This is a genomic window from Chryseobacterium daeguense DSM 19388 (assembly GCF_000430825.1).
GTDB lineage: Bacteria > Bacteroidota > Bacteroidia > Flavobacteriales > Weeksellaceae > Chryseobacterium > Chryseobacterium daeguense.
In genome coordinates this window covers 1-57,671 of record NZ_AUMT01000003.1, presented here as the reverse complement: position 1 = coordinate 57,671, position 57,671 = coordinate 1, and the positions used below count along the sequence as shown (strand labels likewise).

Genomic DNA, 57,671 nt, shown 5'->3' with positions numbered 1-57,671 from the left:
CAGTTTAAGAAAATATCCACCAAGGTTTCCTTTGATAAAATTCAGGAAAAGTTCCTCCTGTTTATCTCTTTTTGGGATATCTTCCAGGATTTTAATGGCTATTCGTGTTTCTTCAATAGCACGGTGGGTGTCATTCATTTTATTATAACACAATCCGAAGTTATTATGCATGGAAGAAACAAAAATTTGCTCCTTTGGATTCACATTTTTCAGGCATTCATTGAAATAAAAAAGTGCCTTTTTATAATCTTTCTTGGAGTAATACATTCTTCCTTTAAGGTGGAATAAATGAGGAAGAAAATATTTCTGGCCTGTTTTCTGGTCGAGCTCTATGGCTTTATTCAGAAATTCTTCAGCCAGCTCCGGCGAGGTAAATTCAAACTGTAAAGCCAGGTTATAATTGCAGGAAATTGAAATATAGTCGTATTTATCATTATTGAGTTTAAGAAGCTCATAAACAAGCACATCCTCTTCATTTCTTCGGAGGGACAATTCTACATATTTGGTTCCAATAAGGTATTGATTGCTCCCATGCTGCTTGTATTTAGCATACTCCCTATCATAAATTTTCTGAATTTCCACAGGATTATCACGAACTGCCGAGATCTGATTATTCAGATGCTGGAAATAATCATTGGCCTCTTTTTCTGATGGTAAGCAGGAAGTGAATAATATAAATAGATATAAATAAAGTAAAGAAAATTTCATGGATTATATAAGCAGCTTTTAAATATAAATCTATTAAAAATTAATTAAAATCCATTCATATTTTTAAAATATAGCTGAACAGTTTAAAGCCAATTAAAGTTTTACATTTATATTTTATTGAGTACAGAGATGAAATTCCGGTAGCATTTTACTTGATTAATAGTTAAAATAGTTCAAAAAAATTACAACAAAAACACTTAAAAAACCTCTCAATAGCATTAAAAACCAAAAGTCAATATTACTAATGCTTTGTAAAATTTATTTTATTGATAATCAAATAGTTGAATTCTTAATATTAATGATTTTTTTTCAATAAAAACATGACAGCTAATGATATTTAATTCATATAAAGTGAGATTGTTTGATAATAATTCTACATTTGAACAATCAAACACTAACCAAAATATACACCTAAAACCTAACTAACCATACTAATGAAAAAAGCGATCCAAAACCCAATGAAAACTCATCCCGGGAAATTGCAAAGTACTGTATATTATTATCCTGAGGAAATTATAGAATTTGTTTTAAGAACAATCTATACCAGAAAAAAAAGCATAAGCCAGATCGAAAGGGAATACAAAATTCCAAGAACTACAATATACAGCTGGATAGAGTAATTCTACAGAAATTACTTCAAAAAATGCTTCAAATTTCAGAATTAAACCAAATCACGTATTAATTTATCAGAAAAATATTAATCTCTCAATGCAGGAGATTTTTATTAATGGCCGCAAGAATACAATTGAAAAAAACAATTGCATGGTAACACTGAATATACTGTTATACATCAATTATCGTGATCCTAAAACACAAATTCTAAATAGATTATATTAGAAATGGAGGAAACTTTAAGAGTTCCTCCATTTTGTTTGTAAATAAATGTAAAATTTTATTTATTTTTAAGATACCAAATACTTAATATGAAAATATATGCAATTGGAGCTTTTTTGCTCTCGATGGTTTGTGCTGATCTCACGGCGCAAACTTTAAAATCACCCGACGGAAAGTTTGAGATGAACTTTCAGCTGAAGCAGGGAGTACCTTATTACAATCTGAAATACAACGGCAATGTTGTCGTGGAAGACTCCAAACTAGGATTGAGACTATTCAAGGATATTTCTTTGAAGTTTGCCCCGGAAATTACAAAAACGGAAGAGGCCAAAATAGACTTAAACAGCGGCTTTACAAAAACAGACGAAAAAAGGGATTCCAAAAACGAAAGCTGGCAGCCGGTTTTAGGAGAAAAGAAAAACTATATCAATCATTACAATGAGCTGGCTGTTACGTTAAATCAGGCTTCTACAGAGCGTAATATTGTTCTGAAATTCAGATTGTTTAATGATGGATTAGGGTTCAGATATGAATTTCCCCAGCAGAAAAACCTGAACTATTTTATCATAAGGGAAGAAGATTCCGAAATTGACCTTCCTTCTGATATGAAAGCATGGTGGATTGTTGCAGACTATGATTCTCAGGAATATCAGTATCAGGAAACGAAGATTTCAGAAATTCACGACCGTTGGGATAAGGCGTTTGATAAGCATTCTTCCCAGACCTTAATTAAAAATGCGATTCAGGCCCCGGTTTTACTGAAAAAAGAAGGAAAAAATCCTCTATACATCAATATCGCCGAAGCTGCAGTGCTTGATTATCCGGCGGCTCATCTTGAAGTGGATATTAATAATTTTAAATTTAAAACTCATCTCACCCCGGACAAACAAGGGGCAAAAGGGTATATCCAAACCGCTTCAGCTTCCCCTTGGAGAACAATTATTGTTTCCCCAAAAGCCGAGGAAGTGCTGGATTCCAAAATGTTATTTAACCTTAATGAACCTACAAAATATACAGACACTTCCTACATTCATCCTACAAAATACATGGGAGTATGGTGGGAAATGATCATCGGAAAATCACAGTGGGCTTATTCTACAGCTGAAAATATCCATATCGGGCAGACAGATTTTTCTAAATTAACTCCGAACGGAAAACATGCTGCCAACAATACGAAAGTTAAAGAATACATCGATTTTGCAGCAGAAAACGGCTTCGACGGACTGCTCATTGAAGGCTGGAACATCGGTTGGGAAGACTGGATCGGGCATCATAAAGAATTTGTATTTGATTTCATCACGCCTTACCCTGATTTCGACATAAAAATGTTGAATGAATACGCTCATTCTAAAGGTATTAAGCTCATTATGCACCACGAAACTTCCGCATCCGCCACCAATTACGAAAGATGGGCTGATAAAGCGTTCCAGTTGATGAATAAATACGGCTATGATGCCGTAAAAACGGGCTATGTGGGTGATATGGTTCCCCGTGGAGAACATCATTATTCCCAATGGTCCATCAACCATTATTACAGAATTGCAGAAAAAGCGAATGAGTATAAAATTATGGTCAACTCCCATGAATCCGTACGTCCGGGAGGTGAAAGCAGAACCTATCCCAATTGGATTTCTGCAGAAGCTGCCCGCGGAACAGAGCACGAAGCCTTTCAGGGGAATAATCCGGATCACCAGACCATCCTTCCTTTTACACGATGGATAGGAGGTTCCATGGATTATACACCGGGAATTTTCCAGACAAAATTAGATTACTACTTCCCCGGAGATAAACGTTTTGTAAAAACCACGCTGGCTAAACAATTAGCATTGTATGTGGTCATGTATATGCCTCTTCAGATGGCTGCAGATTTACCGGAAAACTACAAAAAGCACATGGATGCGTTCCAGTTTATTAAAGACGTGGCCGCAGATTGGGATGATACAAAAATTTTATCCGCCGAACCTGGAGATTACATCATTACGGCAAGAAAAGCAAAAGGTACTGAAAACTGGTTTGTAGGAGGGATTACCGATGAAAACAAGCGAGAATATACCGTAGATTTTTCTTTTTTAAATAAAGGTCAAAAGTATGAAGCAACGATTTACGAAGACGGAAAAGATGCCGATTATATTGATAATCCTCAGAGCTATAATATCTACAAAAAGCAGATCACAAGCAAGTCAAAAATCAATTTTAAAATGGTAAGAAGCGGCGGTTTTGCGATTTCTGTTAAGCCGGTAGATTAGAATAGTATCAATAAGGTAAGTTGAATTTTAGTTAAAAATTTAATATCAATATATTATTCCTCTAAAATTAGATATACTTAATATGGGTTAATTAAAATATCATGTTTGTGATATTTGATTGCATATAATTAATGTAATTGAAAAGATCGATTAAAATAATTTACTTCAAAAGAATAGGTTAAAAAACGTATCTTTTATATAGAAAATCTAAGGAGGCGGCAAGATAGTTGTATTGATATGAAAACCAAATTAAAATTAATATGAGCTTACCATTAGCAGAAGAATCAAAAACAGAAGGCCATTATCATATTGATCATTTTCGTCAGGAGGTTTTGGAAGGTTTAAAAAAAGAACCGAAGAAATTACCGTCAAAATATTTTTACGATAAAACCGGCGACAGGCTTTTTCAGCAGATTATGAATATGCCGGAATATTATCTCACCGATTGTGAGCTTGATATTTTCAAAAATAAAACAAAGGAAATTGCTGAGGTAATGATTTCTATGGATACTTCTTTTGACCTGATAGAGCTGGGTGCGGGAGATGCCATGAAGTCTACCTGCCTCCTGAAATATTTAGCCGAAAAAAATATTGATTTCGCCTATATGCCGATTGATATTTCCGGAAATATTCTTTCCGTGCTGAAAGAAAAAATTAATAATGAAATTCCGACACTGGATATCGTTTCACTGGAAGGTGAATATTTTGATATGCTGGATAAGGCCACTCATATTTCAAACAGAAGAAAAGTGGTTCTTTTCCTCGGGGGCAATATTGGGAATATGGAAGTGGAAGAAGCCAGCCATTTCTGCCGTGAAGTGAAAAGGAAACTGAATCCGGGAGACATATTTTTTGTAGGTTTTGATTTAAAGAAAAACCCTCACACTATTTTGAGTGCTTATAATGACAAAACAGGCATTACTGCCCAGTTTAATCTTAATCTTCTTTCCAGGATGAACGGAGAACTGCATGCAGATTTTGATCTTGAACAATTTCAGCATTACCAGACCTATGATCCTGCGTCAGGAGCCTGCCGGAGCTATCTTGTAAGCTTGCGGGACCAGACGGTAATGATAGGAGAAGAGCGTGTACATTTCACGGAAAATGAATGTATAGATATGGAAATTTCTCAGAAATTTTTTGAAAATGATATTAAAAAAATTGCTAAAAACTCAGGTTTTGACCTAATCAATGAGATCAGAGATTCCAAAAACTGGTTTGTGGATTCCGTATGGCAGGTTATTTAATCTAAAATTTATCTATGAAAGCAAATGAAATTCTTATAAAGGAAAATCCGTTTACAAAATGGGTAGAAAAATATTCACAGATCCGGAATTATTCTGAAGAAATATGCAGACCTCTGGAAATAGAAGATTATGTGGTCCAGCCTGTGGTAGATGTAAGTCCGCCAAAATGGCATCTGGGACACACGACCTGGTTTTTTGAAACCTTCATCCTTATCCCGAATTTTCCGGATTATGAGGTTTTTGATCCGCAGTATAATTTCGTATTCAACAGCTATTACGAAACAATCGGAACCCGTGTAATCCGTACAGACCGCGGAAATCTCAGTCGACCGTCGGTTTCTGATATTTATCAATACAGAAAATATGTTGACGAAAAAATGAATGAATTTCTTCAAAGCGAATTCATGACAGAAAAAATTGAACCTTTATTAGAATTAGGTTTAAACCATGAACAGCAGCATCAGGAATTATTGATTACCGATATCAAATATATTTTAGGCCACAATCCTTTATTTCCACAATATAAAAAGGAAAAAATAACGGCTAAGGAATATTCCGGCGAAATCAATATGTTAAAATTCTCTGAAGGAGTGTATGAAATAGGTTTTACCGGAGAAGGATTTTGTTTTGATAATGAATTGGGCAGACATAAAGTATATCTTCAAGATTTCGAAATTGCAGACCGGCTTGTAACCAATAGGGAATATCTGGAATTTATGCAGTCCGGCGGATATGAAGATTTCAAATACTGGCATGCCGAAGGATGGGACTGGGTAAAGCAGAAAAACGCAAAATCTCCTTTATACTGGCACTTTGTTGAGGACAAATGGATGCATTATACATTAAACGGATTACACGAGATTAATCCTGATAAAGCTCTTTGCCACATCAGTTTTTTCGAGGCATCGGCCTTTGCAAGCTGGAAAGGAATGCGTCTGCCTACTGAAGCAGAATGGGAAGCAGCGTCGGACCATTTCGATTGGGGAAGCCGATGGGAGTGGACCAACAGCGCGTATCTGCCTTATCCCGGATTTAAAACAGAAGCCGGGGCAGTAGGAGAATACAATGGAAAATTCATGGTGAACCAAATGGTGTTGCGCGGTGCTTCTGAAGCTACACCGAAAGGCCATAGCAGGAAAACCTACAGAAATTTTTTTCCTGCCGGGCTTCAATGGCAGTTTACAGGGATCAGATTGGCGAAATAATTTAGCATGATAAAAGTAGAATCGGTTTCAAAATATTTTGACGGAAAACCTGCAGTTGATACTATTTCTTTTCAGGCAGAAGACAGGGAAATTTTGGTGCTTCTCGGGACCAGCGGCTGTGGGAAAACTACCACACTAAAGATGATCAACCGTCTTATAGAAGCTGATTCCGGAACAATTTTAATTGATGGTGAAAATATTCGGGACAGAAAGCCGGAAGAATTACGGATGGGAATTGGTTTTGTCATGCAGAATTCAGGACTTTTCCCTCATTATACCATTAAGCAAAATATCTCTGTAGTCCCGGAATTATTAAAATGGGACAAAAAGAAAACCGAACACAGAACTCATGAGCTTTTACAGAAACTTAACCTTCCTGAGGAAATGCTTTCCCGCTTTCCGAGTGAATTAAGCGGCGGGCAGCAGCAAAGGGTAGGCATTGCAAGAGCTTTGATCGCCAATACTCCGGTTTTATTGATGGATGAGCCTTTCGGAGCTTTGGATAATATTACCAGGGCGGATATCCATGCAGAATTCAAATCTTTGGAAGAGCTTAAAAACAAAACCATCATTCTTGTAACCCATGATGTGCAGGAAGCATTTGAGCTCGGACACAAAATATGTCTGATGGATAAAGGGAAAATCGTACATTCCGGTACACCCAAAGAAATGCTTTACCACACAGAAAATGAATTTGTTTCCAGTTTTTTCGCGGAAAACCGTCTCTTATTGGAATATAAAGTTACCACATTGAAGGATGTTGAAAGCCTGGTGAATTTGAAGGAATTATATCACAGGTTTAATTTTACCCAAAATACCAATCTCTGGGAAGCCCTGCAGAAACTGAGTGCAGATCATGAAAATATGGAGAACTATGAAAACCTGATCAAAGGTTTCAATGAATACAGAAAATTACAGATGGTATGACGAAGCAAAGTCTCTGGCAGTTTATTGCAGAACAGTATGAAAAGCTTTTAACCCAAGTCATACAGCATCTCGGGCTTACTTTTTTCTCTTTATTTTTAGCAATTATTGTAGGAGTTCCACTCGGAATTCTTATTTCAAAAAAAATAAAGCTTTCAACTTCAGTTTTGGGGGTTGCAGGTATTTTGCAGACCGTTCCCAGCATTGCTTTATTGGGATTTATGATTCCGCTTTTCGGGATTGGTGTTGCTCCGGCGATTGTTGCATTGCTTATTTATGCGCTTTTACCCATCATTAGGAATACGTTTACCGGCATTACCGGCGTTAGTCCCACCGTTATTGAAGCCGCAAAAGCCATAGGAATGAACAGCAGGCAGCTTCTCTTCAAAGTGGAGCTTCCCCTGGCCATGCCCGTTATTATTGCAGGAGTGAGGACAGCAGCGGTTATTAATGTGGGTGTTGCTACCTTGGCATCATTTGTTGCGGCCGGAGGATTAGGAGAGTTTATTTTCGGAGGAATTTCTTTGAACAATACCAATATGATTCTCGCAGGAGCCATTCCGGCGGCTTTGCTGGCGGTACTTTCAGATCAGGCGATTGCTGTTTTGCAGAAATCCGGGTATCGGTTATTGAAATATTTAAAATATATTGTTCCGGTTATTTTGGTTTGTATCGGAGTGGCTTATTTTTCTGCTTCAGCTTCGGAAAGTAAAATCAAAGCAGGCTTCACCCCGGAATTTATGGGTAGGCAGGATGGTGATCTCGGGCTGAGATCTGTTTACGGACTCAATGTAAATCCGGTAATAGTGAGTGATGCCGTCATGTATAAAGCTGCCTATGAAAAAGAGCTTGATCTTATCAGCGGATATTCTACGGACGGGCGTATCAAAGCTTTTGACCTCTATGTTTTACAGGACGATAAGAAAATTTTTCCACCTTATTTTGCAGCTCCGGTTATTAAAATGAAGACGTTGGAAAAATTTCCCGGTCTGGAAGAAGCATTGAATGTTTTAGCAGGAAAATTCAATGATTCTATTATGACAGACCTGAATTACAAATCAGACTATCTTCACCAGACACCCGAAAAAATTGCAAAGGATTTTCTGGTTAAAAATAATTTATATAAAAACCCTAAAAACGGAAACTCCGGAACGGTAAGAATCGGATCAAAAATTTTCGGGGAACAATATATTTTGACGGAAATTTATAGAATGATCATCGAAGGATATACCGACTATAAAGTTGAAACCAAAACAGGGCTGGGAGGCACCAAAATCTGTTTTGATGCTTTAATGAATGATGCTATAGATTTTTATCCCGAATATACCGGAACAGGGCTTTTGGTGATGTTAAAAGCAGACGGAAATACCATCAAAAAGGTTACCCAAAGCCCGGAAAAAACCTACGCTTATGTAGATGCCGAATTCAGGAAACAATTTGGAATACAATGGCTGAAACCGCTTGGGTTCAATAATTCTTATGCCCTGATGATGCGGAGGGAGCAGGCGGAACATTTGAAAATTAAGTCTATTTCAGATCTTAAAAAATACATCCATTCAAAATAATTGAAAATATCAGCATGAAATATAATTTTGATGAAATAATAAACCGACGAGGAACGCATTCTATAAAATGGGATCTATGTGCAGAAAATGTTCTTCCCATGTGGGTTGCGGATATGGATTTTAAAACAGCGCCGGAAATTACAGAAGCGCTTTCGAAAAAGGCTTCCCCGGGAATATACGGTTACAGCCTGGTTCCGGATGAGTTTTATAATGCAATAATCGGGTGGTGGAAAAATGAGCATCAGTTTTTGATTCAAAAAGAATGGCTTTTAGCCTCTACAGGCATGCTCCCGACTTTATCTGCAATAGTAAGAGCTTTTGTAAAGCCGGGTGAAAATATTATTCTGCAGACTCCTGTTTACAATCATTTTTTTACCATTCTGGAAAATTGCGGATGTAATATTCTGTCTAATGAGCTTTTATATAAAGACGGAAACTACAGTATTGATTTCGAAGATCTTGAATCTAAAGCTTCCCATCCGGATACAAAACTGCTGCTGATCAGTAATCCGCACAACCCTGTAGGGCGTGTTTACACAACGGAAGAGCTTGAAAAAATGGCAGAAATATGTTCGAGAAACAAAGTGATGGTTGTTTCTGATGAGATTCATTCTGATCTTGTTTTTGGTGAAAAAAAACATATTTCTTTTGCTTCTGTAACAGGATACGATGTGGTTTCGGTGACTTGCGGATCGCCTTGTAAAACGTTTAATTTATCTGGTCTGCCGATTTCTTATGTTATCTGTAAGGACGCTAAAATTTTAAATCAGATTAAAAAATTAATGGATGTTCAGGAAACGGGTTATCCTAATTCTTTTGCCGTAGAAGCTTTAATAGCAGGCTACAGCAAAGGAAAAAGCTGGGTAGAAGAGCTGAAGGTTTATCTTTATGAAAATTATAAATACCTGTCGCGTTTTTTTGCAGAAAACCTGCCGGAAGTTAAAGTTTTGCCACTGGAAGCGACTTACCTCGTATGGCTGGACTGCAGCGCTTTAAATAAAAACTCTGAAGAACTGTCCCAAATCCTTCTTGATCAAGAAAATCTTTGGCTGAATGCCGGGACTATGTATGGATCTTCAGGAGAAGGATTTTTGCGGATTAATATTGCCTGTCCAAAGGAACTTTTACAAGAAGGATTAAGAAGATTCGGAAAATTTTACAGCAAAACAATATGATTTGTTAAAACTTTGGCAAATAAATTGTTACAGGTACTGCATAACCACTTTAAAATCATAATATGAAAAATTCAATTTTAGCTGTACTAGCTGTGGCTGCTCTTGTAGCCTGTAAAAAGAATGAAACTACGGCTGTTGACAGTTCGGCAGATACTACTGCAACAGCGGCTGCGCCAGCCGATACAGGAATGGCAGCTACTGATTCTGCTGCAATGGCCAACAACACGTCCGCTACTGCGGCTTCATTAAGCGATCAGGACAAAAAATTTGCTGACGCTGCTGCCACAGGAGGTTTGATGGAAGTTATGATGGGTGAGCTTGCCTCTTCCAACGCTACCAATGCTACAGTAAAATCTTTGGGTGCAATGATGGTAAAAGACCACAGTAAAGCCAATGATGAGCTTAAGAAATGGGCTTCCACAGCAGGGTATACTTTGCCGACAGGCCTGGATGCGGAAAAGCAAAAGAAATATGACGACCTGAAAGCTAAAAAAGGTGCAGAGTTTGATCGTATGTATGCTGATCTTATGGTAAGCGATCATAAGAAAGATGTTGCAGAATTCAAGAAGCAGGCTTCAGAAGGTAAGGAGGCTTCATTGAAGGCTTTTGCGAGCAAAACAGTTCCTACTTTAGAGCATCATTTAATGGAATCAGAAAAAGCAAAAGATGCAGTAAAATAAAATACTGTCCTTAAATATTTAATAAAGTCCCATAATAATGGGGCTTTTTTTATTTGTAAATATGTTTAAATAGATGAGAAAATTCAATATAATTATGGATAATGATAAAAGTTTTTATTTTGCAATAATAATCTCTTATATGTGATATATAGTTAAAATGTTAATAAAAAACTAATTTTTATAATTTTCTGAGTATATTTATAAGATGCAAACCCTGTAATTATATGAAGAAATATCCTACTCCTTCTAATGAAGAAGAAAGAATCAGGAAATTGGAATTTTTAGATCTTTTGAACCTGCCCAAGGATCCGCAACTGGATATTTTTGCTGAAACGGCGTGCCTGGTTACCGACTGTCCGGCTTCACTTATTGCCGTTATGGAAGCAGAAACGCAGACCATACAAAGTTGTATAGGAATGTCTCTGGATACGGTTGATCGTAAAAATACGCTCTGCCAGTACTCCATTGCTACCGGAGATGTGGTGGTAATAAATGATACGCTGTCTTATGAAAGATCATCCGATAATCCATTAATTTTAGCTGGCGGGATCCGGTTTTATGCAGGGGTGCCGCTTATTGACGATGAAGGTTTTTCATTGGGAACACTCTGCGTTATCGATTATAAAACTAAAACCATTTCAGAAAGCCAGATCGCGACTCTTAAAAAAATAGGCGAGGCCGTTACAAAGATTCTGATGGGAACCCGCCAGAATATTCAGGCAGAATATTTTCAGCAGACATTTAATATTTCAAATAATCTGATCTGTGTTCTTAATAATAATTTTATCATTAAGGATTTCAATCCGGCTTTTGAAAAGGCCTTCAAACTGGATAAAAATAAAGCACTACAACATAATTTCCTTAGCCTTCTTGGAGAGCAGAGCCAGCAAGTATTAGAGAAAATAGAAACTGTTCTCAAAACAGATAAAGAACTGGTAATTAACACCACTATACATATCGACAGCTCCGCTTCCATTACTGTGGAATGGTATTTAAAGCAAAATCAGAATAATTCTGAAATTTTTTGTTTCGGGATTAATATTACCCAGCATGTAGAAGAAAAACTGCAGCTGGAGAACTCTGAGCGCCGTTTTAGAAGCTTTTTCGAAAATGCCATCGGCCTGATGAGCATGCACGATATGGAGGGTAATATTCTTGAAGTAAACCAAAAAGGAAGAGAAACACTTCACTATTCCGCAGAAGAGGTAAATGGATTAAATTTAAAAGATCTTGTCCCGGAACCAAACTGGCCTTTATTGGAACAGTATCTGGACCGTATCAATCATAATAAAGAAGATTTTGGAAACATGATCCTCAAAACAAAAGAGGGCGAAGAGCTTATCTGGATGTACCATAATCTTGTGGAGATCAACAAAGAAGGAAAACCATACGTTGTAAGCACAGCATTGAATGTCACGGAGAGAATGGCTCTGGAAAAAGACCTTCTTTACACCAAAAAAATGCTGGAACAGACCAGTTCTGTGGCCCAGGTAGGAGGATGGGAAGTAAATCTTAAAAAAAATACGGTATTCTGGTCACAGACTACAAAGGAAATCCATAAAACAGATGCGGGCTTTCAGCCGGACTTTGAAAATGCTTTAGGTTTCTATAAGGACGGAGATCGGAAAAAAGTTGAATTTCTCTTTAACAGAGCTGTATCTGAAGGAATTCCTTATGATGAGGAATTTCAGCTCGTGCGCAAAGACGGGGTTGAAATATGGGTAAGGGTGAAAGGTATCCCGGAATTTGACAATGGTGTATGTACAAGAGTTTTTGGAATCATTCAGGATATTAACGCCTTTAAAAATATTTATCTTGAGCTGGCCAGAAAAGAAGCCATGCTACAGTCATTCGTAACCTATGTTCCTGTAGCGGTGGCAATGTTTGACAAAGATCTTAATTATCTCTCTGTAAGCAGCAGCTGGAAAGATGAATTCCACATGAACGGGATGGAGCTCATCGGGCAGAATCTTTTTACCATTTCACCCAATGTTCCGGAAGAAAGAAAAATCATATACCGCAATGCTTTGCAGGGAAAGGCATATAAAAACGAAAATTTTGCCCTTGAAGTAGAGCATAAAGAAGGAATACAGCATTATAACCTGGAAGTAAGGCCCTGGTATCTTTCTGACGGGATTATAGGCGGAGTGATTGTATCTGTTCAAAATATCACAGGTTCCGTAAAAACAAATGAGGAGCTGAAACAGGCAAAGAAAATGGCAGATATTGCCAGCAAAGCAAAATCTGAATTCCTGGCCAATATGAGCCACGAGATCCGCACGCCTCTTAATGGGGTAATAGGGTTTTCAGATCTGTTGCTGAAAACGCCGCTCAATGAAATTCAGACGCAGTACCTTAATTATATTAATGAATCAGGAGAAAATCTGCTTACCATTATTAATGATATTCTGGATTTTTCTAAAATAGAATCCGGAAAAATGGATCTCTTAGTAGAAAAAAGCAATGTTTATAATATAGTAAGCCAGGTTATTAACGTAATTCTTTACCAGTCTCAGAGAAAAAATATTGAGCTGCTTTTAAACATCGAGCCGGGACTTCCTAAAACGATCTGGGTGGACGAAACACGCCTGAAGCAGATCCTTATCAACCTTTTGGGTAATGCCGTGAAATTTACGGAGCAGGGCGAAATAGAGCTCAAAGTGCAAAAGCTGCGGATTGACGAAAAAAATATATCGTTACGTTTTGCGGTAAGAGATACGGGAATAGGAATTCCTTTAGAAAAACAAAAGCACATTTTTAATGCTTTTACTCAGGAAAACAGTTCTATCAGTAAGCGGTACGGAGGAACCGGACTTGGACTTACCATCTCAAATAATATTTTGGGATATATGGGAAGCCACCTTTCCTTGACCAGTGAGCCGGATAAAGGTTCGGTATTCTTTTTTGATGTTGAAGTTCCTTATGAAATGTCCGAAATGTCTGAGGATGAAGAGCTTAAAATTAAAAAAGTATTGATAGTTGATGATAATGAAGCCAACAGAATTATTATCCAGCACATGCTTTCTTATAAAAATATTGAATCAAAGCTTGCGTCCAACGGATTGGAAGCCCTGCAGATTTTACTGGCGGGAGAACGCTTTGATATCATCTTAATGGATTATCACATGCCGGTAATTTCCGGGCTGGAAACCATAGAAAAAATTAAAGATCTGTTTAAAAAACAAAATGAAACATCACCACTGGTTATCCTGCATACTTCCTCGGAAGAGCATGATGTGATCAATTCTTTCCGGCAGGAGCAGAACTCTTACTTTTTGCTGAAGCCTATAAAATCGGAAGAATTATACAAAACCCTTCGCCGTGCAGCAGAGCAGAACGAAAGAGAGATGCCGGTAATGATACCTCAGGAAACGACCAGCCAGTTATCAGCAAAGCCAAACCTTGAGGTTCTGTTGGTGGATGATAATCCCGTGAATATGGTGCTTAATAACAAAATGATAAGGTCTCTCATTCCTGACGCTCATTTCACTGAAGCTGTAAATGGCCTTGAAGCCCTTGAACAATGCAAAAGTAAGCAGTTTTCACTTGTGCTGATGGACGTTCAGATGCCGGTAATGGATGGTATAGAAGCTACAAAGCAGATCCGTTTATTACCCGGATATGCTGATGTTCCTGTCATTGGGGTTACAGCAGGAAATATTTTAGGCGAAAAAGAAAAGTGTTTAAGTTCCGGGATGAATGATTTCCTTCCTAAACCGCTTAGGCAGTCTGATTTATCGGAAATGCTAAAAAAATATGTTTCTGAAGATAATGCGGAATCTGATTCTGATGAAGAACAGGAAAGATATCTCGATACGGATATTTTAAGTGAAAGTATCGGTGACGATGATGAAGATTTTAAACAAATTTTCCTGAACCTTGTTATCCAGGAGCTCACAAGCGCAGAAAGCAATATAAAAACAGCTTCCAAAGAACAGGATATGGATGAAATAAAAAGAATTCTCCATAAGCTCAAAGGGACGGCCGGAACAGCAGGGCTGGTAAAGCTTGCAGATACCGCACGCCATTATGAAGCCAAAACCAATGGCAATATGGATTTTTCCGAAATGGAGCAGGGTGTTGTAAATGAAATATCAATTGGATTGAATTTAATAAAAAGTTTAATAAAATAAATAGCAAGACTATATTGATTCTGATTGCTGAAGATGATGAACTGATTTTAAAAGCAATGGAGCATAAATTATTGTTTTCTGGCTGTTTCTGCTGTACGGGACTGCGGTTACGTCATCTATGGATGGATAGGAGTTTATGTGCTGGGAGCCGTTTTACGCTATAAAAAAGAAAATACTTTTACAGATTACAGCATCATTGCTGCCAATCCTAATGCGCCTGTTTTCAGTCTTCTTGCGCCGGCTTTTGTCTTTAACAGCAGCAGTTCTTCAGATTGAGGATGTAGCGCTAGTCCTTTATCGATGATCTCAACAGCTCTGGGCTGCTGATCATCCAAAATTCCATGGAAGTATGCAAGGGGCTCAATGATTTGTACAACATGAAAGAGCAGGATACGGTACGTTTACAAAATGTATATTTTTATGAAAATGAAATAAAAGAATAGTTTTCTTTATTTAGATGAAAATTATTTAGCGATTTTAATTTTATATTACAATAATTAAAGTCTGCAATTACAGCAAAAAATGAATTATGAAGCTTCAAAATAAATCCAATTTCTTCTGGTCTCTGTTCATACTTTTATCCTTTTCTTCGGCATTGAAAAGCCAGGACAAATTTCCGGACGGTACAAAAATCCCGAAATGGTTTAAGGAAAATAAACCTACTGATATCAATACTTTAGGTAAAAAATACATCCTTACGGACAACGGAGTGAAAAACGACAGTACCATTCTTCAGACCAGACAGGTCCAGGCGGTTATTGATCTGGCAGCAAAAAACGGTGGTGGCGTTATCATCGTCCCGAAAGGAACATTCCTGATCAGTTCCGTGTTTTTTAAGCAGGGAACGCACCTTCATTTAGAAAATGGAGCAAAATTAAAAGGAAGCGATGACATCAGTGATTTTCCTGTTGTAACTACCAGAATGGAAGGTCAGACGGTGAAATATTTCCCGGCCCTCATCAATGCGGATGGACTGGACGGTTTTACCATTTCAGGAAAAGGAACACTGGACGGGAACGGACTGCGATTCTGGAAAGCCTTCTGGAAAAGACGTGAGTGGAATCCTAAATGCACCAATATGGACGAAATGAGACCACGTATCATTTATGTTTCCAATTCTAAAAATGTTCAGATTGAAGGAATTACTGTGAAAAATTCACCTTTCTGGAGCACCCATTATTATAAAAGTGAATTTGTAAAATTATTAAATTTAACTATCTTAGCTCCGAAAGAACCGGTAAAAGCACCAAGTACGGATGCTGTAGACATTGATGCGTGCACCAATTTCCTGATCAAAAACTGCTACATGTCCGTAAATGACGATGCCATTGCCCTGAAAGGAGGAAAAGGCCCGAAAGCCGACAAAGCTCCTGAAAACGGAGAAAACAGGAATATCATCATTGAAGATAACACATTCGGGTTCTGCCATTCTGCACTCACCTGCGGAAGCGAATCTATTCATAACTATAATATTATTTTCCGAAATTCTAAGGTGAAGGACGCATCAAGATTATTACACCTGAAAATGAGACCGGACACCCCGCAGCATTACGAATACATCACGCTCGACAATATTAAAGGAAATGTAAAAACGTTTCTGTACGTAAAAGGATGGAACCAGTTTTTTGATCTGAAAGGCGAAGAAAAACCAAAGACTTCCCAAGCAAATAATGTGGTCTTAAAAAACATAGACATCAGCTGCGAAACCGCTTTTGCCGTAGAAGCATCAGATTTATATAATTTAACAGATTTTACATTCGAAAATTTGAATATAAAGGCAATAAAGCCTGAAGAACAGAACTTAAATGCCATCAAAAATCTGCAAAAAATTAAAGTAAACGTTACCAAAGTCGCTTCTCTTGCCCAATCTTACGATAAAAAAGACGATTCCGACACTGCCCGAAAATGAGTTGTTTTTCCAAAATATTCGTTCTGTTATGTTTGTGTGTACAGTTACTGCATTCTCAGTCCAGGGAAGTTCAATTCCTGACCGAGAGGGATTCTGAGCATACTGTAGCGTGGGATTTTTGGATAAGCGCAGGCCGGAAATCCGGAAGCTGGTCCAAAATTCAGGTTCCTTCTCAATGGGAACAGCAGGGCTTTGGCTCCTACAATTACGGAAGAGATTATGTCACCTATGGCAAAAATTTTAAGTTCAATGATGAGGTAGGTGTATATAAACACAAATTTTCAGTTTCGAATTCGTGGAAAGGAAAATCGGTTAACATCGTTTTTGAAGGTTCAATGACCGATACCGAAGTAAAAATCAACGGAAAATTGGCCGGAGAAATCCATCAGGGTGCTTTTTATGAGTTTAAATATGATATTTCAGACAAATTAAATTTTGGAAAAGAAAATATTCTTGAGGTCAAAGTTTCAAAAATGTCCGCCGATAAATCCGTCAACAATGCAGAACGTCTTGCAGATTATTGGGTTTTGGGAGGGGTTTTCCGGCCGGTTTATCTTGAAGCAAACCCGAAAGAGCATATTTCATCCACAGCCATTGAAGCCAGAGCGGACGGAACTTTTCGTTCAAATATTCATTTAAAAGAAATTAATTCTGCCAATCATCTAAAAGTAGAATTATTTGATGTAAATAATAAACGGGTTAGTGAATCTCAGGTTACAATCAAAAAAGGAGATACTCTGCAACAGATTCAGTTTTCTGTTAAAAATCCAAAGCTTTGGACAGCAGAAACTCCTAATCTTTACAAAGCAAAATTCAGTTTGCTTAAAAACAGAAAAACAATTTTTCAAACCGAAGAAAAATTCGGGTTCAGAACCATTGAAATAAAAAAAGGCGACGGAATCTACATCAACGGAACCAAGATCAAAATGAAAGGCATAAACCGCCACGTCTGGTGGCCGGAAACGGGCCGCGCTGTGAGCAAAAACATTGATCTGACGGACGTTCAGCTCATCAAAGAAATGAATATGAATGCCGTTCGATGTTCACATTATCCGCCAAATAAATCATTTTTACAGATTTGTGATTCGTTAGGATTGTATGTGCTGGATGAACTGGCCGGTTGGCAGAAAAAATACAGTACGGAAATAGGTAAAAAGCTTGTAAAAGAAATGGTTACAAGAGATGCGAATCATCCTTCGATTATTTTCTGGAGCAATGGAAATGAAGGAGGACATAATTTTGATCTGGACACAGAATTTGCAAAATATGATCTTTCCAACCGTCCCGTAATTCACGCTCATCACAAGCCTGGAAATGCTTTCAACGGTATCGACTGCAATCATTACGAAGATTATTACAGTACAAAAAAGATCCTCGAAGGAGAAAATATTTATATGCCGACCGAGTTTCTTCACGCACAGGATGACGGAGGCGGCGGAACTTCTTTAGCCGATTACTGGGAGCTTCACTGGAACGCCAAAAAAGGCGCCGGAGGTTTTATCTGGGCCTTTGCAGATGAAGGTTTGGCACGTACGGATTTCAATAATCAGATTGATGTGAATGCCATTAATGCTCCGGACGGAGTTGTGGGGCCGCACCGTGAAAAAGAAGGAAGCTTTTACGCGATCCGGGAAATTTACAGTCCGGTTAAAATTAATTTAAAAATGATTTCAAATGATTTTAACGGAATTATTCCCATTGAAAATCGCTATCATTTCACGAATGTAAAGGAATGCATTTTTGAATGGAAATTAATTAAATTTAAAACACCTTTTTCTTCAGAATCAGGGTACGATATTATTCAGAAAGGAAAACCGGAATCTCCGAATATTCAGCCGACGGAAAAGGGAAATCTAAAACTGAATCTTCCATCCAATTGGAAAGAAAGTGAAGCATTAATGCTGACCGCAACAGATCCATTCGGGAGAGAAATTTACACTTGGACCTGGAAAATTTCGGCTAATGACGAAATTTCAAAACAGTTTCAGAAAACTTTAACCAAAGAATTTCCGGTTACTGTTGCAGAAAATGATTCTTTATTCATTTTAAAATCCAATGAAAAAGAATTTTCAATCGGGAAAAAAAATGGCTTATTGAAATCCATAATTATTGATAAAAAAGGGAAAAAAATAAACTTTCGAAACGGGCCCGTCTTTGTAAACGGAAAAATGGAATTATCATCTATAAAATCTTTTGCAGAAGGCCAGAATCAGTTAATTGAAGTTCGTTATAAAAACGGAAATAAAATAATCTGGAAGCTGAATCCAAATGGAATTTTAGAGTTAAATTACGAATATTCACTTTCCGGAGATTATCAGTTGGCAGGTGTAAGTTTTGATTACCCTGAAAATTACGTTATCAGCGCAAAATGGCTGGGAAAAGGGCCTTATCATGTTTGGAAAAACCGTTTGCAGGGACAGACTTATAACGTCTGGCAGAATTTAAAAAACTCTACACGGACAGGCTTTTCACCGTGGATTTATCCTGAATTTAAAGGTTATTTTGATGATGTTTCCTGGTTGCAATTGGACACGGCGGAAGGTAAAATTACCGTCGGAACAAAAGAGGAGAAGATGTTTGTCAGACTCTTTGATTTTTACGGAATTTATAGTGCGGAAGGCTATCCAAAACTGCCAACTGGAAATATTTCATTTTTAGATGCGATTCCGCCGTTGGGAACCGTTTTGGCCTTCAATATTAACGATAAAACGGAAACTTTAGGTCCGGAAAGTGAGCTGAATCATCTTAGCGGAGCTTACAAAAGAACGCTTAACTTCTATTTTGGCCTGCCGGATTCCGAAGAAGAGAAAAAGCAGTTTACAATGCCTGAAATCAATATTTTAACGGATTGATTATGAGAAACTGGATCAAAATAATAGCTCTGTTTATCTGCTCGGCAATGTTCGCGCAGCAGACTGATTTTAAATTTGATTTTGGAGGAAACAGAACGGAAAACGGCTTTATTCCCATCACCGAAACTTCAAAATTTGACTGGAAAACGGGCTACGGGTTTATGGATACTTCAGGCTTAACATCTGTTGACAGGGGCGGAAATGCTTTGACGGGAGATTTTATCACCAGTAGTAAACCTTTTTACTTTTCCGTCGTTTTGCCGGAAGGAAATTATAATATTCAATTAAGTTTAGGAGATTCAAAAGGAACTTCTGAAACAACGGTTCGTGTGGAAAACCGCCGCCTGATGCTGGATGATGTTAAAACTAAAGAAGGGGATATTATCAGGAAAACAATAACCGTTCATGTAAAAGACAGTATCATTAAAAATCAAAACGGAGAAAAAATCGGGATTGTAAAACTAAAGCCGAGAGAAAGAAAATATTTACACTGGGATAATCTTTTAACGATTGAATTTAATGACAAAGCTCCAAAAGTTAGCGCTTTGATTATTGAACCCAACAAAACAGCAAAAACCATTTATCTTACGGGAGATTCCACCGTTGTGGATGCACAGTATGAGCCCTGGGCTTCTTGGGGACAGATGCTTCCATATTTTTTCGTTCCGAATGAAGTCGTTATCGCCAATTACGCCGAAAGCGGAGAAACGCTGAAAGCCTTTGAAGACCGCCATAGAATTGATAAAATCTGGAACAAAATCAAGAAAGGCGATTATCTTTTCATTCAGTTTGGGCACAACGACCAAAAAGCTGGAAACAGCACGAAATCGGGTTACAGAAAACGATTGAATGAATGGATTTTGAAAGCCAAAGAATTGGGTGCAATTCCGGTTTTGGTCACTTCAATGAACCGCAGAGTTTTTGATGAAAACAAAAAAATTGTCAATACATTGGATGATTTTCCTGCTGCAATGCGAGAAATTGCAAAAGAAGAAAATGTATTTTTGATTGATTTAAATGAATTAAGCAAAAACCTGTTTGAAGCAATGGGGCCGGAGCTTACTAAAAAAGCATTTGTGTATTATCCTGCAGACAGCTACCCAAACCAGCCGAATGCATTGGCGGATGACACGCATTTTAACACTTACGGCGCTTATGAATTGGCAAAATGTGTGGTGAAAAGTATTGTCGATCAAAACCTGCCACTGAGAAAATATATTTCAAAAAATTATAAGGATTTTAATACAAATAAACCAGATGATGTCGAAAACTTCCACTGGCCGGAAAGTATCTTTATGGAATCTTTAAAGCCTGATGGAAATTGAAAAAACATTAAATCAAAAGATTGGATAATAATATTATAGGATAAAGAATAACGAAGAGATTCAATAGGAATAGCATCGGGTAAAACCCGGTGAAGAAATAAAATTTGGTGCAAAATATCCATTAGAAATGAAAGTTAGAAACATAGTCAGCCTCAGTTTAATCTGTTTTGTCTTCGGAAATATTTCCGCACAAACTCCCTGGCCAAAAACCACTGAAACAGCAAAACCCTGGACGCGCTGGTGGTGGATGGGAAATGCCGTGGATGAAAAAGGACTGGACAAGCAGCTGGCCACTTTACATAAAGCAGGTTTCGGAGGAGTGGAAATTGTGCCTATTTATGGGGCAAAAGGTTTTGAAAATCAATACATCAATTATCTTTCTCCTGAATGGATGAAAATGCTGCAATTCACCACCAATAAAGCAAAAAGCCTGAACATGGGTGTTGATATGTCTGTCGGGACAGGATGGCCTATCGGCGGTCCGCAGGTAAATGAAGAGGATGCGGCTGCAAAAATGATAGTGCAGACGTACACTGTTTCATCCGGTGAAAAATTTTCAGAAAAATTGATCCTGAAAGATGAAAAACAAAAGAATCTAAAATCGATAAAGCTTGATATTGTAACCGCTTACAATGAAAAAAACGAACCGCTGGTTTTAACAGATAAAATAAGCAGCGACGGTACTTTAAACTGGAAACCAACATCTGGAAAATGGACAGTTTATGCTATTTTTACAGGTAAAACCCTGCAGAAAGTAAAACGTGCCGCACCGGGTGGAGAAGGATATACCTTAGACCATTTTTCACCGGAGGCTACCAAAGATTATCTTAAAACTTTCGATAAAGCGTTCGGAAATTCAAACTATGGAATCCGTTCTTTTTTCAATGACAGCTATGAAGTCTATAATGCCGACTGGACACCGGATTTTAAAGATGAATTTAAAAAAAGAAGAGGATATGATCTGAGTCCTTACATCAAATACCTTGTGAGTAGTGAGGAAAACGATATGGCAGGAAGAATAAAATCAGATTACAGGGAAACACTGAGTGAACTGATTTTAAATAATTTTACTGAAAATTTCACAAACTGGGCACATTCCAAAAACTCAAAGAATACCAATCAGGCGCACGGTTCACCGGGGAATTTACTGGACTTATACGCTGCTGTTGATATCCCCGAATCAGAAACTTTCGGAAGTACAGTTTTTGATATTCCGGGCTTGAGAAGGGATACCGCGGATATTCAGAAATCTGATACTCCGGATATCAATATGCTGAAATTTGCTTCTTCGGCAGCAAACATTACAGGCAAACAACTGATTTCAAACGAAACTTTTACCTGGCTGACTGAACATTTTAAAACCTCATGGTCACAGGCAAAACCGGAAGTGGAGCAGGTTTTTTTATCAGGAATTAACCACGTTTTTTATCATGGGACTACCTATACTCCTACTGATGTTTCTTTCCCCGGATGGCTGTTTTATGCTTCGGTGAATTTCGTTCCGGAAAATAGCTTGTGGCCGCATGTAACGGGATTAAACTCTTATGTAGAGCGCACTCAGGGTGTTCTTCAAAGTGGCAAGTCAGACAATGAAATCCTCATGTACTGGCCGGTTTACGACCAGTGGGCGATCCCGAAAGGAAAAGATATGGCTTTCAAAATTCATAATATTGAAAAATGGCTGAAACCGACCCCGTTCTATGATGATCTGGCAAAATTGGGCAAAATGGGCTATTCTCTGGACATGATTTCGGACAAAATGATTGATAAGGCTAAAGCTTCGGATCAAAAAATTCAGGCTAAAAATAACGGATCATCTTATCAGGTATTAATAATCCCGGGATTAAATTATCTGCCGGAAAATACTTTGAAGCATATTCTTGAATTGGCTCAAAACGGAGCTTCGGTAATTTTTCAAAACGAGCCGAAAGATGTACCCGGGTATTTTGAAGTGGAGAAAAGGAGAAACACTTTGAAATCTTTATGGAAGCAAATTCCGTTTCAGAATCAGAAGGAAAACGTGAAAATGGCAGCTTTCGGAAAGGGTAAAATTGTATTAAGTGCTGATGTAGCGAAAGGATTGGAACTTTTAAATATTCAGCGGGAGAAATTAACGGATACCGGACTCAAGTTTGTGAGAAGACAATTTAATGGTGGAAAATATTATTTTATTGTAAATCATACTTCAAAAGATATAAATCAGCTGGTTCCTTTCAATTTCACCGGAAAGCAGGTGACTTTAATGAATCCTGAAAACGGAGATTTCGGAATTGCGGAGACACAGAACAATGCGGTGAAAATTCAATTGAAATCAGGGCAGTCTCTTATTCTGAAAAGCTCGGAAAATACAGATCCATCCATTTCAAAATGGAAATATATTGAAAAGACATATTCCCCGATAATGCTTGACCAGCCGTGGCAGTTAGCATTCAAAGAAGGCGGTCCCAGGCTTCCAAAATCCCGGACACTAAAAAAGTTGGAGCCATGGACAAATTTCTCAGAAGATACTGCCACACAAAGCTTTTCCGGGACAGGTGTTTACACGACAACTTTAAATTTAAAGAAAAAAAACGCAGATGATTATCTTTTAAAATTCGATAAATTATACGAAAGCGCAAAAGTGATTGTCAATGGACAGGAAGCGGGTATTATCTGGAGCATTCCGTTCGAAATTAATATTGGAAAGTATCTGAAAAAGGGGAAAAATACCATTCAGATTGAAGTTTGTAATTTAATGGCAAACAGGATCAGATATATGGATCAGAATAAAATTCAGTGGCGGAATTATCATGAAATCAATTTTGTAAATATTGATTATAAAGCTTTTGATGCATCCCATTGGAAAGTGCAGCCTTCCGGACTGGATGGTGAAATGCAACTGATTCCGGTTTATTATTCAAAGTAATTTAAATTAGTAAACTATGCAATCGATTGAATTAAATTTAAAAACTACAGCTTATGAAGGTTAGAATTAAATATATTTTGCTCGCAATCTTTTCTATACAGTTCTTTTCTGCACAGAGACAGATGGAATATCTGAAAAGAGGAATTGTGGCAGTACCCGCAGAATCTGGAGTTTTTGTAAGCTGGAGGCTGCTGGGAACCGAACCTCAACATACTCAATTTGATCTGTACCGCGTTGAAAACAACAAAAGCAAAAAATTAAACAGTAAACCGCTGCTTAATGAAACCTGTTTTTTGGATCAGACAGCAGACAAAGGAAAAAGTTACACTTATTTTGTTACTTCAAATACTCCTGATCAATCAATAGATCTTGATTCCGCGAGATATGTAGCTCATCAAAAGGCATATTTTTCAATTCCATTAAAAACGCCTTCAGGATATACGCCCAATGATGCTTCTATTGCAGATCTGGACGGGGACGGCGAGTATGAGATTATTCTTCATCAGACCGGGCAGTCGCGTGACAATAGTCAGAAAGGTTTCACGGATCCACCAATCATTCAGGCTTATAAATTGAATGGTCAGTTTTTATGGGAAATCAATTTAGGTAAAAATATCAGGGAAGGGGCCCATTATACACAGTTTCTGGTGTATGATCTTGATCAGGACGGAAAAACCGAAATTGTCATGAAAACTGCAGACGGAAGTAAAGACGGTAAAGGAAAGTTCATAGGTGATCCCACAAAAAATTATGTAAATGAGAACGGATTCATCCTTTCCGGACCGGAATATCTCACTGTTTTTGACGGACAAACCGGAGTGGAAATTAATACCGTGAATTTTCAGGTTCCAAGATTTTCAGAGAACTTGAATCCAACAGATGAACAAATGACTGAAACCTGGGGTGATGCCAAAGGAAACCGCATCGACAGGTTTTTAGGCGCAGTTGCTTATCTTGACGGAAAAACCCCGAGCATTGTTATGTCAAGAGGATATTATACCAGAACAGCCATTGCGGCGTGGGATTTTAAAGATAAAAAATTGAGCTTACGATGGCTTTTTGATACCGAAAGCTCTGAAGAGAATAAAAAATACCGCGGACAGGGAAACCATAACCTGAGTATTGCTGATGTGGATAATGACGGAAAGGATGAAATTGTTTTCGGAGCAATGACCGTGGATGATGACGGAAAAGTGCTGAACAGTACAGGCTTCGGGCATGGTGATGCTTTGCATGTCGGTGATCTGGATCCTTCTAATCCCGGATTGGAAATCTTTGATATTCAGGAAAGATTTGATGATGCAGGGGCGCATTTCAGGGATGGAGCAAGCGGAAAAGTTTTGTGGAAATTACCTTCCTTAATTTACAGCAAGCAGGGAAAACTCCAGGGTCCCGGAAGAGGATTAGCCTTAAATATTGATCCACGTCACGAAGGCTCGGAATGCTGGGCTGCCGGAGCTGGCGTGAAGGGTCTGTATGATGCTAAAGGAAAGAAAATCAGTGATAAAAGTCCTGCCTGTAATATGGGAATCTATTGGGACGGAGATTTTTTAAGTGAGATTTTAGACGGAGCTGTCGTGTCAAAATGGGATTGGAACAATGAAAAATCGAAAGTAATTTTTGATGCTAAAAATTTTCAGTGTGAATCTAATAACGGAACCAAGAAAAACCCTTCGCTGGTGGCGGATTTATTTGGAGACTGGCGGGAAGAATTGATTTACAGAAGCTCGGATAATCAGGAGCTCAGGATTTTCAGTACTGCAATTCCCACGAAACATCGTTTTTACACCCTGATGCATAATCCTCAATACCGTTTGAGTATTGTATGGCAGAATGTAGGGTACAATCAGCCGCCGCATACGGATTATTATCTGGATGAATCGGTTTCAAAAGTTCCTTCACCTAATGTAAAATCAGTCGAGCATTAAAATTTAAGCAAAATATAAAGTCATTCATTAAATTTAAATAATAAAAATATATGAAAAGAGTATTAACGAGAAGTATTGTTTTTGGATTGATCATCGGGGTTTTATCCTCATGTTCGGTTCAGAAGCAGGGAACGGTGAAGAATGTTGAGCTTCCGAATAAAAAAGAAGTATTGGAAGTTTCAAGAAGGGCCAACCAATATTTTATGAATAAATGGCCGGATACAGGCAAAGAAATTGTCGGTAAAAAAGTTTGGCCTAGCAATCTTTGGACGCGTGCTGTTTACTATGAAGGCTTAATAGCGCTTTATAAAGTTGATCCAAGAAAAGAATATTATGACTATGCAGTTTCCTGGGGAGAAAAGCACAACTGGAACCTGATGCGAGATACCTATACCAGAAATGCAGACCATCAGGCTTGCGGGCAGACTTATATTGATTTGTATGAAATCGACGGAAAAAAGAATCCCGAAAGAATAAAATTCATCAAAGCTTCTATGGACAGCATGATTGCTACTCCAAAAGCTGATGACTGGTGGTGGATCGATGCGCTGCAGATGAGCATGCCGATTTTCACTAAACTGGGCAGAATTACAGGAGAACAGAAGTATTTTGACAAAAATTACGAAATGTATGCTTTCACTAAATACAAGCATGGTGGAAATGGCCTGTACAACCCTCAGGACAAGCTTTGGTGGAGGGATAAAAGCTTTGTCCCGCCTTATAAGGAGCCTAATGGAGAAGACTGCTACTGGAGCCGTGGAAATGGTTGGGTAGTTGCGGCTCTGGCACGTACGCTGGAAGATACACCAAAATCTGACCCTCATTATCAGGAATATTTACAGGATTATAAAGACCTGCTATCTGCATTGCTTCCTATTCAGAGGGAAGACGGTTTCTGGAATGTAAGCCTGCATGACCCTACGAATTTCGGAGGAAAAGAAATGACGGGAACTGCTCTTTTCGTTTACGGAATGGCGTATGGAATTAATAAAGGATTAATCGACAGAGAGACCTATTTACCGGTTGTAGTAAAAGCATGGAATGCCATTGTAAAAGATTCCGTTCAGCCTAACGGATTTTTGGGCTGGGTTCAGGGAACAGGAAAAGAGCCAAAAGACGGCCAGCCGCTTTCCGTAAGCAAGGAACCGGATTTCGAAGATTATGGTTTAGGCTGTTTATTGCTTGCTGCAAGTGAGGTTTATAAGTTGAAATAAGAAAATATTGAATTTTTGAAGATTAATTTAATCGACTTAGGAAGAAGGAGCGTTAAGAAAATTATTTCTGAGAACGTTAAAAAAATTCTATTGTTCGAAGCGCGGCAGCAATAGTAAATGAAAAACTAGCATTGAATCCGCGCAAGTTTTAGAATTTTTAGAGAACAGAATTAATTTTTAGCGGATGATTCCAGTCTTGAACTTTTGATTCTTTTGTTTCAAGACAAAAGAATGTAAAATAATTTACCATGACACTACAAGATGCGCAATCGATTTCATATCTTTAATTTTCAAATTCAATACCAATAAGATATTATGAATGCATTATTAGGAGTTTTATTCCATTTTTTGGGAGGGTTTTCTTCAGGAAGCTTTTATTTACCGTATAAGAAAGTAAAAGGCTGGTCTTGGGAAACCTATTGGCTGATTGGTGGGGTTTTCTCCTGGATCATCGTTCCGCCGCTGGCTGCCTATCTTACCATACCCAATTTTTGGGAAATCATACAGAATGAGACTTCATCCATATTGGGATTAACGTTTTTATTCGGTGCCCTTTGGGGAATCGGAGGCTTTACTTACGGTTTGGGGGTCCGTTATTTGGGAGTAGCGCTTGGAAGCAGCATTATTCTTGGGCTTTGTATGATATTCGGATCGCTGGTTCCATCTATTTATTATGAATTTTCACCACAATCTGGTAAAGATAATATAGGCCTTATGCTTTCCAGCAAATGGGGGCAGTTTGTATTATTGGGACTTTTGGTATGTGTTGCAGGGATTATTATCAGCGGGAAAGCCGGAATGATGAAGGAAAAAGAATTGCAGGCAGATTCCACAGATCCGCACGGAGTTCAGGTAAAAACGGAATACAAATTCGGTCTGGGACTTATTGTTTCCATTATTTCAGGGGTTTTAAGCGCTTGTTTTAATTTCGGTCTGGAAGCGGGAAAACCTATGGCGATTGTTGCCAATGATCTTTGGAAAGCAGCCAATCCGGGACCTGGAGAGTTTTTATTCCAGAATAATGTTACGTATGTTGTAGTGCTTTGGGGTGGGATGGCAACCAATCTTATCGGCTGTCTTTATCTGGCATTTAAAAATAAATCTTATACGGATTATAAGAAAAAAAATGTTCCGTTTCTTGCCAATATCATCTTCTGTGCGCTTGCCGGGACGATGTGGTTCTTACAATTTTTCTTTTACGGAATGGGGGAAAGCAAAATGGGGAACGGGCCAAGTTCATGGATCCTGCATATGGCATTTATCATACTGATAGCAAATCTATGGGGTGTAATAATCAAGGAATGGAAAGGAGTTTCCAGGAAAACCATTTCTACCATTGTGGTAGGCATGATGGTGATGTTTATTTCCATTTTAATTGTAGGATATGGAAATTCTCTGCGATAAGCAGTTTGTAAGGATATTCTCTTCAGATAATATATAGTTCAATTTTATGAAGACACTGATTTTTTCGGTGTCTTTTTTAATTTAAAGCAATTTAACTCTAAAAAAAGGGTACATATTTAAAACGGGAATTTTTAATTCACGGTTTAGTTAAATATTTTACTGAATAATTGATAATTTATAACCGTTTTATTATTTATTTTAAAATATAATTCAAATATTTGCAGTTAATTATGATAAATTATGAATATTTCAATACAGGATATTGCAGGATGCCCGAATTTTTGTAACGGTGTATTTTGGTAACATAAAAATTAATATATGTCTTTGATAGTTAAACACAAGAATATAAAGCGAATAGTGTTTCCGGCATTTATGCTTTCCACAAGTTTTGTCTGGGGGCAAAAAGCGGTAAATGATACTGTAAAAAACGGTACGAGAGATATTGAAGAAGTGGTAGTTATCGGTTATGGCAAGGTTAAGAAATCAGACTTAACGGGATCTGTTTCGTCGGTTTCAGCAAAAGAACTGGCGGCTACACCGGCTATGAATGCTTTGCAGGCATTGCAGGGCAGAGCTGCAGGTCTTAATATTGTGACGGCAGGCGGTGTACCGGGAGCTGGTGCCAATGTTACGGTAAGAGGAGGTTCTTCCATTACTCAAAGCTCGGATCCGCTTTATATTGTGGACGGTTTTCAGCTGGATAACGCTTTGAATGTAATCAACCCTAATGATATCGAAAGTATTGATGTACTGAAAGGTGCTTCTGCAATCGCTATTTACGGAGCAAGAGGTTCCAATGGTATTATTGTGATTAAAACTAAAAGCGGTAAAAAAGGAAGAACGGTTATTAATTATAATACCTTTATGTCATTTGACATGCTTTCCAAGAAGCTGGATATGGTTTCGAACTCTGAGCAGTTTGTGAAATATCAATATGAGCTGGCGCAGCTTCAGGGGAAAACAACGCAGTGGAGTAATGTTTTTGATAACAGCTTAGGAACAGATACACCGGGCTTTTATACAGGAGCATATAGCAGGATTGCCAACCGCTACGGATCTGCCTACGCACTGGACTGGCAGGAAAGAATGCTTGGAGGAACGGGAGTAACCCAAAACCACAACGTAAATGTTTCTGCCGGAAATGACAAAACACAGGCATTCATCAGCTATAATTATAATAAGCAGGATGGTTTGCTTCAGAATTACAGTGAAACGAGAAATTCATTACGTGCCAATATCAATTCAGAATTGTATAAAGGAGTAAGGGTAGATTTCAATACAATGTTTACAAATAATTCCGTAAACGGGGGAGGAGTTTACTCCGGAATGAAGAAAATCCTTCTTCAGCCTATTAACGGAGGAACATTATTTACTGAGGATCAGTTGTTCAATACTCAGACTTTCCCGGATTATTCAGCTTTAGATTCTGGTTTTGATACGGAAAATCCATATATAGAAACACAGGCGTCTACTTCAAACAAACGTACAAGAACATTCGTAGCCAACGCCGGAATTGAATTTGATTTCTTAAAAAACTTTACGTGGAGAACGGCAGGGCAGTATAGCTGGATAAACACCAAATCAACTACTTTCTCAGATAGGAATTCCCGTGCGTTTCTTACAGATCCTATAAATACCGGAATTAACGGAAATATTGCCAATGGAGAATCTTATCGTTATCAGATCACCAATACTTTAAATTATAATAAGACTTTCGGGGAAAAAAATAAATTGAATGCTTTAATCGGAAACGAAATCTGGTATGAAGAATCAGAAAACAGCAGTATGAGGCTTATTAAGTTTCCTTATCCGAATTTCGGACTGGATGATATTGCAACTGCAACAGTAGCTGATAAAGATTCAGATAGAGACAGTAACAGCTTACTTTCTTATTTTGCACGTGTGAATTATAATTATGATAACCGTTATTTAATTACGGGAACAATACGTGCCGATGGTTCTTCGAAATTTAAAGAAGACGTTCGTTGGGGATATTTCCCTTCTGTAGCGGGAGCATGGCGCGTTTCTCAGGAAAATTTCTGGCAGGGGCATAAAATAGATAAGATTGTTAATGACTTTAAGCTAAGAATTGAGTATGGAGTTACGGGTAACAATGGCGTTGCTAATAATCTATGGAGAACCAATGTTTTACTTACAGATTATCCTATTAACAATACAGTAGGGCTTCCTGCATACGTTACAGGTGCAAACTGGGGAAATCCAAATCTTCAATGGGAAGAGCTGAGAACAACTAATATCGGAGTAGATTTAGCGTTTTTTAATAACAGAATTAAATTGACTTCTGAATGGTATAACAACAATGTAAGCAAAATGTTGCTGGAAAGTATACTTCCTGTTTCTTCAGGATATTCCAGACAATATCAGAACATCGGAGCTATGAGAAACAGAGGGATGGAATTCACTTTAAATACAGTGAATTTAAAATCAGAAAATTTCAGATGGACAACAGACCTTAATATTTCTTTCAATAAATCCAAAGTTCTTTCCCTTGAAGACGGACAAAGCTATAAAACATTCAGTGTAGGAGGAAGCAGAACGGGAATGGTGACTTACTATGCAACGGTAGGAGAGGAACTGGGAGATATGTACGGATATATCTACCAGGGAGTCTATACTACGGATGATTTTACCCAAAACCCGGACGGATCTTTAACCTTGAAACCTGGTGTTGTAAAACCTTCTTCCGGAACACCTAAGCCGGGAGATATGAAATTTGCTGCAGATAACGAAGCTGGAGACCAGTTCACAAGGAAAATGCAGAAAATCGGAAACGGTACACCGGACTTTATCGGGGGAATCAGTAATAATTTCTCTTACAAAGGCTTTGATTTAGCTGTATTTATGAAATTCAGTGTTGGAAATGATATCTATAATGCAACCAAGCAAAGTTTAAGCCCTTATGCAATGTTCCAGAATGTTCCTACAGAATTCGGAAACAATTACTATCATTTAATTGATCCGAATACAGGGCAGGCAACTACTAATCTTGTCAGATTAAGAGAGCTTAATCCTGATGAAGGCTCAAGAACATGGAGCTTAAGCAATACAAACACTTCGAATATTACATATCCATCATCTTATTACGTAGAAGACGGTTCTTATTTAAGAATTGCCCAGATTACATTAGGATATTCTTTCCCAAGAGAATTTTTGAATAAAGTGATGCTTACAAATGCCCGTATTTATTTTACGGTTAATAATGTAGCGACTATTACCGGTTATTCAGGGTACGACCCGGAAGTTACGGCAGCAAGCGGCGTAACTGTTACGCCGGGATATGACAGCTCTACATTCCCACGTTCAAGAAGCTATGTTCTTGGTCTCAATTTAACTTTTTAATATTTAAATCATGAAAAACAAATATAATACTCAAGCGTTTTTAAAAAAACTAGTCATACTACCGTCGGTTTTTGTTGCTGTTCTTGCTACCAACTCGTGTAGCAACGACTTCCTGGATCAGCCTGCCTATAATTCATTGGATACAGAATCGGTATTTAATAATATTGATACTGCAGAAATGTTTGTTTTAGGCTGTTACAGAGGGATTATTCCAACTGAAATGTATTATCAGCTAGGCGCCGGAGATACTGTAATCCACTCTTCTGAAGACGGTTCTACAAATAATTCCAAATATAATATTGCCAATTATCAGTACGATGCCTACACACCGAATACAGTAACAGGAATTTATTCTGCAATGTATGCGGTTATTGAAAGAACAAATATCGCAGTAAGCGGTCTCAGCAAAATGGAAGCAAGCACAAAACGTGATGCTCTACTGGCTGAAGTAAAAGCAATTCGTGCATTTTGCTATTATAATTTAATTCGTGTTTACGGGGATGTTCCTTCGGTTTTTAAACCTTTGGACGAGATGGATCAGGCTGATCCCAATACATTGTATCCGAAACGTACTTCAAGGGACGAAATTTATGACCGAATTATTGCGGACCTTCAGGAATCGGTTCCAAATATCCCGAATTTTGCTCAAAGCGGATATTCAACTACAGAACGTTTAACAAAACAGGGGGTAAATGCTTTATTGGCCAGAATTGCTCTGTATGCAGCGGGATATTCTCTTCGTTGGGATCTGAACACAGGAAGCGGGGCAATGATGTCACGCAGAAGCGACAATAATAGAATCCAGCAATTGTATCAGATTGCAGATACTGCCTGTGCGGCTATTATTAATGGTGGAACCAATTCATTAGTTCAGGCTCAGGGCGGGAAAAGCGGTTTTGAATATCTGTGGTATAATTTCTGTCAGAGAAAATTCTCGGCAACCAATTCGGAAATTCTTTGGCAGATCGCCGAATACGGACCGAATACAAATTCAGCTTTTGGAGTTTATGCACATCCTGGATCCCGTGGAGGTACTTACGGATCTCGTAAAGCCTTACAGTTTATACTTCCTAGCTATTATTTATCTTTTAACCAGGGAGATACACGTAGAGATGTTTCTTGTACTTCATATAGTATTTATTTCTTAAATAACGGTAATGCAAGTGATAAATGGGTAGATGTAGGAACTACATATTCATGCATCATGCCAGGGAAATTCAGAATCGGATGGTGTGTTGAGCCGCAGGCTGCAGACGGGCGTAACTTAAATATTCCATTATTAAGATATTCCGATGTGCTATTAATGTATGCTGAAACTCAAAACTATCTGAACGGTGGACCTACTGCTGCGGGAACAGCTGCTCTTATGCAGGTAAGAAATCGTGCAGGAATTGGTAATGTACCAGCTCCTACAGGCCAGCAGGCTTTTGAATCTGCTATTGTTCAGGAACGTAAATGGGAATTTGCAGGAGAGTTTAATCTGCGTACGGACTTAATCAGAATGAACAGGCTAGCAAGCGAGATCGAAGCTACAAGACAAGCCATGAAAAACTTATCAAACCGTACAGGTCAGTTTGCCGGCACACCAGTATATCGTTTATATAAATATCACCAAAATGCACAGGTTTACGGAGATCCGTTCTTGGCAGTTACCTATATTGAAATTACAAATCCTGCGGAGATTGCTACTATTTTAAATGTTCCTACTAACTCAGCAAATTATGCTGCTTATCAGACTGCATTGGCAGCTATTGTTACGGCACACGGCCAGACTGTGGCAGCGGGTGACAAATGGTATCCTGTAAATATGTTCCAGGCATACACAAGTACATTCAACGGAAATGCAAGAAAAGCAGTAGGGTTTACAGGCGGATTTAATGCGCTTCAGATCGGAAATATTATCTACACAAAACCTACCGGTTCAGCAGAAAACGGAGGAACTTACCCGAACTGGATCGAAGGCGGAGGAGATGGACTTTTCTACGGATTTGTACCGAATAAAACAGAATTGCTTCCTTTCGCGGCAGCTTCTGCAGGTCATCCTTTAGTTGATAACCCAAACCTTACCCAACTTCCTGGATATTAATTAATAACCAGTAAAAATAAGTTATAATACCAAAGTTTTTTATTAACACTTTTAGAACACTTAAGCTTCAAAGTTAAAATCACTGAAAATAAAAGTTCACACAAGAAGAATCAAAAATTTTCAAAAAGCTTAAGTGTTCTTCTGTACATTTTTAGTTGACTTAAATAAACTTAAGTGTTAATAAAAAACGTTGTGTCTTTATAGTTGCAAAACAGCAAAAAATCATAAAATATTAATCACCACCAGCCTGAGTCAGATGAAAACAGGATGAATTAAACAAAATGTTAATTTATCCTTAATTACAGTGTTTAGCAGTATAGTACGGGATACTGTAAATAATATAACAATCTAATTTTGGGTAAAAATTTAGAAATATAAGATAACAAATGGAAAATGTAAAAACATTCAAATACGTAAACTATTTATGGGATGAAAACAAAGCGGCATCTTTAGGAGACGATCAGGTAGCTTTATTTTTATACCGTTCAAACATATTAGGAGCAGATCTTAGAATTACCAATTACGGAGGAGGTAACACAAGCTGCAAAACCATCGAAAAAGATCCATTGACCAATGAAGAAGTTGAGGTAATGTGGGTAAAAGGTTCAGGTGGAGACATCGGAACTCTAACAAGAAAAGGTATTGCAGGACTGTATACGGAAAGACTCAGAAACCTTAAGAATGTTTACGGGGGCCTTGCAGATGAAGACAGAATGGTAGGTTTGTTCAACCACTGTATTTTTGATCTGGACAGCAAAGCACCGTCTATCGATACGCCTCTTCATGGTTTACTTCCATTCAAGCATATTGATCACCTTCACCCTGATGCTTTAATTGCAGTGGCAGCAGCAAAAGACAGTGAAGCGATCACCAAAGAAATCTGGGGAGATACAATGGGCTGGGTTCCCTGGCAGCGCCCGGGTTTTGATTTGGGTTTACAATTAGAAAAATGTTTAAACGATAATCCTGGAATCAGAGGGATTGTTTTAGGAAGCCACGGATTATTTACCTGGGGTGACACTTCTTACGATTGCTATATCAACAGCCTGGAAGTTATCGAAATGGCATCTGAATATATCGCTAAAAAAATCGAAGAAAAAGGACAGGTTTTTGGTGGCCAGAAAGTAGAATCTCTTCCCGCTGAAGAAAGAAAAAATAAAGCGGCTCAGATCATGCCTCTGTTAAGAGGTTTAGCTTCTTCCGAAAGCAGAATGGTAGGGCATTTTACAGATAGTGATGTTGTTTTGGAGTACATCAACAGTAATGATTTGGAAAGATTGGCTCCACTTGGAACTTCATGTCCGGATCACTTTTTAAGAACGAAAATTCAGCCGTTGGTGCTGACTTTACATAAAAATGAAGATTTGTCCGATTCTAAAGCTGTTCTTGAAAAATTGACTCCTCTTTTTGAACAATACAGACAAGAATATAAAGAATATTACGAAACCTGCAGGCATCCAAACAGCCCGGCAATGCGTGACCCGAATCCGGTGATCATCATTTATCCGGGAGTGGGAATGTTCAGTTTCTCTAAAGATAAGCAGACGACACGTGTTGCCAGTGAGTTTTATGTAAATGCAATCAATGTAATGCGTGGCGCAGAAGCTATTTCAGAATACACTTCGTTACCAAGACAGGAAGCTTTCGACATTGAATATTGGCTATTGGAAGAAGCAAAACTTCAAAGAATGCCTAAAGAAAAGCCCTTGTCAAGAAAAATCGCTGTTGTAACCGGAGCCGGTGGCGGAATCGGGCAGGCGATTGCAGATAAAATGGTTCAGGAAGGTGCAGTGGTGGTTTTCACAGATCTTAATCAGGAAGCAGCAGAAGCTGTTACGGCAAAATACAGCAAAGATCAGGCTGTAGCCGTTCCGTGTGATGTAACGAGCGAAGAAGCAATTGCTAATGCTTTCAAAGAAACGGTTTTAGCATTTGGAGGAGTAGATATCATCGTTCATTCTGCAGGTCTGGCTATTTCTAAATCGTTGGAAGATACCACTACAAAAGACTGGGATCTTTTAGAAAATGTTTTGGTTAAAGGGCAGTTCTTAATGGCAAAAACAGGCGTTGAGATCATGAAAAAGCAGGGTCTTGGTGGAGATATCGTCAATATTGCCAGTAAAAACGGCTTGGTTGCGGGACCAAATAATGTTGCCTACGGAACTGCAAAAGCAGCTCAGCAGCACATGACAAGATTATTAGCAGCAGAATTGGCGGCAGATAAAATCAGAGTAAATGTGGTAAATCCTGATGGTGTAATCGTTGGAAGCAAAATCTGGGAAGGAGCATGGGCAGAAGGCCGTGCAAAAGCTAATGGGATTTCTGTGGAAGAATTGCCAGCTTTTTACGCAAAAAGAAATTTATTAAACGAAATTATCCTTCCTGAAGACATCGCCAACGGAGTTTTTGCCTGCGTGGGAATTTTAGATAAAAGTACAGGAAACATCATCAATGTAGATGGCGGAATGGCAAATGCTTTTCCGAGATAAATTTTAATGCTAAAAAAATATTATTAAATTGAAGACTTGCAATTTTGCTTAGCTTTCAATTAATAAAAATATACACAGCATAAAAGAAGAGCCACGCAGTGGCGACATAAAATAGCACAGGGTGAAACCCTGTGAAATATCAAATTGTCAATCAATTTTTCCTTGTCAAGGTTCAAAACCTTGACAAGGATAATCAAAAATCAAATCATGATTATAGGAAAAGATAGTATAGAACAGCACAATAAAAATGAAGTAGAAAATTTTAATGCAGATTTTGATTTCCTACAAAATAAATTAACAAAATCAGGGGCAAATGTCGCTGAGATTGTCAATAAAATCGCTGATTTTCAGGTCGCGATTCCAAGCTGGGCTCTGGGAGCGGGAGGAACTCGTTTCGGAAGATTTTCTTACGGCGGCGAACCTGCCAATCTGGAGCAAAAATTAGATGATATCGGATTGCTGCATGCGCTTACTCACTCTGCAGGAGCCGTTTCATTACATATTCCATGGGATATCCCGACGGATGTACAGGCAATTAAAGAAAAAGCAGCATCACATAATCTGCTTTTTGATGCGATGAATTCTAATACATTTCAGGATCAGCCGGGAGCGAAAGCTTCTTACAAATTCGGTTCCCTGAATGCAGTAAATGAAGATTCGAGAGCTTACGCTGTAGAGCATAACAAAGAAGTGATAAGAATCGGGAAAGAATTAGGCTCAAAAAGCTTAACCGTTTGGTTGGCCGATGGAGCAAGCTTTCCGGGACAGCTGAATTTCCAGACAGCGTTATCAAAAACTGAACAAAGCTTAAAAGAAATCTACGCCGGAATGCCGAAAGACTGGAAGCTTTTCATTGAATACAAACCTTACGAACCCAATTTCTATTCTACCACCATTCAAGATTGGGGAACATCTTTCATGCTGGCGAACGCATGTGGAGAAAGAGCTTATACATTGGTAGATTTAGGGCATCATTTACCGAATACCAATATTGAACAGATTGTTGCAACCCTGATGTATAAAGGTAAATTAGGAGGTTTCCATTTCAACGACAGCAAATATGGAGATGATGATTTAACGGTAGGTTCAATCAAACCTTATGCGTTGTTCTTAATTTTCAATGAGTTGGTATACGGAATCGAGAACAATCCTCAAAACCCTTATCCGGCTTGGATGATCGATGCAAGTCACAATATTAAAGATCCGTTGGAAGATCTTATTCAGTCTTTGGAAGCAATCTTAATTGCTTATGCACAGGCACTTTTGGTAGATCAGAAAGCGTTGAAAGACGCCCAGTTAAATAATGATGTTGTCCGTGCACAGGAGATCCTGCAGAATGCATACAGAACGGATGTTCGTCCGTTATTGAGGTCTGCAAGACTGCAGACAGGTGCTGCAATTGACCCTATTGCTGTTTACAGAAACCTTAGAGTAAGAGAAACTTTAATTACCGAAAGAGGTATGGAAACTAAAGCAACAGGCTTATAACCCTTATTAAAATTGATAATTTCAACTTTTGAGTGCAATCGAAAGTTTTTATTATATGTATCCTTATTTTTTTATCATTAAGGTTGAAAGTGTTTGGATTATTAAGGTTTCAAGCATCCCCGCTTAGGAAATTAGTGGATTTTTTCTCATAGATCTTAATATCTGAACACTCCTTAATGGTGTGAAAAATAATTTAAAATGAATATTCAATAAATATAATTATCATTTGCTGAGTGAAAGCCTTTGCGAACTTAAAGCATAGAATATTATAAATAAAATCTTTGCGGGCTTTGCGTTAAAATAAATAACAGTAAATTTAAAAATATAACTTAGTGTTATTAGTGATAGATATTAGCGCCATTTGTGTTTAATATTAAGAGATTGCTTCGTCGCTTTGCTCCTCGCAATGACAAAAAAAATTCATCTAAGAATGTCTAAAAAAAAGAAGGTAACCATAGTATTTGATATTGGAAAGACCAATAAAAAATTCTTTTTATTCAATAAAAATTATAAAGAAGTTGTCCGGGAATATACAGAATTACCGCTCACTACAGATGAAGATGGATATCCCACGGAAGATCTTGCGGCATTACAAAACTGGATTAAAGATAATTTTAATGCCATTTTGGATGATGAAAACTTTGAAGTAAAAGCCATCAATTTTTCAACCTATGGAGCCAGCTTTGTACATCTGGATCAGAAAGGAAACGTTCTGACACCTTTGTACAATTATACCAAACCGATGGATCAGGATATCCTGGATTTATTTTATGAAAAACACGGAAGCAAGCTTAAAATAGCCAGAGAAACGGCATCTCCACAGGCAGGAATGCTGAATTCCGGGCTGCAGCTGTTCTGGTTAAAATACAAGCATCCGGAAGTATTCAAAAAAATCCGTTACAGTCTTCATTTACCTCAGTATTTATCGTATTTATTTACCGGAATTTGTGTGTCGGAATTCACTTCGATAGGCTGCCACACCAATTTGTGGGACTATGATAAAGCAGATTATCACGACTGGGTTTATGAAGAGGAAATTGATGCTTTATTACCGCCAATTGTGCCGACTTCCGCAAGCATTAATACTTCTTACAGAAACAAAAAAATAAAAATAGGCGTAGGAATCCACGACAGCTCTTCTGCGCTTCTTCCCTATATTTTAAGCAAAAAAAATCCGTTTTTACTGCTTTCAACAGGAACCTGGAGTATTTCTTTAAATCCTTTTAATGATGAGAGCCTTACGGATGAAGATATAGAAAACAATTGTTTGAATTACATGAGAATCGACGGAAAACGTGTGAAAGCATCCCGTTTTTTCATGGGAAATGAATATAAGATCCAGGTGGAAAAATTATGCGCTTATTACGGAAAAGAATACGGATTCCACAGGGAAGTGCAGTTTGATCAGGATTTGTACCTTCGGTTAATGAAAAATAAGGCTGTTTATTTCCGGTTTGAAGGAATCATTTTAAAAAGAAAGATGATCACTGAAACAGATTTGAAATCTTTCGCTACATTTGAAGAAGCTTATCATCAATTAATGATAGAACTTATGGATTTACAGATTCATACCATTAAAAATGCGATCGGAAATTCTGATATTGCCACCATTTATATTGATGGCGGTTTCACGGATAATGACGTATTTATGAAGCTGATGTCTCATCATTTTCAGCATTACAGCGTGATGTCCACGCATTCGCCGCTGGGTTCTGCATTGGGAGCCGCAATGGTGATTTCCAATAAAAAAATTGATGAAACCTTTTTACAGCAGCATTATCAGATGAAAGTGCTTCAACCGCTAATTCTTAATTTATAAATCATGTCATTTCCATTTGATACCCGTTACGCCTCGCTTGAACTGCTCATAGAAAAAGCAAAAAAGAGAATGCCCCGTTTTGCTTTTGAATACCTAGACGGAGGCTGTAATGAAAACATTAACAGAGACCGGAATACCAATGAATTAAGAGACGTTCTGCTTCGTCCGCGCTATCTGAATAATACTTATGCGGAAGCAAATATGGAAACCGAATTGTTCGGGGTAAAATATTCAGCACCTTTCGGGATTTCTCCGGTTGGTTTACAGGGTTTAATGTGGCCTAATGCACCTGAAATTCTGGCAAAAGCAGCTTTCAAGCATAATATTCCATTCATTTTAAGTACAGTAACAACCAGCAGTATCGAAAGAATAGCAGAACTCACGGAAGGGAAGGCCTGGTATCAGTTGTACCATCCAAGGGAAGAATGGCTTCGGGACGATATTCTAGACCGTTGTGAAGCTTCAGGATATGATGTTCTGTGTGTTTTATCGGATGTTCCTACTTTTGGATACAGGGCAAAAGAAATCAGGAACGGCCTTGCAATGCCGCCGCAACTGAATTTCAGGAATGTTTCCCAGGCACTGGCAAAACCGGAGTGGTGTATGGAAATTTTAAAGCATGGTGTTCCAAGTTTTAAAACAATGGAAAAATACATGGATAAAAACATGAACGTGAAGCAGTTGGGACAGTTCATGAACTCTACTTTTTCGGGAAGATTAAATTCGGACAGAATAAAAGCAATCCGTGATAAATGGAAAGGAAAATTAGTCATAAAAGGTGTTGCTTCAGATGAAGATGCGGAAGAAGCGGTAAGACTTGGGTTTGACGGGATGATTATCTCCAATCACGGTGGAAGACAGCTTGACGCGGGAGAATCTACCATTGCCGTTGTAAAAGAAATCAGCGAAAAATATAAAGGACAAATTAAAATCATGATGGACAGCGGGGTAAGAACCGGTCCGGATGTTGCACGTGCACTGAGCTGCGGTGCAGAATTTACCTTTATGGGAAGAACTTTCATGTATGCAGTCGGCGCTTTGGGAGATAAAGGCGGTGATCATATTATCGAAATGCTTAAAATGCAGTTCAGACAGGTGATGGAACAGCTTTGCTGTGAAAAGCCGGAAGATCTGCAGAATTTCAGAGTGAAATAGTTTTTGGCTGGAAGCTTAAAGCAGGAAGCTGGAAGTCGTCTAACTTTATACAAAATAAAATTTTACAGAATCAATTTATCAATACTAGCGGGCTTTAGCCCGTTTTCAATTAAATGAAAATCATCTGGCTTTAGCCAAAATTTAATTCAAAATAATATCATTCAATTATGATTAAAAAAATAATTTTCATCATCGGTTTTTTAATTTCATTGACGGCATCAGCGCAAAAAATGAATGATAAAGACGCCGTTACTGCAAACGCGGAAAAGTTAAGGCTGGCCATGATAAGCGGCGAAAAATCAGCATTAGAATCTTTGATTTTACCTGAGCTTACGTACGGACACTCCGGCGGTCATATCGACGATGCGAAAGAATTTGTTGAGAAGCTGGCTACTAAAAAATCAGATTTTGTGACCATTGATATTACTAATCAGACTGTACATATTGTAGGGAGTACAGCAATCGTTCGTCATCACTTATATGCAACAACTGCTGATCTTGGAAAAGCTCCGGGCGACGTTAGCCTGGATATAATATTAGTTTGGACAAAGGTTAAAAACGACTGGAAATTATTGGCAAGACAAGCCGTAAAATCTGAAAAGAAAAAGTAAATTTTAACCACAAAAGTTGCAAAAGGTTTTTGAAAATCTTTAATTTTCTTCTTATGTGAACTTTTTTATTTTCATTAATTTGAACTTAAATATCTAAAGTATTAAAATCTAATGTAACTTTTGTGGTTAAAAGATCAGGTTTTAAAGAGAGTCCCGCTGGATAAATTTAAAAACATTATTCACCTGCTCCTTTTTATTCTTTAAAATCATGTAAGCAGCAGATTCTCCCATAGCTTTAAAATCTGTGGTAATCACAGTAATCCCAAGCAATTCTTTCAAAGGAGTTTCGTTATAGGAAATAATTCCGATATCCTCGCCCAGCTTCATATTGTTCTGTCGAACCTGCTTTACCAGATTCACCAGATCACGTTCGCGGATGGTAATGAAAATATCCTTTTGTAATTCCATATCAGGATAGATTTCGTCCAGAATTTCATAATCCAGCTTAAAATCTTTACAGAAATTTTCAAAACCGCGTACAATACGGAAAGGATAAGGATGAATGGATTTATTGGGATAAACTAAAATGATTTTTTCATATTTCTTTATCTTGTCTAAACCTTCCTTTAAAGCGTTGTAAATATCATGCTCAAAATCCTGAAAAATAGTACCATACTCACCTGAAATGTTAGGTTTTGTATTATCCAGCATCAGCAGCTTGTTTTTCGGGATTTTTTCAATCATTTCAATCACTTCCTTCGTAGAGCTTGTATGTTTGGACTGTTCATCACGGAAGTGGGGCATAATGACATAATAATCGAATCCGCCAAGGTTTTTCTTTAATGAATTAATGAAAAGAGTTTCATCGCAATGATAAATATACATCTCCACATTGCCTTTGGTACCGATTGCATTCACAAAATAATTGTAGATCATCATTTTGTAGGTGCTCGGTTTATTGATCAGAAAAAATATATTGATGATATCATTTTTATTGATGCGGGAAATGTAGTACCCTTTTCCCTTTACAGATTCTATGATCTGCCTTTTCCTAAGTTCCTTATAAGCTTTTTCCACGGTATCTCTGGATAAGAAGCAGGATTCGCTGAGCTCATTAATGGAAGGGATTTTTTCCCCGATTTTTATGTCTCCGGCATCAATTCCGTTGAGAATAGAATCTACAATTTGTTTATATTTAGGGACACGGGAGTGCTCATTGATATTGATTTCAAATGTTTCGGCCATGACTTTCGGTACAAGAGTAAAGTTTCAGTTAAAAAATCTTTATCAAAAACTGATTAAAGATGGAAAACAAGATACAAAAATTTGAATTAACTGATTTTTATCATGGTGTAATAATATAATCTATTGAAATTCAAATATTTAATGTAATACTGTTCTGAAAGTGAAAAAGTATAAAAATTACTAAAATTCGATGTCAGGTAGAAAAAAATCTATATTTCCCTTTAAATTCAAAATAAATTAAACTTCTATCAATAAAAAAGCCTGCCGTTTCCGGCAGACTCCCCTTAATATGAATGTGTAAAAAATTTTATGGCATTTTTTTGAAACCTTCGGCTTTTATTTTCCAGGTTCCGTCTTTCGGGAAGCCGGGAAATTCACCTTGTGAGGCGTCCCAGCCTTCAAGCATCATGGCTACTGTTGTCAAAACGCCGCCGTTTCCGGGAAGATAAATTCTCAGGCGTTTGTCCTGATAATTATGACCGTTTTTCAGATAAGTATTGGTCTGAACATTCATGAAAAGAGCATCCAGAGCTTTATTCGGAAGGCCCAGTCTGGATGCATTCATAGCAGTCATCGGGAAATCCCAGCCCCATGTATGATCCCAGTTCCAACGCTCCCAGACAATATCCAGCGTATTTTTCATGATTTTTTTATCCAGCTTAGAAGATTCCGGAACCATTCCTAATGCCCCTAAAACTGCAGGGTGATCGGTCATCCATTTAGGAAATGTAAAGGAATCTTTTGCAGATTCTGTAGACAGATAAACACCATCCTGAACGGGAAGCGGGGCCAGTTTTGTAATCACCTCATCCCATTTTTTATCTCTTGGCTGGTTGAGCCTTTCTTTCCATTGCTGAGCAATTTTCAGTGCCCAATCCCAGTAAGCTACTTCATAAGTTGGGTTGTATGTATCTTTAGCCGGGAAAACTTCCTGTGCCGGAATGACGCCTTTTCCAAGATTGTACCTATTTTTTTCCTTATCGTAATAGGCATAATCTGCCATGAATTCTGCAGTCTCAAAAACAAGTTTTTTGTACTTCTCAAGCACATTTTTATCCTTATTCTGACGGTACAGCAACTCGGTCATATAAATGAGATGCGGCTGTTCCCAAATCAGAAATGCAGCGACAGAAGAAGGGCTTTCATTGCCTTCATTGTCAGACATCTTTATCCATCGAACACCTTTATAACCCTGTCTTTTTGCTAATGCTTTTGCTTTTTCAAATGATCTGAAATAATAATCCAGCTGTTTTTCCAAAATTTCCGGTCTTCCCCATAAAGCATAATGAACGCCGTGCCACCAATGCATTTCTGTGTGGGGCTTTCCGTACCAGCTGTTGAAAGTCAATCCTGTTTCCTGTGGCGGATTGCTTCCTCCGCACTGTACTTTTGTTAAATATTCAGATAAGATAACTCTTCGCTCCAGCTCATTGGCCCGCGGGTCTGTACTACCTTCGAAATCAACCGCTGCACCGCTTTCCCAGAAGGTTTTCCAGCCGGAAATGCTCTCTTTTTCTGCTTCGGTAAATAAGGTTTTGTTTGTTTTTACATTTTTAGCAGAAAATTCTACACTTAATTCTATAGTTTTATTTTTAGAAGAAGGTTCATAAACGAAATAATGTTTTCCTGCTTCAATTAATTTTCCATCTGTAAAATATAGTTGAGTGAAATAATCTGCAGTTTGTAATTTGTGCTCAATCAATCCCTGAGTTAAATTTGATGAAATGATTTTTGTAGAATGCTTGTTCTCATTTCCATAAAAAGCCGCCTCATCCAAAAACTGTCCGGAAGGGTAGGGATAACGGGCAAATACCTTTAATCTGTTTTGAGAAATTAAATCCGATTCAATTTTAACCCCGATTTTGTCTGAGTTTTGAAAAGATGCAGTCCACACCTTCACCGAAGTTCCCTCCAGAGAGAATTCACTGGTGATGATCCCTGTCCAGAGATCAATTTTTTGATTGATATTGCTGAGGTCTGTAACTTTTGCTTTTTGGCCGTCTTTTTTGTAAAGCTCAATTCCTACATTTCCAAGCTGAAGACGGTGCTGGTTGACACGATAATAATCCACCGCCCCTTTGTTGCGCTCCGGCTCCTTGATCTGAACACTGTAAAGTGCTTTTCTGCCTTCATTATTGAAATCATAAGCTCTTAAGGTTTCATCAAATTTATAATTTTCCGTATTCGGGAAGCTGTTCCAGCCCCATTCAGACTGTGTTCCGAGGGAAACGCCATTTTTATAATATTCCGAGAAAGACTGCATTCCGGTAATGTCCACGGTATAGGCGAATTTTCCGTTTCCAACGGTTAATGTTGATAAAGTATCTGCTTTTGTATTCACTACATTATGGCGCTGAACGACTTTTTTCCGGTCTATTTTCTGCGCATTCAACGTGGAAAATCCGATGCAGAAAAGACTCAGATATATTGCAATTTTCTTCATTTTTTTAATTTATTTTATTAAAATCAAGGTTTACACAAAATAAGTTTTGGCTAAAGCCTTGATGATTTTTATTTTTTACATACGGGCTAAAGCCCGCCTTATCTGATTTATTATATCTTAGGGCTGAGCCTGTCGAAGTCTGTATATTTTATTTCAAAACAGTTGCACTCATCATTCCAATCACTATATCATTGCTTACTGCGGTTAATTTTATGGTTTTTAATTCTTTATTCGGGTCAATCGTCATATCCAGGATTGTGGCAGCTCCGCCGTCAACCGCGCGGCTCGATACCCCTTTAATTTCTGAATATCTGCTTAAAGTTCCGCCTTTGTACAATTCACCGGTTTTCAACTGAACCCTGTACGGAATTTTATCGTCCGGAATTTCGAAAGCGAAATTGTCATCCAGTAAATCCTGCTCAATCGGCCACCAGTTAATTGGGTTTTTTAATTCCAGCTCGGCCTTGGAGCCGTCCGAATATTCAATGGTAATTTTTCCATTAATGATCTGCGACTGCATCGGGTTGGTAGAACCAGCCATCAGGAAGTAAATTTTCCTTCCTTTTCCCGAAACAGGAATCTCTATTGAATTCGGAAAATTATCCCACTGGCTTGTAAAGACAATATTTTTGTCGTCACTATTGATCAAAAAAGGAATTCCCAGATAGGTAAGTGTTCCGTTTTTACGTTTTGACATCAGTCCGCTCTCATCAATGTTAGTTGTTGTAAGCGGATAACACCAGTTTCCGATTCCCTGCCACGGAAGCTGTAAGGTAGGGCCTGCCGGTCTTGGGGAAAGATATTTTTGGTTAAAAATATGACTGACTTTTTCGTTATATTTTGTAGCCAATGATATAGTTTTAAAATCGGTCTGGTTTTCAATTTCCCAGTCGGTTATCTCAACATTTTGTTTGATTCCGTTGTATTCGAGCTGGATAGAATTGGTTCCTTTGCTTAATTTGTTTAAAGGAATTTCAATCAATTTCATCTCATCATTCTTAACCGAAAAATCTTGGGTTAAATCATTGATTTTAAGCTTTCCAGTAATCGGATTTGTGGATTTCGATTGAATTTGCAGGTTTTTCATTCTCCACTCAATATCCAGAGGATAGCGGATTTCAACGTTCACGGGATGCCACCACACTGTTCCGTTTTCTTCAAGCTGAACGAAAAAAGTTCCTTTTCTTTCTTCTGTTACCAGATCGAACTGATTGTCTTTTCGGGTTCTAATTAATCCCTGTGGATCATAAACCTGGCGGATTTTCTTTTTTGAATCAAAATTAAGCTCAAGCTTTTCGGAAATATAATTGGTGTAATTCGTCTGCTCACTTTTTAATTCTGATCCTGTATATTTAATTTCAATCGTAAATTCCTTACCTAAAGCGGTTTCAAACGTTATAAATGGCTGTGAAATTGAGTTCTTGGATACCTTCCAATCTACCTTTTTACCATTTACTTTTACCGATTTAATCTGGGTATGATTCACCGGAACCAACATTTGAAGGGAGACAGGCTGCTGATAATTTGATTTAAACCAATACGTCGTTTTTTTCGCTGTCCTGTTGAATTTATATTCCCAGTCGGCAAGCTTCAGCTCTGCAAAATTCCATTCTTTCGGAAACCCCGGGCTGATGCTTATTTTATTTTCCAGTAACTTAGGATAAACCCCGAAAAGCCCCTCCGTTAAAGTTCTCGCCGCTACACCTATCGGGTCTGCAAAATCTCTGTACAATTCACCACGGAAAGCATCATAATGTGAAAGCTGCTGAAAATTTCCCGGGCTCATTCCATAATACATGCTTTCCGCGATATTACTTTTCCAAAGCAGGTAGGCATCATCATTTCTTCCGGCCTGCCAATAGGCCAGAGCAGTCTGTAAATTTTCTGCCAGCGCTACATTGTTGATCGACCAGTCGTAAGGCTGCCAGTTGGTGGTGGACAATGTGTAATAATTTTTATTGACGTCCCCTTTCACCGTCACCGGAATATGCGGAATATGATTGCTGATATATTGGGTATTCTGATAATTTTCAAATTCATCCAGGATATAAGCATCTGAAACATGATAAATAGACCAGACACCCGGCTTGTCATGTAATAATTTATTTCCTAAAGCATCTTTAAATTCAGCGAAATAGCCATTTTTTTTAATCCAAAGCTCATTTTTCATTGCGTTTATGATCTCTTCGGCTTCCCTTTCATAAGGCTCTGGATTTTCCCCGATCAATTTTGCCAGTTTAGCCATTTCACGGTTGGCCCTGTAATTATAAGCCGAAGTATGGGTTACACCGCCACCGGAATATTGGAGGGCATCGCTTGCCCAAATCGCTGCGTAGGCATCATACAATCCGTTTCGTTTGAAGTTTCTCTTTTCCCAATCCATGTGACGGACCATCGTTGGCCACATTTTCTTTAAAAATCCAATATCTCCTGTATAATTGAAATGTGTGAACATCTGGTCAAAAAATACCAGGTTCATATCATAATGATGCGGTTTTGAATTGTCGTTCGGGTTTCTGGAAATATATCCGCTTGAAAAGACGGAAGTTCCCATTTTTTCCACGTGCCGCGCCAAATGTAGGGCGGTATCCATTTCTACTGGTGCGGAATCGGGCTTCAGAACCTGAGAGTTGGCATAGCTTTCAAAATGTTCTTTTGCACGGTCATGCCAGCTCAGAACATCAGCTGCATAAGCGCCACGCCATGCATTTAATCGCATTCTCCAAGCTACTGCGCCATGTAAGAAGGTCGGGCTTTCCCAGATTCCATCGGTTGCGACGGCCAGGTTGGCTCCGAAATTATTTAAATCCGAATCCGGAGTTTTCAGCTGTATTCTATTGGTTAAATGTAATCTTGACTGTTCAATTTCATCAAAAATTGTTTTTAATTGATTGTCTGATAGGAATTTATCCAATTTTCCTTTTGAGATTTGGATGTAAACCGGATTTTTTTGAGCAGAATAAGCGGCATAAATTATGGGAGCGTTTTCTGTTTTATTTTGAGTTAATTGAGTAAGGTTTTCCAGCGTTTTGGCATCAGTTAATTGTAAAGTACTGGTATTTGAAAAACTTCCGTTAATGCTTTGAGTTTCCTTTTTCTTGTTTAAATATGAAAGCTGAAACTGGTTTTTATTGATCTGAAACCTGTTGTTTGTGCAATATTCGGGAAGAAGATAGAATCCTGATTCCGGATCTGCCCCAATATCACCGTTCCTGCTGAATGTTTTTCCGCTGGCTCCGCCGTAAAAAGCATAAATTTTTGTGGAAGGATCAATATTTTCCGTTTCCATTTTTAAAATTAAGCCTTCTTCTTTAGATTGGGCTAAAACGGTTAATTTCAGGCTTCCGTTTCCAAGGATTTGATCTTTAATTTCGTACAACATTGATCCCGGACGATAGCGGGTCTCAATTTTTTCGCTCTGAATTAATTTTTTTATGGAATTTCCTTTCTGAATCACAAATTGCAGGTTGCCGCCCATTCCCGGAAGGTAAAGTGCAAACTCCGGAAGATCTCCGGCTTCCACTCTTGAAGCGCGGTTGTCCCCGTATAGGGCACGATTGAACCTGTATTTTCCATTCACCAGTAAAAAATCGCCTTTGTCTTCCTTGTAATGTAGTTCCCGCTCCTTATTCTGCCAATGCTTCGACTGGGAAAAAGAGTGGGAGAATGCTGACACTACAATCAGTCCGGCGAAAATGGTTTTTCTTCGCATTTTATTTTTTTAGCTCAGTTAAAGGCTGTCCGTTAACGGTTACATTTTTTAGGGTTACATTTTTAAGGTAGTCTACTTTGTATGGAATCTCAACACCGGTCATTTTAGCATTAATCATGGTGAAATCAGTTACCGGAGAAGTTTCATAGGCATCGGATAGGATGGCATATTTTCCACCTTTTTCTACCTGAAGATTTTCTACCCAAATGTTTCGGATCGTAGGAATAAAATTGCCCGGTTTTTCGTAATGCATATTGAAACGTACGGCCGCCTCCCTGTAAGCCCCAACTTTTGTGTTGTAGAAAAACACATTTTCAATGATTCCTCCACGGCTTGAGCTGGTTTTAATTCTTAATGCCCTGTCGAGATTTTTGCTGTCCATCACATTTCCGATGGCATAAATATTTTTAGCGCCGCCTGCAATTTCACTCCCGATGACAACCCCTCCGTGACCGTCTTTCATTTTACAATTTTCGATGATATGGTTTTCTGCAGGCTTTCCGATTCCTCTTCCGTCTTCGTCTCTTCCGGATTTTATGGCGATACAGTCGTCTCCGGTATCAAAATAAGAATCTTTGATCCAAACATTTTTGCAGGCTTCAGGGTCGAAACCGTCATTATTCGGGCCGTGGCTGATCACTTTTACCCTTTCAATCAAGACATTTTCACACAAAACAGGATTAAGATTCCACATCGGTGAATTTTTAACCAAAACATCGGCCATGTAGAAATTTTTACTTCTGTAAGGCTGAACGAAATTAGGTCTTAAATAATATCCGTCTCCGAATATTCTTTCCCTTGGATTTTTTTTCTGAGCCATGTATTCATGAAGCTTGGCACGGGCCGGATTTTGTCTTCCCGGACGGGATTCATTGTAGCCGTATTTTGTGGCACCGCACCAGAACCACCAGTGGTCGTTATCTGAATTTCCGTCAAGGGTTCCTTTTCCGGTTACGGCAATGTTTTCTTCTTCATAAGCATAGATCAGGGACGAATAGTTCATACATTCCATCCCTTCCCATCTTGTAAAAACGATAGGGTAGTCGTTGCTGTCCTGGCTGAATAAAATTGTTGCGCCTTCGCTAACGTGCAGATTTACATTGCTTTTCAGGTAAATTGCTCCTGTGAGGAAAACTCCTTTTGGGACAACAACTCTTCCTCCTCCTTCTGAATTGCATTTTTCGATTGCTTTTTTAAATGCTTCCGTATTTTTTGTTTTCCCGTCGCCTATTGCACCAAAATCAGTTACCAGATAATCTTTATTTTTGAAATTTGGTTTTACAATCAGTTTTTTTAATTCCTGAATTTCTTTCAGAGGCTGTTTTGATGAAGTCCACGGCTTATATTGAGCGCAGGCCGGAATTGTCATTAATATCGTAAGCAGTATTAAAGCATATTTTTTCATAATCTCAGAGAATGGTTTTACTTTTTAAAACAGTTGCTGTTGTTTACAGATAATTATTATTGCAATCTAAAATTATTAGGATTATAAATTATCCTGCACTGTCGGTATAATTAAAAAAAATTTATTATTATTTTTTTGAGGGAAATATTTTTTGTAATCGATTGCGCAGTCCAAAGATAAATAAAAATAGAATCAGAGAATACTTAAAATGTTTTTTTAATATAAGACAGAGTTTACTTTGCAGCATGGCAGGTAAACTCTGTTGTGATAATTGATTTTTGACTTAGCTGTAGAACTATTCCGGTTCGGCAATACCTAAAAAAATCACTACACCATCCCCGCCGGGATTGTCCATTACATCTACAATTGCTGAAGGTTTCCAATTGTTCATGCACCAAAGATTTCCGGCACCATCAATGTTGGTGGAAGTCAGCCTCATAATAGGCTGGTAACAATGCATCTGAACGCCTTCATGCCTGGAGCCCGGCTCTGTTGGTTTTTTCTGCGTTCCGTAAAGTGGGTGTCCATTAGCGAGTGTTACTTCGGAGCCGCCGGTAGGGACAGTAAGAAGCTGGGCTGTTTCAGGTTTTGATATATCACGAAGCATAGTAACCCCGAAAGGTCCCTGCTGATCAAGGTTTAGGTTTTCAGGGAAATCTGTGTCATGCCCGAAATTAGCCAGAAATACAGTTTCTTTTTTATCGATTTTTATACCCCAGGGCGCATAAGTATTAACATCATAATGTCCTTTTACAGTGGAAAGATCATTGCTGAGGATGGTTGCCCTGCTGCTGGTAACACCTACTACAACAATATCCCCGTTGCCGTTTATCGCTATCTGTCGAAGAGATTCGTAGCCTTCCTGGCCATTTGCGCTGCCGGAAAACTGACTGTACCAGCTTCCTGTCACCTTCAGCTCATTGCCTTCCATACTGACTTTGTATACCGAAGAAAAAGCGCAGTTGTCAATATTATCTTTATCATAATTCCCGATACATGAAACGTAAGCATTACCCTTGTTGTCCGGTGTTACATCAAATATTTTGAGATAAGGTGTCTTGCACCAGACAGGATCTGAATCCGGTGACTTTTTTACCGGAAATTCATTACATATCAACACCTGATCAGCGGTAGGGGCTTTTTCCATATCTTCGGGCTTTAGATAGATCACTACCGCGCTGGGTTCACTTTCAAATGGATATACTCCCGTCTTTGCGGGCGCAAATGGTTCCTGGCAGCCTACAGAAGCCATCCAGAGATTACCTTCATTATCGTATTCCATTCCCTGTACGCGTGAAAGGCCTAAAGTAAAGCCATTAGAAGGGCTTACCGGCCGGCCGTCTTTGTAATAAAACCGGGAAATACTGCCTTCCTGCGGATTATTAAGTTCCGGTCCCCATCCGAAATTTCCGAAAGAAATATATTTTTTATCAGGGCTTACTGCTGCTCCAAAAGCAACCCCTAATAAACCGCCTCCCTGTACCGGAGAAAAGTCAGCCGGGGTGGCATCATATTTATAAACCGGACAGTGGGTACCTGAAAGAGCAGATCCTGCACGGAAATTATTGGCTATCCAGGCATTGTCATCTGCATCAAATACAACAAATGCGGCACCGCTCGGGATGAAGTTTTTGGCCCCGGAAGTATTGCTTTTTAATGTCAGTGTCCAGTTGTGAGGCGCTTTTTGATCTTCAGAAACATTTTTCATTGATACCAATGAATCTTTGTAGACTTCTTCCATATCTACAAGCATCTGGTAAATTTCATTTGCTTTGTGAAAGGGATCGTAAAGCATATTTCGTACTGCTTGAAGGAAATTATTGTTGATGGTGTCAGAAGAATGCCAGGCATAATCTAAAAACTGGTCATAGAAAGGTTTGCCTGTATTGGCTGTAGGGTTGGTGAGGCAGTAATAACACAGATTACATAGGGAATTAAACATCGGGTAGCTGTTGGTTTCGAAGCCGTTCGGGGATTTGCTGATCATTTCGCCTATTCTGCCTTCTGTTACAAACAGATTTTGTTTCATTCCGTAGGCAATCTTCATATTTCTTTCTGTGCCGTTCATTACTACCGTACCATCATTTTCTACGGTAGTCATCCGGGCAAAAGTATAAATGGATGCAACAGATGATTCCGGACAAACGATGACCTGGCCATCAGCATCAGGAAGATAAAACGTGGCTAATAAGCTGAGCGGCTTTTCACCAACGGTATACACTGTGTTGTTGATGGAATATTCGCTGATCCAGACGGTTACTGCGTAATATTCGGATTCGTTTTCTTTGATTTCTGCACTGAATGTATCGTTTTGAAAAGAAGTTTTGTTAGTGGCTGCACCAACAAATCCGCTGACAATACCAAATACCTGAAAATAGCCGGAAATAATCTGCATGTTATTCACTTCGGCTTTGAACTGAATGGTTTTTGTAGACATAAAAATGAGTTATGGTTATTGTTTTTTTTAATATACCTTCAAAACTTTAATCATCAAATTGATAATTATTAATAAGGTTTTAAATGGTATATCTGAAGAATAAATATAAAGATAAAGTTTTAATACAGAGACAGAACCGTATTATTTTTACGTAATAAGTAGATTTTTTAATAGAAACGAAATTTTAATTAGTATGAAATCCGGCAGTAATTAGTTTACTTCACTGAGCAATTTTTTAATTCGCTCCAGAAGATTATCAATATCGAATGGTTTAGAAATAAAATCATCAGGCTCGCAGGCTGCTGTCATCTCATGAAGTTTGGCATGTGCACTCATGATAATTACCGGTGTTCCCTGGTTTTCGCGGCTGTTTTTTATCTGTTTGCAGAGATCTATGCCTGATCCGTCCGGAAGCATGACATCAAATATAAAGAGATCGGGAGCTGCATTCAAATCTCTTTCATCAAATTCTTTTACTGTTTCAAAAGTCTGTACGCTATAGTTTTCAGCGGTAAGAAATATTTCCAATACTTCTCTTATGGCCTGATTGTCCTCAACTAAAAAAATTTTTCTCATGCTCTTACAAAGCAAGAATAGAACCAATACCTTTTATTTTATTTGCAAATTTGCCTGTAAATGCTAAATAGGAAGGGTAAACCAGAATTCGCTGCCTTTGCCTTCTTCGCTTTCAACGCCTATTTTACCGCCGTGTTTTTTTATGATGTCTGCGCTGATGAACAGCCCTAATCCAAGGCCTGTAAATTTTTGACCCTGGTAATTTGTTCTGTAATAGCGCTCAAACAGATATTGGAGTTTTTCTTTTGGAATTCCCGGCCCGTTATCTTTAACGCTGATCTTAATTTCATGTTCGCTTATTTTCCTTGCTGTGATAATAATCTGATCAGATTTTGGAGCATATTTGATGGCATTGGTAATAAAATTGATCATCACCTGACCGATCTGCTGATTATCCGCTTCCACAATCTCCATGATATCTCCTTCAAAAATTATTTCCTGCTGAGTAATCTGTGCGAAATTCGAGCAGCAGTCATCAAACAATTCTGAGACGGTAAAAGGTTTTTTGTCAAGCTTCATTTGCCCCTGTTCAATCCTGCTGGTGTCAAGTAAATCAGTTATAAGCCCTGAAAGTTTATCCAGGCTTTTAATTGACTGATCAAGAAGCTTTGCCCGGGATTCTGCCGGAAGCTTTTCATGAGATCTCTGTAAGAGCTGTAATGATGCCTTAAGAGACGTAACCGGTGTTTTCAGCTCATGGCTTGCTATGCTTATAAAATCATCCTTGCCCTGGGTAACCATTCTTCTGGCCGTTACATCCATAAAAGTTCCGATTCCCCCGGTAAGATTTCCTTCTTCATCAAATAATGGGGCCGCGTTAATAGAGATGTACATCCTTTCCCTGCCCGGACCCTGGATTCCTATTTCATGATCGTAAACAGGTTTTCCTGTAGTCATCATAATCGTCATAGGGTGTTCCTCTGAAGGCAGGGGAGTGCCGTCTAAACGAAGGTTTTGCCAGTGAGGATCATCATAGGTTCTTTCTTTTATTTTGCTTTCAGTAAGTCCCAGTATTTGCTGGGCCATAGGATTGGCATACACCAGCTGTCCTTTGGCATCAATAACACCTACGCCTTCTGCCATGGTTTCCAAAATACCCTGTAAACGCTGCTCACTTTTTCTTAGTGTCTCCTCCAAATTGCTTTTTTCCTGAATAACAGTTTCACGCTCCTGAATGGCCAGTACCTGCGGAGTAACTTCTACGGCCATATCAATAACTCCGGTTACTTTTCCGTCTTCAATGAAAGGGGTGTAATTAAAAGTAAAAAATCCTTTTTCCAGTTTGCCTCTGCGGTTCAGGATCACAGGATTGGAATGGTCTGAATGTGGCTGGCCTTTTTTAAATGTGTCTACCAGCATATTGGCAGCGGGCTGCCCGTTCAGTTCCGGAAGTTCCTGAAATAAAGCTTTTCCTACAATGGAATGATCTTTCCCGATAAGTTCCAGCATGGCTTCATTGATCATTGTTACGATAAAATCTTCTCCTTTTACAAGCATCATTGCTACAGGCGCCTGTGCGATCAGATTGCTGAAGCTGGTATCACTTTCGGAAAGCTTGGTATTCAACTGGGTAATGGTATCGTTTAAATTTTTTAATTCATTATTCCTGAATTCAAGCGTTTTATTGGAATGATCCAGATTTGCAATATCATGCTGATATTCCTTATTGTCGGTTAATAGATCGTTATTTTCTTTTTTAAGCTGTAAATTGAGATCCTGGATAATCTGGTTAGATTTATCAAGCTGTTCATTGGTTACAGTATATTCCTCGTTTAAAGCTGCTAATTCTTCATTGCCGGCCTGTAATTCTTCATTCATTGCGGTCAGCTCCTCATTGATTTCCTGCTCCTGCTTCTCTTTCTCACGAATTGTTTCCCAAGCTTTTACGCGTTGGGTAACGTCAGCTGCTGTATGTAAGATACAGTATATATTGCCATTTTTATCAAAGATGGGTTTATAGGTAAAATCAAAATATGAGGTAATCATCTGCCCGTTAATTTCCAGTGTTGCAGGTGTATCTCGGGCTTCATAAGTTTTCCCGGTGTTCCATACATTCTTAAGCAGCTGGGCAAACGGCTGTTCTTTCATTTCCGGTAAGGCTTCTTCAAATTTTTTACCTTCTACAGACTGATCCCTTCCCCAAATCTGAAGCATGGCATCATTGGCCAGCTGAATGTAGAGATCAGGCTCGGTATAGATTGCTGTTGCTATACTGGACTGTTTAAAGATTTCAAGAAGAGGTTCGGTACCCAAAGCAGAAAAGAAGTTACTCATGAAGGTAGAAAGGTATTAATGTAATTGTATGCTTACAAAAGCAAATCTACAATATTTTGTGATAATCTGTGAGATATGTGGCACTTCTTTATGCTAATTGAATCTTGCCTTAAATATTTAATAATTAAATGTACTTTAATAATATCCTAAAACCTTCATCCATAGCCCTCCGATTACCATGTATATAACGAGCAAAACAATTCCTATTTCCAGACCTCTGAGCCACCATGACTTGAGATCAACATATCCGCTGCCAAAAAATACTGGAGCCGGTCCGTGGCCATAGTGTGTCAACACCCCATAGATTGAACCCAGAAAGCCGAGCATCATCGCCAACAGCATGGGCGGAATTCCGACGGCAACCCCTACTCCCAAAAGGGCTGCATACATTGCTGCTACATGGGCCGTAGCACTTGCAAAAATATAATGACTGAAAAAGTAAACAAGAATAATTACCGGAAAAGCAACCGTCCAGGTCATATCTCCAATTTTTTGTTTGATCAGGTCACTAAACCACCCAATGAATCCCAACTCATTAAGGGAACTTGCCATCATTACTAAAACAGCAAACCAGACAATCGTATCCCATGCTCCTTTTTCGGATTTTACATCTTCCCATGTAAGTACTGATGTCAATAAAAGTAATGTAAGGCCTATAAAAGCTGTAGTGGTAGCATCAATGGATAATGAGCCTCCAAAAATCCATAATACCAGCAAAATAAAGAATGCCAGCAGCATAAGCCATTCATTTCTTGAGATAGGGCCCATTTCTTTTAATTTTTGCGCGGCCATTTTCGGGGCATCACCTGTACTCTTTAATTCAGGCGGATATAATTTATAGAGCACCAAAGGAACTATAAAGAATGCTGCTAATCCAGGTACAAATCCTGCGGCTGCCCAAGACATCCATGTAATGTTGATTCCGAGGTTGGCCGCGAATTTCTGGCACATAGGATTGCTTGCTGTTCCTGTAAGAAACATTGAGGAGGCAATAAGATTCATATAATAGCTGTTGAGTGTTAAGTAGGCACCTAATTTTCTGTGCGTTTCCGGTTTGTCTGGTACAGAATCAAAACTGATAGCCATGGATTTCATAATTGGATAAATGATTCCTCCACCTCTTGCTGTGTTGCTGGGAATTGCCGGAGCCAGGCATACATCTGCTAACCCAAGACCATAAGCCAAGCCCAGCGAGCTTCTTCCAAAAACTCTTATAAACAGAAAGGCAATCCTGTTTCCCAGGCCTGTTTTTATAAATCCTCTTGCAATGAAGAACGAGATCCCTATCAGCCAGATTACCTTGTCTCCGAACCCGGAAAGTGCTTTGGTTATTGATTTTCCCGCATCCCCCGGTGCTATTACCTGAGTAAGTGCCGTAAAGCCTATCGCCATCATGCACATGGTTCCCATAGGTGCCGCTTTTAAGATAATTCCTAAAATAGTAGCTGCAAAAATGGCAAATAAATGCCATGCATTTTTCGTAACACCTTCGGGTACCGGAATAAACCAAATGATGAGTGCAGCAGCAAATGTTACTGCGACGGCTTTAATATTAATTTCTTTCATAATAATTAGTTTTTTGATTAAAATCTGCTCTGGACCTGAACAATAAACAGATTGCTGTTATATTGCGTGGTATTTGCAATTTGTTTCTTGTACTTGTCAAATTGCACTCCCAGCTGAATCCTTGCCCCATAATTTTTCAATAATTCTAAACCAAACATTGGTGTTATCGTCTGTCTTGGATTTGAATTTAACCTGAAATTGGTATCAAGATATTCATATCGGCATGACAGTTCAAAAGCGCTTAAATTCCTATGATTGATTTCATATCTTACATTGGGAAGGAAATAAGCGCCGCGGATCAGGTATTCATCGGGATTTGAAGGTCTGGTTTCAGGATCTGCCGCAAAGTACAGCAGGTGATTGGTAGCCTGCTTAGCCTCAAGCTGCATATCAAGGCTCCATTTTGTATCAAATTTAATCAGCGAGCTCAGATCTATTCCCACAGCATATATTTTTTTGCTCAAAACCTCTTGAACTTGCAACTATTTTTGAGACAAAATTTATATACTCTTTATGCTACATTTTTAGATTGATTAGACATTAAATTTTGATACTCTCTTATGGTTAAATTTCCTAAAGCTGAATGCCTTCTCTGGGTGTTGTAAAATGTTTCTATATATTCAAACACAGAGTTTTTGGCGTGGTCTCTAGTTTCATATTTATTTTGATAGACAAGTTCGGTTTTCAGAGTTTTGAAAAAACTCTCCGCTACAGCATTATCATAGCAATTTCCCTTTCCACTCATACTTCGGGTAATATTTTTCCCGACTATTGACGTAAATTCTGTGCACGCATACTGTATCCCTCTGTC

General features: G+C 38.4%; 35 protein-coding genes (1 of these 35 running past the window's edge). 23 read left to right on the top strand and 12 right to left on the bottom strand.

The genetic code is table 11. From position 1 onward, the window contains the following. A protein-coding gene (locus H560_RS0104730) for a tetratricopeptide repeat protein (protein WP_027378983.1) crosses the window boundary here: on the bottom strand, positions 1-708 show its 5' portion. The gene continues 981 nt to the left of window position 1, outside the view; 708 of the gene's 1,689 nt are visible here — the first part of the coding sequence; the start codon lies at positions 706-708; its stop codon lies off the left edge, out of view. A 434-nt stretch (positions 709-1,142) separates the two neighbouring features. Between H560_RS0104730 and H560_RS0104725 the strand changes: the two genes are divergently transcribed. The 9 genes from H560_RS0104725 (at position 1,143) to H560_RS0104685 (ending at position 14,717) form a co-directional block, all read left to right on the top strand. After that, a complete protein-coding gene (locus tag H560_RS0104725) occupies positions 1,143-1,328 on the top strand; it encodes a hypothetical protein (protein ID WP_027378982.1) in 186 nt (61 codons plus the stop codon). A 303-nt stretch (positions 1,329-1,631) separates the two neighbouring features. Then, positions 1,632-3,788 carry a glycoside hydrolase family 97 protein gene (locus H560_RS0104720; protein WP_051289152.1) on the top strand — a complete coding sequence of 719 codons (2,157 nt, stop codon included), beginning with the start codon at positions 1,632-1,634 and terminating at the stop codon, positions 3,786-3,788. A gap of 260 nt (positions 3,789-4,048) precedes the next feature. Continuing rightward, positions 4,049-5,035: an L-histidine N(alpha)-methyltransferase gene (gene egtD, locus H560_RS21080; protein ID WP_034752213.1), complete on the top strand. Its 987-nt coding sequence runs from the start codon at positions 4,049-4,051 to the stop codon at positions 5,033-5,035. A 14-nt stretch (positions 5,036-5,049) separates the two neighbouring features. Then, positions 5,050-6,240, top strand: coding sequence for an ergothioneine biosynthesis protein EgtB (egtB, locus tag H560_RS0104710; RefSeq protein ID WP_051289150.1), 1,191 nt, complete (start codon positions 5,050-5,052; stop codon positions 6,238-6,240). A 6-nt stretch (positions 6,241-6,246) separates the two neighbouring features. Further along, positions 6,247-7,167 (top strand): ABC transporter ATP-binding protein, encoded by a 921-nt coding sequence (locus tag H560_RS0104705; protein ID WP_027378979.1) that lies wholly within the window; start codon positions 6,247-6,249, stop codon positions 7,165-7,167. Beyond that, on the top strand, positions 7,164-8,729 hold the full coding sequence (locus H560_RS0104700) for an ABC transporter permease/substrate-binding protein (protein WP_034752212.1): 1,566 nt from the start codon (positions 7,164-7,166) through the stop codon (positions 8,727-8,729). Before H560_RS0104705 ends, H560_RS0104700 begins: the two co-directional genes overlap by 4 nt. 14 nt (positions 8,730-8,743) lie before the next feature. Beyond that, a complete protein-coding gene (locus tag H560_RS0104695) occupies positions 8,744-9,904 on the top strand; it encodes a MalY/PatB family protein (RefSeq protein WP_027378977.1) in 1,161 nt (386 codons plus the stop codon). A 62-nt stretch (positions 9,905-9,966) separates the two neighbouring features. Further along, a complete protein-coding gene (locus tag H560_RS0104690; protein ID WP_027378976.1) occupies positions 9,967-10,584 on the top strand; it encodes a DUF4142 domain-containing protein in 618 nt (205 codons plus the stop codon). Between the two features lie 224 nt (positions 10,585-10,808). Then, on the top strand, positions 10,809-14,717 hold the full coding sequence (locus tag H560_RS0104685; protein ID WP_027378975.1) for a response regulator: 3,909 nt from the start codon (positions 10,809-10,811) through the stop codon (positions 14,715-14,717). A 185-nt stretch (positions 14,718-14,902) separates the two neighbouring features. Here the strand turns inward: H560_RS0104685 and H560_RS23085 are convergent, their stop codons facing one another. Then, complete coding sequence (locus H560_RS23085) at positions 14,903-15,052, bottom strand: hypothetical protein (RefSeq protein WP_162143849.1); 150 nt, start codon at positions 15,050-15,052, stop codon at positions 14,903-14,905. A 194-nt stretch (positions 15,053-15,246) separates the two neighbouring features. Between H560_RS23085 and H560_RS0104675 the strand changes: the two genes are divergently transcribed. From H560_RS0104675 to H560_RS0104610, 14 genes are all read left to right on the top strand, one after another. Then, positions 15,247-16,626, top strand: a complete 1,380-nt coding sequence (locus H560_RS0104675; RefSeq protein WP_027378974.1) for a rhamnogalacturonidase — start codon at positions 15,247-15,249, stop codon at positions 16,624-16,626. A 32-nt stretch (positions 16,627-16,658) separates the two neighbouring features. Then, complete coding sequence (locus H560_RS0104670) at positions 16,659-19,478, top strand: glycoside hydrolase family 2 protein (protein WP_228372419.1); 2,820 nt, start codon at positions 16,659-16,661, stop codon at positions 19,476-19,478. 2 nt (positions 19,479-19,480) lie between these two features. Beyond that, positions 19,481-20,803 (top strand): rhamnogalacturonan acetylesterase, encoded by a 1,323-nt coding sequence (locus H560_RS0104665; RefSeq protein ID WP_027378972.1) that lies wholly within the window; start codon positions 19,481-19,483, stop codon positions 20,801-20,803. A 127-nt stretch (positions 20,804-20,930) separates the two neighbouring features. Next, complete coding sequence (locus H560_RS0104660) at positions 20,931-23,708, top strand: glycosyl hydrolase (RefSeq protein ID WP_027378971.1); 2,778 nt, start codon at positions 20,931-20,933, stop codon at positions 23,706-23,708. A 53-nt stretch (positions 23,709-23,761) separates the two neighbouring features. Then, positions 23,762-25,636, top strand: coding sequence for a rhamnogalacturonan lyase (locus H560_RS0104655; RefSeq protein WP_027378970.1), 1,875 nt, complete (start codon positions 23,762-23,764; stop codon positions 25,634-25,636). Positions 25,637-25,686: 50 nt separating this feature from the next. After that, positions 25,687-26,850: a glycoside hydrolase family 88/105 protein gene (locus H560_RS0104650; RefSeq protein ID WP_027378969.1), complete on the top strand. Its 1,164-nt coding sequence runs from the start codon at positions 25,687-25,689 to the stop codon at positions 26,848-26,850. Between the two features lie 315 nt (positions 26,851-27,165). Continuing rightward, entirely contained in the window at positions 27,166-28,254 is a 1,089-nt protein-coding gene (gene rhaT, locus H560_RS0104645) for an L-rhamnose/proton symporter RhaT (RefSeq protein WP_027378968.1), read from the top strand. A gap of 318 nt (positions 28,255-28,572) precedes the next feature. Further along, positions 28,573-31,614, top strand: coding sequence for a SusC/RagA family TonB-linked outer membrane protein (locus H560_RS0104640; RefSeq protein ID WP_027378967.1), 3,042 nt, complete (start codon positions 28,573-28,575; stop codon positions 31,612-31,614). 10 nt (positions 31,615-31,624) lie between these two features. Continuing rightward, entirely contained in the window at positions 31,625-33,700 is a 2,076-nt protein-coding gene (locus tag H560_RS0104635) for a RagB/SusD family nutrient uptake outer membrane protein (RefSeq protein WP_027378966.1), read from the top strand. A gap of 386 nt (positions 33,701-34,086) precedes the next feature. Continuing rightward, on the top strand, positions 34,087-36,189 hold the full coding sequence (locus H560_RS0104630; RefSeq protein ID WP_027378965.1) for a bifunctional rhamnulose-1-phosphate aldolase/short-chain dehydrogenase: 2,103 nt from the start codon (positions 34,087-34,089) through the stop codon (positions 36,187-36,189). Positions 36,190-36,396: 207 nt separating this feature from the next. After that, positions 36,397-37,677, top strand: coding sequence for a sugar isomerase (locus H560_RS0104625; protein ID WP_027378964.1), 1,281 nt, complete (start codon positions 36,397-36,399; stop codon positions 37,675-37,677). A 430-nt stretch (positions 37,678-38,107) separates the two neighbouring features. Continuing rightward, positions 38,108-39,496, top strand: coding sequence for an FGGY-family carbohydrate kinase (locus H560_RS0104620; protein ID WP_027378963.1), 1,389 nt, complete (start codon positions 38,108-38,110; stop codon positions 39,494-39,496). 3 nt (positions 39,497-39,499) lie between these two features. After that, positions 39,500-40,651, top strand: a complete 1,152-nt coding sequence (locus H560_RS0104615; RefSeq protein ID WP_027378962.1) for an alpha-hydroxy acid oxidase — start codon at positions 39,500-39,502, stop codon at positions 40,649-40,651. Between the two features lie 167 nt (positions 40,652-40,818). Then, entirely contained in the window at positions 40,819-41,262 is a 444-nt protein-coding gene (locus H560_RS0104610) for a nuclear transport factor 2 family protein (protein ID WP_027378961.1), read from the top strand. Positions 41,263-41,403: 141 nt separating this feature from the next. Here H560_RS0104610 and H560_RS0104605 read toward each other — a convergent pair whose 3' ends face one another. The 10 genes from H560_RS0104605 to H560_RS23260 all read right to left on the bottom strand — a co-directional run. Continuing rightward, positions 41,404-42,447: a GntR family transcriptional regulator gene (locus H560_RS0104605; RefSeq protein ID WP_027378960.1), complete on the bottom strand. Its 1,044-nt coding sequence runs from the start codon at positions 42,445-42,447 to the stop codon at positions 41,404-41,406. Between the two features lie 307 nt (positions 42,448-42,754). Next, a complete protein-coding gene (locus H560_RS0104595) occupies positions 42,755-44,890 on the bottom strand; it encodes a hypothetical protein (RefSeq protein ID WP_027378959.1) in 2,136 nt (711 codons plus the stop codon). A 148-nt stretch (positions 44,891-45,038) separates the two neighbouring features. Further along, the gene (locus tag H560_RS0104590; protein ID WP_027378958.1) at positions 45,039-48,602 is read right to left on the bottom strand and encodes a DUF4450 domain-containing protein; all 3,564 of its coding nucleotides are present in this window, start codon (positions 48,600-48,602) and stop codon (positions 45,039-45,041) included. A 1-nt stretch (position 48,603) separates the two neighbouring features. Continuing rightward, entirely contained in the window at positions 48,604-50,007 is a 1,404-nt protein-coding gene (locus H560_RS0104585) for a glycoside hydrolase family 28 protein (protein WP_027378957.1), read from the bottom strand. A 295-nt stretch (positions 50,008-50,302) separates the two neighbouring features. After that, positions 50,303-52,444: an NHL repeat-containing protein gene (locus tag H560_RS0104580; RefSeq protein WP_027378956.1), complete on the bottom strand. Its 2,142-nt coding sequence runs from the start codon at positions 52,442-52,444 to the stop codon at positions 50,303-50,305. A gap of 210 nt (positions 52,445-52,654) precedes the next feature. Further along, complete coding sequence (locus H560_RS0104575; protein WP_027378955.1) at positions 52,655-53,020, bottom strand: response regulator transcription factor; 366 nt, start codon at positions 53,018-53,020, stop codon at positions 52,655-52,657. A gap of 63 nt (positions 53,021-53,083) precedes the next feature. Then, entirely contained in the window at positions 53,084-55,294 is a 2,211-nt protein-coding gene (locus H560_RS22245) for a PAS domain-containing sensor histidine kinase (RefSeq protein WP_027378954.1), read from the bottom strand. 135 nt (positions 55,295-55,429) lie between these two features. Then, positions 55,430-56,860 carry an anion permease gene (locus tag H560_RS0104565; protein WP_027378953.1) on the bottom strand — a complete coding sequence of 477 codons (1,431 nt, stop codon included), beginning with the start codon at positions 56,858-56,860 and terminating at the stop codon, positions 55,430-55,432. Between the two features lie 17 nt (positions 56,861-56,877). Continuing rightward, a complete protein-coding gene (locus H560_RS21070) occupies positions 56,878-57,324 on the bottom strand; it encodes a hypothetical protein (protein ID WP_228372418.1) in 447 nt (148 codons plus the stop codon). A 47-nt stretch (positions 57,325-57,371) separates the two neighbouring features. Continuing rightward, positions 57,372-57,671: IS3 family transposase (locus H560_RS23260; protein WP_027378952.1), on the bottom strand; the 300-nt coding region annotated here is incomplete at its 5' end.

What these genes read in the sequence shown, in the direction of transcription:
- H560_RS0104725 (WP_027378982.1), top strand. Translation starts at nt 1,143, where the DNA reads ATGAAAAAAGCGATCCAAAACCCAATGAAAACTCATCCCGGGAAATTG.
- H560_RS0104720 (WP_051289152.1), top strand. Translation starts at nt 1,632, where the DNA reads ATGAAAATATATGCAATTGGAGCTTTTTTGCTCTCGATGGTTTGTGCT.
- egtD (WP_034752213.1), top strand. Translation starts at nt 4,049, where the DNA reads ATGAGCTTACCATTAGCAGAAGAATCAAAAACAGAAGGCCATTATCAT.
- egtB (WP_051289150.1), top strand. Translation starts at nt 5,050, where the DNA reads ATGAAAGCAAATGAAATTCTTATAAAGGAAAATCCGTTTACAAAATGG.
- H560_RS0104705 (WP_027378979.1), top strand. Translation starts at nt 6,247, where the DNA reads ATGATAAAAGTAGAATCGGTTTCAAAATATTTTGACGGAAAACCTGCA.
- H560_RS0104700 (WP_034752212.1), top strand. Translation starts at nt 7,164, where the DNA reads ATGACGAAGCAAAGTCTCTGGCAGTTTATTGCAGAACAGTATGAAAAG.
- H560_RS0104695 (WP_027378977.1), top strand. Translation starts at nt 8,744, where the DNA reads ATGAAATATAATTTTGATGAAATAATAAACCGACGAGGAACGCATTCT.
- H560_RS0104690 (WP_027378976.1), top strand. Translation starts at nt 9,967, where the DNA reads ATGAAAAATTCAATTTTAGCTGTACTAGCTGTGGCTGCTCTTGTAGCC.
- H560_RS0104685 (WP_027378975.1), top strand. Translation starts at nt 10,809, where the DNA reads ATGAAGAAATATCCTACTCCTTCTAATGAAGAAGAAAGAATCAGGAAA.
- H560_RS0104675 (WP_027378974.1), top strand. Translation starts at nt 15,247, where the DNA reads ATGAAGCTTCAAAATAAATCCAATTTCTTCTGGTCTCTGTTCATACTT.
- H560_RS0104665 (WP_027378972.1), top strand. Translation starts at nt 19,481, where the DNA reads ATGAGAAACTGGATCAAAATAATAGCTCTGTTTATCTGCTCGGCAATG.
- H560_RS0104660 (WP_027378971.1), top strand. Translation starts at nt 20,931, where the DNA reads ATGAAAGTTAGAAACATAGTCAGCCTCAGTTTAATCTGTTTTGTCTTC.
- H560_RS0104655 (WP_027378970.1), top strand. Translation starts at nt 23,762, where the DNA reads ATGAAGGTTAGAATTAAATATATTTTGCTCGCAATCTTTTCTATACAG.
- H560_RS0104650 (WP_027378969.1), top strand. Translation starts at nt 25,687, where the DNA reads ATGAAAAGAGTATTAACGAGAAGTATTGTTTTTGGATTGATCATCGGG.
- rhaT (WP_027378968.1), top strand. Translation starts at nt 27,166, where the DNA reads ATGAATGCATTATTAGGAGTTTTATTCCATTTTTTGGGAGGGTTTTCT.
- H560_RS0104640 (WP_027378967.1), top strand. Translation starts at nt 28,573, where the DNA reads ATGTCTTTGATAGTTAAACACAAGAATATAAAGCGAATAGTGTTTCCG.
- H560_RS0104635 (WP_027378966.1), top strand. Translation starts at nt 31,625, where the DNA reads ATGAAAAACAAATATAATACTCAAGCGTTTTTAAAAAAACTAGTCATA.
- H560_RS0104630 (WP_027378965.1), top strand. Translation starts at nt 34,087, where the DNA reads ATGGAAAATGTAAAAACATTCAAATACGTAAACTATTTATGGGATGAA.
- H560_RS0104625 (WP_027378964.1), top strand. Translation starts at nt 36,397, where the DNA reads ATGATTATAGGAAAAGATAGTATAGAACAGCACAATAAAAATGAAGTA.
- H560_RS0104620 (WP_027378963.1), top strand. Translation starts at nt 38,108, where the DNA reads ATGTCTAAAAAAAAGAAGGTAACCATAGTATTTGATATTGGAAAGACC.
- H560_RS0104615 (WP_027378962.1), top strand. Translation starts at nt 39,500, where the DNA reads ATGTCATTTCCATTTGATACCCGTTACGCCTCGCTTGAACTGCTCATA.
- H560_RS0104610 (WP_027378961.1), top strand. Translation starts at nt 40,819, where the DNA reads ATGATTAAAAAAATAATTTTCATCATCGGTTTTTTAATTTCATTGACG.
- H560_RS0104605 (WP_027378960.1), bottom strand. Translation starts at nt 42,447, where the DNA reads ATGGCCGAAACATTTGAAATCAATATCAATGAGCACTCCCGTGTCCCT.
- H560_RS0104595 (WP_027378959.1), bottom strand. Translation starts at nt 44,890, where the DNA reads ATGAAGAAAATTGCAATATATCTGAGTCTTTTCTGCATCGGATTTTCC.
- H560_RS0104590 (WP_027378958.1), bottom strand. Translation starts at nt 48,602, where the DNA reads ATGCGAAGAAAAACCATTTTCGCCGGACTGATTGTAGTGTCAGCATTC.
- H560_RS0104585 (WP_027378957.1), bottom strand. Translation starts at nt 50,007, where the DNA reads ATGAAAAAATATGCTTTAATACTGCTTACGATATTAATGACAATTCCG.
- H560_RS0104580 (WP_027378956.1), bottom strand. Translation starts at nt 52,444, where the DNA reads ATGTCTACAAAAACCATTCAGTTCAAAGCCGAAGTGAATAACATGCAG.
- H560_RS0104575 (WP_027378955.1), bottom strand. Translation starts at nt 53,020, where the DNA reads ATGAGAAAAATTTTTTTAGTTGAGGACAATCAGGCCATAAGAGAAGTA.
- H560_RS22245 (WP_027378954.1), bottom strand. Translation starts at nt 55,294, where the DNA reads ATGAGTAACTTCTTTTCTGCTTTGGGTACCGAACCTCTTCTTGAAATC.
- H560_RS0104565 (WP_027378953.1), bottom strand. Translation starts at nt 56,860, where the DNA reads ATGAAAGAAATTAATATTAAAGCCGTCGCAGTAACATTTGCTGCTGCA.